General features: G+C 66.9%; 50 protein-coding genes (2 of these 50 only partly in view). 23 read left to right on the forward strand and 27 right to left on the reverse strand.

What is annotated here, in order from left to right; genetic code table 11:
- The 3 genes from CFB39_RS37195 to CFB39_RS37205 form a co-directional block, all read left to right on the forward strand.
- On the forward strand, nt 1-377 hold the final stretch of the coding sequence (locus CFB39_RS37195; protein WP_089434254.1) for a LysR family transcriptional regulator. Its footprint begins 550 nt before the window's first position; 377 of the gene's 927 nt are visible here — the last part of the coding sequence; the start codon falls outside the window, past its left edge; the stop codon is at nt 375-377.
- 613 nt (nt 378-990) lie between these two features.
- Complete coding sequence (locus CFB39_RS37200; RefSeq protein ID WP_039353478.1) at nt 991-1710, forward strand: response regulator transcription factor; 720 nt, start codon at nt 991-993, stop codon at nt 1708-1710.
- Entirely contained in the window at nt 1710-3215 is a 1506-nt protein-coding gene (locus tag CFB39_RS37205; protein ID WP_089476779.1) for a HAMP domain-containing sensor histidine kinase, read from the forward strand. Before CFB39_RS37200 ends, CFB39_RS37205 begins: the two co-directional genes overlap by 1 nt.
- Nucleotides 3216-3239: 24 nt before the next feature.
- Here the strand turns inward: CFB39_RS37205 and CFB39_RS37210 are convergent, their stop codons facing one another.
- The gene (locus tag CFB39_RS37210; protein WP_089476780.1) at nt 3240-4340 is read right to left on the reverse strand and encodes an AraC family transcriptional regulator; all 1101 of its coding nucleotides are present in this window, start codon (nt 4338-4340) and stop codon (nt 3240-3242) included.
- Nucleotides 4341-4708: 368 nt separating this feature from the next.
- Between CFB39_RS37210 and CFB39_RS37215 the strand changes: the two genes are divergently transcribed.
- Together CFB39_RS37215 and CFB39_RS37220 are read left to right on the forward strand one after the other, a co-directional pair.
- Entirely contained in the window at nt 4709-6343 is a 1635-nt protein-coding gene (locus CFB39_RS37215; protein WP_089476781.1) for an AMP-binding protein, read from the forward strand.
- 106 nt (nt 6344-6449) lie between these two features.
- Entirely contained in the window at nt 6450-7508 is a 1059-nt protein-coding gene (locus tag CFB39_RS37220; RefSeq protein WP_373452767.1) for an AraC family transcriptional regulator, read from the forward strand.
- Nucleotides 7509-7601: 93 nt separating this feature from the next.
- Here the strand turns inward: CFB39_RS37220 and CFB39_RS37225 are convergent, their stop codons facing one another.
- The 22 genes from CFB39_RS37225 to CFB39_RS37325 form a co-directional block, all read right to left on the reverse strand.
- A complete protein-coding gene (locus CFB39_RS37225) occupies nt 7602-8252 on the reverse strand; it encodes a membrane integrity-associated transporter subunit PqiC (protein ID WP_089476782.1) in 651 nt (216 codons plus the stop codon).
- The gene (locus CFB39_RS37230; RefSeq protein ID WP_089476783.1) at nt 8249-9919 is read right to left on the reverse strand and encodes an intermembrane transport protein PqiB; all 1671 of its coding nucleotides are present in this window, start codon (nt 9917-9919) and stop codon (nt 8249-8251) included. Before CFB39_RS37230 ends, CFB39_RS37225 begins: the two co-directional genes overlap by 4 nt.
- Nucleotides 9916-10563 carry a paraquat-inducible protein A gene (locus CFB39_RS37235; RefSeq protein WP_089476784.1) on the reverse strand — a complete coding sequence of 216 codons (648 nt, stop codon included), beginning with the start codon at nt 10561-10563 and terminating at the stop codon, nt 9916-9918. Before CFB39_RS37235 ends, CFB39_RS37230 begins: the two co-directional genes overlap by 4 nt.
- Entirely contained in the window at nt 10560-11207 is a 648-nt protein-coding gene (locus tag CFB39_RS37240; protein ID WP_089476785.1) for a paraquat-inducible protein A, read from the reverse strand. Before CFB39_RS37240 ends, CFB39_RS37235 begins: the two co-directional genes overlap by 4 nt.
- Before the next feature lie 124 nt (nt 11208-11331).
- Nucleotides 11332-12906, reverse strand: a complete 1575-nt coding sequence (locus tag CFB39_RS37245; RefSeq protein WP_089476786.1) for a Na+/H+ antiporter — start codon at nt 12904-12906, stop codon at nt 11332-11334.
- Between the two features lie 146 nt (nt 12907-13052).
- Complete coding sequence (locus CFB39_RS40435; protein WP_179257796.1) at nt 13053-13565, reverse strand: DUF3331 domain-containing protein; 513 nt, start codon at nt 13563-13565, stop codon at nt 13053-13055.
- A 122-nt stretch (nt 13566-13687) separates the two neighbouring features.
- Nucleotides 13688-13918: a hypothetical protein gene (locus tag CFB39_RS40440; protein ID WP_179257797.1), complete on the reverse strand. Its 231-nt coding sequence runs from the start codon at nt 13916-13918 to the stop codon at nt 13688-13690.
- Between the two features lie 33 nt (nt 13919-13951).
- Nucleotides 13952-14641: a response regulator gene (locus tag CFB39_RS37255; protein WP_089476788.1), complete on the reverse strand. Its 690-nt coding sequence runs from the start codon at nt 14639-14641 to the stop codon at nt 13952-13954.
- 108 nt (nt 14642-14749) lie between these two features.
- Nucleotides 14750-16192: an efflux transporter outer membrane subunit gene (locus CFB39_RS37260; RefSeq protein WP_089429472.1), complete on the reverse strand. Its 1443-nt coding sequence runs from the start codon at nt 16190-16192 to the stop codon at nt 14750-14752.
- Nucleotides 16193-16196: 4 nt separating this feature from the next.
- Complete coding sequence (locus tag CFB39_RS37265) at nt 16197-19340, reverse strand: efflux RND transporter permease subunit (RefSeq protein WP_089476789.1); 3144 nt, start codon at nt 19338-19340, stop codon at nt 16197-16199.
- 20 nt (nt 19341-19360) lie between these two features.
- Nucleotides 19361-20518: an efflux RND transporter periplasmic adaptor subunit gene (locus CFB39_RS37270; protein ID WP_089429474.1), complete on the reverse strand. Its 1158-nt coding sequence runs from the start codon at nt 20516-20518 to the stop codon at nt 19361-19363.
- 424 nt (nt 20519-20942) lie between these two features.
- Nucleotides 20943-22082 (reverse strand): ATP-binding protein, encoded by a 1140-nt coding sequence (locus tag CFB39_RS37275; RefSeq protein ID WP_089476790.1) that lies wholly within the window; start codon nt 22080-22082, stop codon nt 20943-20945.
- 1021 nt (nt 22083-23103) lie between these two features.
- Nucleotides 23104-23847 (reverse strand): hypothetical protein, encoded by a 744-nt coding sequence (locus CFB39_RS37280; protein ID WP_089476791.1) that lies wholly within the window; start codon nt 23845-23847, stop codon nt 23104-23106.
- A gap of 53 nt (nt 23848-23900) precedes the next feature.
- A complete protein-coding gene (locus tag CFB39_RS37285) occupies nt 23901-24341 on the reverse strand; it encodes a hypothetical protein (protein ID WP_089476792.1) in 441 nt (146 codons plus the stop codon).
- 57 nt (nt 24342-24398) lie between these two features.
- Nucleotides 24399-25874: an efflux transporter outer membrane subunit gene (locus CFB39_RS37290; protein ID WP_089476830.1), complete on the reverse strand. Its 1476-nt coding sequence runs from the start codon at nt 25872-25874 to the stop codon at nt 24399-24401.
- A gap of 11 nt (nt 25875-25885) precedes the next feature.
- Complete coding sequence (locus tag CFB39_RS37295) at nt 25886-26800, reverse strand: HlyD family secretion protein (protein WP_089476793.1); 915 nt, start codon at nt 26798-26800, stop codon at nt 25886-25888.
- Between the two features lie 24 nt (nt 26801-26824).
- Nucleotides 26825-27019 carry a DUF1656 domain-containing protein gene (locus CFB39_RS37300; RefSeq protein WP_089429479.1) on the reverse strand — a complete coding sequence of 65 codons (195 nt, stop codon included), beginning with the start codon at nt 27017-27019 and terminating at the stop codon, nt 26825-26827.
- Entirely contained in the window at nt 27009-29111 is a 2103-nt protein-coding gene (locus CFB39_RS37305) for an FUSC family protein (RefSeq protein WP_089476794.1), read from the reverse strand. Before CFB39_RS37305 ends, CFB39_RS37300 begins: the two co-directional genes overlap by 11 nt.
- Nucleotides 29112-29211: 100 nt before the next feature.
- On the reverse strand, nt 29212-30135 hold the full coding sequence (locus tag CFB39_RS37310; RefSeq protein ID WP_089476795.1) for a LysR family transcriptional regulator: 924 nt from the start codon (nt 30133-30135) through the stop codon (nt 29212-29214).
- 122 nt (nt 30136-30257) lie between these two features.
- Nucleotides 30258-30785, reverse strand: coding sequence for a flavin reductase family protein (locus CFB39_RS37315; RefSeq protein WP_089476796.1), 528 nt, complete (start codon nt 30783-30785; stop codon nt 30258-30260).
- A 64-nt stretch (nt 30786-30849) separates the two neighbouring features.
- Nucleotides 30850-32076 carry an FAD-dependent monooxygenase gene (locus CFB39_RS37320; RefSeq protein ID WP_089476797.1) on the reverse strand — a complete coding sequence of 409 codons (1227 nt, stop codon included), beginning with the start codon at nt 32074-32076 and terminating at the stop codon, nt 30850-30852.
- Nucleotides 32077-32116: 40 nt separating this feature from the next.
- Entirely contained in the window at nt 32117-33163 is a 1047-nt protein-coding gene (locus tag CFB39_RS37325; RefSeq protein ID WP_254600128.1) for an LLM class flavin-dependent oxidoreductase, read from the reverse strand.
- A 285-nt stretch (nt 33164-33448) separates the two neighbouring features.
- Here CFB39_RS37325 and CFB39_RS37330 point away from each other — a divergent pair, with 285 nt between their 5' ends.
- The 4 genes from CFB39_RS37330 to CFB39_RS37345 all read left to right on the forward strand — a co-directional run bounded on the left by CFB39_RS37330 (nt 33449) and on the right by CFB39_RS37345 (nt 37616).
- Nucleotides 33449-34249: a 2-amino-3,7-dideoxy-D-threo-hept-6-ulosonate synthase gene (locus tag CFB39_RS37330; RefSeq protein WP_089476799.1), complete on the forward strand. Its 801-nt coding sequence runs from the start codon at nt 33449-33451 to the stop codon at nt 34247-34249.
- A gap of 52 nt (nt 34250-34301) precedes the next feature.
- On the forward strand, nt 34302-35366 hold the full coding sequence (locus CFB39_RS37335) for a 3-dehydroquinate synthase II family protein (RefSeq protein WP_089476800.1): 1065 nt from the start codon (nt 34302-34304) through the stop codon (nt 35364-35366).
- Between the two features lie 49 nt (nt 35367-35415).
- On the forward strand, nt 35416-36516 hold the full coding sequence (locus tag CFB39_RS37340; protein WP_089476801.1) for a 3-dehydroquinate synthase II family protein: 1101 nt from the start codon (nt 35416-35418) through the stop codon (nt 36514-36516).
- 77 nt (nt 36517-36593) lie between these two features.
- Nucleotides 36594-37616, forward strand: a complete 1023-nt coding sequence (locus CFB39_RS37345; RefSeq protein ID WP_089476802.1) for a methyltransferase — start codon at nt 36594-36596, stop codon at nt 37614-37616.
- A gap of 22 nt (nt 37617-37638) precedes the next feature.
- On the opposite strand, the gene CFB39_RS37350 is transcribed toward CFB39_RS37345, so the two are convergent.
- Nucleotides 37639-38346, reverse strand: a complete 708-nt coding sequence (locus CFB39_RS37350) for a FadR/GntR family transcriptional regulator (protein ID WP_089429489.1) — start codon at nt 38344-38346, stop codon at nt 37639-37641.
- A gap of 302 nt (nt 38347-38648) precedes the next feature.
- On the opposite strand from CFB39_RS37350, the gene CFB39_RS37355 reads away from it, so the two are divergent.
- The 3 genes from CFB39_RS37355 to CFB39_RS37365 all read left to right on the forward strand — a co-directional run bounded on the left by CFB39_RS37355 (nt 38649) and on the right by CFB39_RS37365 (nt 44261).
- Complete coding sequence (locus CFB39_RS37355) at nt 38649-40901, forward strand: TonB-dependent siderophore receptor (RefSeq protein WP_256991556.1); 2253 nt, start codon at nt 38649-38651, stop codon at nt 40899-40901.
- 150 nt (nt 40902-41051) lie between these two features.
- Complete coding sequence (locus tag CFB39_RS37360) at nt 41052-41966, forward strand: S9 family peptidase (RefSeq protein ID WP_089476804.1); 915 nt, start codon at nt 41052-41054, stop codon at nt 41964-41966.
- A gap of 471 nt (nt 41967-42437) precedes the next feature.
- Nucleotides 42438-44261: a DUF262 domain-containing protein gene (locus CFB39_RS37365; RefSeq protein WP_089476805.1), complete on the forward strand. Its 1824-nt coding sequence runs from the start codon at nt 42438-42440 to the stop codon at nt 44259-44261.
- A gap of 367 nt (nt 44262-44628) precedes the next feature.
- Here CFB39_RS37365 and CFB39_RS39925 read toward each other — a convergent pair whose 3' ends face one another.
- Complete coding sequence (locus CFB39_RS39925) at nt 44629-45108, reverse strand: MFS transporter (RefSeq protein WP_144030375.1); 480 nt, start codon at nt 45106-45108, stop codon at nt 44629-44631.
- Between the two features lie 295 nt (nt 45109-45403).
- On the opposite strand from CFB39_RS39925, the gene CFB39_RS39930 reads away from it, so the two are divergent.
- The 9 genes from CFB39_RS39930 to CFB39_RS39940 all read left to right on the forward strand — a co-directional run bounded on the left by CFB39_RS39930 (nt 45404) and on the right by CFB39_RS39940 (nt 54760).
- A complete protein-coding gene (locus CFB39_RS39930; RefSeq protein WP_144030376.1) occupies nt 45404-45718 on the forward strand; it encodes a hypothetical protein in 315 nt (104 codons plus the stop codon).
- A 26-nt stretch (nt 45719-45744) separates the two neighbouring features.
- Nucleotides 45745-46023, forward strand: coding sequence for a hypothetical protein (locus tag CFB39_RS37375; protein WP_089476807.1), 279 nt, complete (start codon nt 45745-45747; stop codon nt 46021-46023).
- Nucleotides 46020-46340: an HAD hydrolase-like protein gene (locus CFB39_RS41310; RefSeq protein WP_144030377.1), complete on the forward strand. Its 321-nt coding sequence runs from the start codon at nt 46020-46022 to the stop codon at nt 46338-46340. The genes CFB39_RS37375 and CFB39_RS41310 overlap by 4 nt, the downstream gene beginning before the upstream one ends.
- A 313-nt stretch (nt 46341-46653) precedes the next feature.
- Nucleotides 46654-48444, forward strand: coding sequence for an acyl-CoA dehydrogenase (locus tag CFB39_RS37380; protein WP_089429492.1), 1791 nt, complete (start codon nt 46654-46656; stop codon nt 48442-48444).
- 80 nt (nt 48445-48524) lie between these two features.
- A complete protein-coding gene (locus tag CFB39_RS37385; protein WP_373452770.1) occupies nt 48525-50153 on the forward strand; it encodes an electron transfer flavoprotein-ubiquinone oxidoreductase in 1629 nt (542 codons plus the stop codon).
- A gap of 48 nt (nt 50154-50201) precedes the next feature.
- Nucleotides 50202-51395 carry a beta-ketothiolase BktB gene (gene bktB, locus CFB39_RS37390; protein ID WP_089476809.1) on the forward strand — a complete coding sequence of 398 codons (1194 nt, stop codon included), beginning with the start codon at nt 50202-50204 and terminating at the stop codon, nt 51393-51395.
- A 38-nt stretch (nt 51396-51433) separates the two neighbouring features.
- A complete protein-coding gene (locus CFB39_RS37395; RefSeq protein ID WP_089429495.1) occupies nt 51434-52288 on the forward strand; it encodes a 3-hydroxybutyryl-CoA dehydrogenase in 855 nt (284 codons plus the stop codon).
- Between the two features lie 263 nt (nt 52289-52551).
- A complete protein-coding gene (locus CFB39_RS37400; RefSeq protein WP_373452768.1) occupies nt 52552-54495 on the forward strand; it encodes a collagenase in 1944 nt (647 codons plus the stop codon).
- A 28-nt stretch (nt 54496-54523) separates the two neighbouring features.
- Nucleotides 54524-54760, forward strand: a complete 237-nt coding sequence (locus CFB39_RS39940) for a hypothetical protein (protein ID WP_144030378.1) — start codon at nt 54524-54526, stop codon at nt 54758-54760.
- Nucleotides 54761-54850: 90 nt separating this feature from the next.
- On the opposite strand, the gene CFB39_RS37405 is transcribed toward CFB39_RS39940, so the two are convergent.
- Entirely contained in the window at nt 54851-55522 is a 672-nt protein-coding gene (locus CFB39_RS37405; RefSeq protein ID WP_089476810.1) for a TetR family transcriptional regulator, read from the reverse strand.
- Nucleotides 55523-55616: 94 nt separating this feature from the next.
- On the opposite strand from CFB39_RS37405, the gene CFB39_RS37410 reads away from it, so the two are divergent.
- Both CFB39_RS37410 and CFB39_RS37415 read left to right on the forward strand, forming a co-directional pair.
- Entirely contained in the window at nt 55617-56447 is an 831-nt protein-coding gene (locus tag CFB39_RS37410; RefSeq protein WP_089476811.1) for an NmrA family transcriptional regulator, read from the forward strand.
- Nucleotides 56444-56929 (forward strand): DUF1772 domain-containing protein, encoded by a 486-nt coding sequence (locus CFB39_RS37415; RefSeq protein WP_089476812.1) that lies wholly within the window; start codon nt 56444-56446, stop codon nt 56927-56929. The genes CFB39_RS37410 and CFB39_RS37415 overlap by 4 nt, the downstream gene beginning before the upstream one ends.
- A 75-nt stretch (nt 56930-57004) precedes the next feature.
- On the opposite strand, the gene CFB39_RS37420 is transcribed toward CFB39_RS37415, so the two are convergent.
- Nucleotides 57005-57671, reverse strand: the 3' portion of a protein-coding gene (locus CFB39_RS37420) for a helix-turn-helix transcriptional regulator (protein WP_089429498.1). 134 nt of this gene lie beyond the right edge of the window; 667 of the gene's 801 nt are visible here — the last part of the coding sequence; the start codon falls outside the window, past its right edge; its stop codon occupies nt 57005-57007.

The raw sequence follows: 57671 nt of genomic DNA on the forward strand, positions 1-57671 counted from the left end.
CGACCGATCTGGCGCAGCACAATTGCTTGCGCTTTCGGCAAGTGAGTGGCGCGATTCATCCGTGGGAATTTACGTCGCCGGAAGAGTCGGGCCACAGTTTCATGGTGGAGCCGCGGGGCAGCATTACCACCAATGACGACGACGGGATGATCCGCGCGGCGTTACAGGGTGTCGGACTCATCCAGCACATCGACATCGCCGTGCAGCAACATCTGGATTCCGGCGCACTGGTGCGTGTGTTGCACGCGTGGTGCAAGCCCTTTGCGGGCTTTTATGTCTATGCGCCGACCCGCGCGCAGATGCCGGCCAAGGTCAGAGCGCTCATCGATTTCCTGGTGGAGAAGCGCGAGGCGATTGTTGCCTCCCGCGCCAGATAGGCTGAGCGGCGTTCGATGCCGGCGAACTTTCATGTTTTGACGTATTGCATCCATGGGCCTCGCCGGCCCGTTGACGCACGGGGTACAGGGCAGCTGTTTTTCGGTCCTGCATTTGTCGACCTGTTTCCGGGGATGACCGAGGTAAGGGCTTCTGCGCTGCATGGCATACACGCTATAGTGGCTTTCGCCTGCCAATCGGGTCGTCTGCGCCGGTGCTCTCCCAGATGTCAATACCGTTTGCTAAACCGTGGCGGCGGGTGGAAGGGCGATCCGAACGTAGCAGAGATCGTTGGGAGGTGTGCGCGGTGGTTCGAGTCCACTGACTTCCACCATCGTTCGCCACAAGCTATGTCCGCCTTTTAGTGCTTATTTGGTGTTCGCGCGGGACGACGGAAATTTTGTAAGGAGGGGCGCAGCGGAAAGCCGTGCGGGCATTGGCTCAGATCACAGTCTCAATTCAAAGTTAAATGAAATGTGATCACTCGCCGCCGAAAAATTTTGCACAATGGCGGCAGCGCGGCCCATGGCCGCGATTCCCCCCGGAGAACCCGGCCAGCCGGACCGGGGCCGGCCCGAACCGATACCCGGCACCGACGTGCCGCCGCCCGCCGCCATGGACCAACCGAAACGCATCCTGATCGTCGAGGACGACGCCGATATCGCCGACGTTTTGAGCCTGCACCTGCGCGACGAGCGCTACGAGGTCGTGCACAGCGCGGACGGCGCCGAGGGGCTGCGCCTGCTCGAACAGGGCGGCTGGGACGCGCTGATCCTCGACCTGATGCTGCCGGGCGTCGACGGCCTCGAAATCTGCCGACGCGCGCGCGCGATGACGCGCTACACGCCGATCATCATCACCAGTGCGCGTTCGAGCGAGGTGCACCGGATCCTCGGCCTCGAGCTCGGCGCCGACGACTATCTGGCCAAGCCGTTCTCGGTGCTCGAACTCGTCGCGCGCGTGAAGGCGCTGCTGCGGCGCGTCGATGCGCTCGCGCGCGATTCGCGGATCGACGCGGGCACGCTCGACGTCGCGGGGCTGGCGATCGACCCGATCGCGCGCGAGGCGAGCGTGGACGGCGCGCGCATCGACCTCACGCCGCGCGAATTCGACCTGCTGTATTTCTTCGCGCGGCACCCGGGCAAGGTGTTCTCGCGGATGGACCTGCTCAATGCCGTGTGGGGTTACCAGCACGAAGGCTACGAGCACACGGTCAACACCCACATCAACCGGCTGCGCGCGAAGATCGAGGCCGATCCGGCCGAGCCCGTGCGGATCCTCACCGTGTGGGGCCGCGGCTACAAGCTCGCCGCGCCGGGCCAGCGGGACGCATGATGAAGCTCACCCTTACCCAGCGGCTGTCGCTCGTGTTCTCGGTGCTGCTGCTTGCGTGCTCGGGCGCGTCCGCGTGGCTGCAGATCCGCGCGAACGACATGCGCGAGCAGGAAGTCGTGCAGGGGCTGTCGCGCGACCTGGCCGCCAACATCGTCAACAGCGTGACCCACAGCGCGCCGCTGATGGACGCGAACGGGCTGCGCCCGGACGCGGTGCGCACGCTGTTCGGGCAGTTGATGGGCGTGAACCCGAGCGTCGAGGTGTACCTGCTCGACAACGCGGGGCGGATCAAGGGCGACGATGCGCCGCCCGGCCACGTGAAGCGCGACCGCGTCGATCTCGCGCCCGTGCAGCGCTTCATCGCGGGCGAGCCGTTGCCGATCCTCGGCGACGATCCGCGCAGCCCCGATGCGCGCAAGGTGTTCAGCGCCGCGCCGCTGCAGCTGGCGGGGCAGCCGCCGTCGGGCTACATCTACGTGGTGCTGCTCGGCGAGGCGCACGACCAGCTGGCCGCGCGCGTCGACGCCGGCAACGTGCTGCGCACGACGCTGTGGTCGATGGCGCTGGTCGCGCTGCTCGGCCTGCTCGCGGGCCTCACCGCGTTCAGCTTCATCACGCGTCCGCTGCGCCGGCTGACGGACGCGATGCGCCGCTTCGACGCGAACGGCACGCCCGACACGCAGCCGCCGGTGCCGCGCTCGCGGCCGGGCCGGCGCGGCGACGACATCGTCGTGCTCGAATCCGCGTTCGCGCAGATGGCCGACCGGATCGGCGACCAGTGGCGCGCGCTGACGCACCAGGACCAGCAGCGGCGCGAACTGATCACGAACATCTCGCACGACCTGCGCACGCCGCTCACGTCGCTGCACGGCTACCTGGAGACGCTGTCGCTGAAGTCGGACACGCTCGCCGAGAACGAGCGGCGGCGCTACCTGTCGATCGCGCTCGCGCAGAGCGCGAAGGTCGGCCGGCTCGCGCAGGCGCTGTTCGAGCTCGCGCGGCTCGAATCGGGCGGCGTGCAGGCCGAGCGCGAACCGTTCTCGCTCGTCGATCTCGTGCAGGACGTGTTCCAGAAATTCGAGCTGACCGCGCAGGCGCGCGGCGTCGCGCTGCATGCGCGGATTCCGCCGCGGGTGCCGGTCGTATCGGCCGATCTCGGGATGATCGAGCGCGTGCTGACCAACCTGCTCGACAACGCGCTGCGGCACACGCCCGCGCACGGCGAGGTCGAGGTCGCGCTGGAGCCGCGCGGCGACCGCGTGCTCGTGACCGTGGCCGATACCGGCGAAGGGATTCCGGCGGCGCGGCGCGAAGGGCTGTTCCAGCGGCCGCAGCGGCCGATGAGCGGCGGCGCGGTGACGAGCGGCGGGCTCGGGCTGCTGATCGTGCACCGGATGCTGGCGCTCAACGGCAGCCGTATCCGGCTGGTCGACCGGGCCGGGCGCGGGGCGGTGTTCGAGTTCGCGCTGGCGGTGGCCACGCCCGCGGCCGGCGACGGGCGCTGATCGTCGCCCCTGCAATGCCGGTGTTCAACCGCCGCGCTTGCGCCGCACGTCGCTCGGCGTCATGCCGGTCCAGCGCTTGAACGCGTGGCGGAAACCCACCGCGTCGCTGAAGCCGAGCGTCGATGCGATGTCCTCGGTGCTGAGCGTGGTCGTGCTGAGATAGTCGATCGCGAGCGCCTTGCGCACGCTCGCCAGCAGTTCGCTGTACGACGTGCCTTCGGCTTCGAGCTTGCGGCGCAGCGTGCGCGACGTGATGCACAGGATCGCCGCGATCGCGTCGATGTCCGGAAACTGCCCGGGCGTGCGCGTGAGTTCCTGGTACACGCGCCGCGTGACACCGGCCTGGCTGCGCAATTCGTCGAGCAGGCTCGCGCAATGCGACGACACCTGCGCGGCGGTAATCGGATTCGCGAGCTGCGGCGCGCGCGTGAGCCACGCGGCCGGGTAGCTGAGCACATGATGCGGCTGGTCGAAGGCGATCGGGCACTCGAGCGCATCGGCCAGCCGCGCCGCGTGCGCCGGCTGCGGCTGCGCGAACTGCGCGCGCGCCGGCACGCACCACGCCCCCATCACGTCCTTGATGATCGTCACGTGCAGCGCGAACTGCATATCGATCAGGAAACAGTACAGCGGCTCGTCGAGGTCGGGGAGCGCGACTTCGTGCCGGTCGGGAAACTGCCACGACACGATGTCGCCCTGTTCGACCCAGCGGATCGCGAGCATGCCGTTCGCGAGCCGGTGATATTTGACGGCGGATTCGAACGCGTGCGCGAGCGATTCCGAACACAGCATCGCGTAGCCGTACATCCCGTAGCTCGACGCGTGCAGCCGGTGGCCGACGCGCACGCCGAGATCGGTGCCGTCGTAGCGGCCGATCGCGTTGCGCGCGGCCGTGAGGAACTGCAGCGGTGACGTGAGCGTGAACGGGTCCGCGACGGCGGCCGGCGTGAGGCCGGTGCCGTCGAGCACCGCGACCGGGTCGAGGCCGGCTTGCGTCGCCACGTCGAGCAGCACGGCCAGCTTGGCCGGCGTGAAGCGCTGCTGGCGCAACGCGTGGGTCGGCTCGACGTCCGGCAGGCGGGCTGCGCGGGCGGTCGTCGGGTTCAAGAGCGCACTGCGCGGCATGGGAGCATCCTGCGTCCGAATCGATATCGTTGACGGCACGCAATTCTGCTCGGGATCGGTCCCATGCGCCACAGGGTTCACCCTGATGCGCGTGCCGGTGCGACCCGGCGCAGCGGGCTTCGGTGGCACCCATGCCGCCGCAGCCGGCCTGGCGCGTGCCGGCCGGCCCGGTCGGCGGTGTCCGGCGAAGTTACCTGGACAGGTGCGGCCCGTATGTCCGTTTCGATCATCTTTTCGGCCGCCGGGATCATTTTCAAAGTGCGCCGCGCGGGCGATAGTCGCCGATCAGGCGATGGTCCGCGCTTCTCCGGCGTGCAGGCCATCGTGCGAACGGCGCGGCCGGCGCGCCGTCCCCCGTGGAGTGAGACATGACGAAGAGACACTGGACCGGGTCGTATGGCTCGATCCCCGCCGAGATCGATCCCGATCGCTTTCCTTCCATAAGCGCGGTGCTGGACGACGCGATGCGCCGATTCGCCGATCGCCCGGCGTTCCACTCGTATGGCCGCACGCTGACCTATGCCGACGTCGACCGCCTGTCGACCGCGCTGGCCGCCTACCTGCAGCAGGTCGTGGGCGTGCGCAAGGGCGATCGCGTGGCCGTGATGCTGCCCAACGTGCTCGCGTTTGCGGTTGCGTTCGTCGCGGTCGCGAAGATCGGCGCGATCCAGGTCAACGTGAATCCGCTCTATACGGCGCGCGAGCTCGAGCATCAGCTCAACGACGCGGGCGTCGAGGTCGCGCTGGTGTGCGGCGGGTCGATGGGCACGTTCGCCGAAGTGGTCGGCGGCACGCGCGTGCGCACCGTGCTGAGCGTCGGGCGTGGTGATCTCGGTGTCGTCGATGCGCCGCCCGGGACCTGCGACGCGCTGCCGCCCGGTTCGATCCCGCTCGCGCGCGCCATTGCCGCCGGCGAATCGCTCACGTTCGAACCGGTTGCGCTCGGCGGCGCGGACCTGCTGCTGCTGCAGTACACGGGCGGCACGACCGGCCTGTCGAAGGGCGCCGCGCTGTCGCACCGCAACCTCGTCGCGAACATCGAGCAGTTCGGGGCGATCGTGCCGGCCGCGCGCGTGCCGGGCGAGGAGGTCGTCGTCACGGCGATCCCGATGTATCACATCTTCGCGCTGACGGTGAACTTCCTGTCCTACTTCGCGATCGGCGCGCAGAACTGGCTGATCGCGAACCCGCGCGACATGGACGGCTTCATCGACGTGCTGAAGGCCGCGCGGCCGACGGTGTTCGTCGGCGTGAACACGCTGTACGCGGGGCTCGCCGGCCATCCGCGCCTGACGGAAGTCGACTGGTCGCGGCTGAAGCTGTCGGCCGGCGGCGGCGCGGCCGTGATCGACGTGATCTCGTCGCGCTGGAAGGCCGTGACGGGCAACTTCATCCGCGAGGGTTACGGGCTGTCGGAAACGTCGCCGGTCGTGTCGTTCAACCCGCAGTCGATCGACTCGTTCACGGGCACCACGGGCCTGCCGCTGCCGTCGACCGACGTGAAGCTGCTCGACGACCAGGACAACGAGGTGGCGATCGGCGGCGCGGGCGAGATCTGCGTGAAGGGGCCGCAGGTAATGGGCGGCTACTGGCGGAAACCGGAAGCGAATGCGGCCGCGTTCACGGCCGACGGCTATTTCCGCACCGGCGACGTCGGCGTGTTCGATGAAGCCGGGTTCCTGCGGATCGTCGACCGCAAGAAGGACATGATCATCGTGTCGGGCTTCAACGTGTATCCGAACGAGGTGGAAGCGGTCGCGACCGCCGTGCCCGGCGTGGCCGAGTGCGCGTGCATCGGCGTGCCGGACGTGCGCACGGGCGAGGCCGTGAAACTGTTCGTGGTGCTGGCGCAGGACGCCGACGTGACGGAGGAGCAACTCGTCGCGCATTGCCGCGAGAGCCTCGCGGCCTACAAGGTGCCGAAGCTGATTCGCTTCGTTGACCGGCTGCCGAAGTCGACGGTCGGCAAGATCCTGCGCCGGGAACTCAGCCGCACCGACTGATGGCGTCGGCGCGCCGCGCCGCGCAGTGTCCGGCGTGCCGATAGCCCGGAAGCCTCCGCGCGGGCCGCTCAAGTACAATGCGAGCGGTTCGATCGACGGGGACGCGATGACCGGTTCAGATTCACTTTCCGCCCAGCCCGGGCCCGCACCCGGGCGTGCGCTGCCGTCGCCGAGCGCGACGGTGCCGATCTCGCTCGTCAACGGCTTCCTCGCGAGCGCGGCCGTGCAGCGCGACGTGGTCGAGCGCTACCTGGGCGGGGCCGGCATCCCGCTCGAGCTGCTCGGCGAACCGCATGCGCGCGTGACGGAGGAACAGTTCTCGACGCTGTACCGCACGCTCGCGATCGAGCTCGACGACGAGATGCCCGGCATCTTCTCGCGCCCGCTGCGCGGCGGCACGCTGAAGTACCTGTGCCTGAGCCTGCTCGATGCGCGCAACCTCGAAACGGCGCTGCATCGCTTCGGGCAATTCTTCCATATCCTGCTCGACGATTTCTTCGTCGAATCGAAGCGCGACGGTCTCGTCGCGCAGACGGTGCTGCGCCCGAACGACGCCATCGGCCCGATCGGCGCGCTCGGCCAGGAGCTGATGCTCAAGCTCGTGCACGGCGTGTGCTCCTGGCTGATCGGGCAGAAGATCCCGCTGCTGCAGATCGAGTTCGCGTGCCCGCGGCCGCGCCATGCGGTCGAGCACCTGTACTTCTTCACCGGCGCCGTGCAGTTCGACTGCGAGCGCACGCTGATGCGCTTCAGCGCGGACTACCTCGACGCGCCGATCCGGCAGAGCAAGCGCAACCTGCGCAAGTTCCTCGCGCGCGCACCGGGCGACTGGATCTTCGAATCGTTCAGCGAACAGCTCGTGTGCCATCGCGTGCGGCAGTACCTGTCGGAAGCGTTGCCCGATCTGCCGGTGATCGACCAGGCGGCCGAACACCTGCATTGCTCGGTGCGCACGCTGAGCCGCCACCTGGCCGCCGAAGGGACGACGTTCCAGGCGCTCAAGGACGAACTGCGGCGCGACATCGCGATCCAGCGGCTGACCGATACGCCCGACACGATCGCGGCGATCGGCGCCGACATCGGCTTCGACGATCCGAGCGCGTTCCATCGCGCGTTCCGGCACTGGACAGGGAGCACGCCGGGCACTTACCGGCGGCGCGTGTAACGCGTCACGCGTGTTGCATCGCTTCAAGGTAGTCGGTTCCCATAACCGGATACCTTCGCGCGCTCCCATGGACGGCTCCCCTGGCGGAACGGTTTACGAATCGGCGGGACAGGCAGGGCGCCCGTTGCCGAAGCTGCGCACGGTGCTCGCGATCCGCGTGGCGAACTGCTCGATCATGCGCTGTTGCACCCGCACCATGTCCGCGTAGCCGCCGGGCGCCGCTTCGTTGAGCCGCGTGCTGCACGAAATGCGCGGGCCCGGCGTGCCCGGCGTGTCCTGCTGCACGCCGACGACCCAATCCGCTTCGAACTGGGCCATGCTCCCGGGCCACGCATCGAAGCGGCGCACCTGCGTGCGGATGCTCATGACGGTCTGGTTCGACGGACGCGGCAGGCCGGTGACGTTGCGCGCGCCCAGCTGCTCGACGAGCGCCGACGAAAGCGCCGCGCGCAGCTCGTCGCCGAGCGGCGCGACCCAGCGTTCGTTGTCGAGTATCCGCGCGGCGCCGGTCCCGCTGCGCACGACCATCTGCTGCTGGTCGAGCTGGGCGGGGATGCCGACCGGCAACACGTTGATCGCCAGCGGCGCGGCGGCGCGCGCGGTGGTCGACGTTGCCGTTGTCGTCGCGGACGTGGCCGGCGAGACCAGCGTGTAGTAATGCACCGGGTTCGACGCGCAGGCGGTCAGCGCGATGACGGCGCCGGCGCCCAGGGCGATCGTCCTGGCGCGAATCGGGAAGCTCATGGTTGTCGTGGCTCCTGCTGGACAGGCGAGGTGGAAGGGGCGACCGGCGCGATCGGCGCATGATCGGCGCCGGTGCCCCGGAGCAGCGCGTCGGGACGGCGGCCCAGCATGTCGGTGAGCGTGCGCAACGAGCGCGCGGTACGCTGGACTTCGGTCAGCGTGTTCGTCAGGTTTTCCTGAAGCGGGCCGTCCTCGGCGATGCCCTGGCGCAACGCGCCGAACGTCTGGTTCGCCTGGTCGAGCGCGCGCGTCGTCGACGGCAGCAACTGGCCGTTGACCTGCCTGAGCGTCGCGTCCAGGTTCGTCAGGCTCGAATCGACATGCTTGCCGATCGACGCCAGCGGCAACTTGTTGATCTTGTCGACGATGTCGGCGAGCTGCTCCGGCAGCTTGTCGAAGGTACTCGGCACGGTGGGCAAGGTCAGCGGCGTGGCATTCGCGTCGAACGGCACCTTCGGCGCGTTCTTCACGAAATCGAACGAAATGTAGAGCTGCTCCGTCAGCAGGTTGCCGGTACGTGCCTGCGCACGGAGCCCATGCTCGACCAGGCCGGCGAGAAACTGGGCCGCGCGCGGATTGCCGTTGCCTTCGGTCTTCTGCAGCTTCTCGATGACGGGGCCGAGCCGGTACGGATAGACCTTGACCATGACGATGGACTGGAAGCGTCGGGTGGTGCGGTCGAAGTCGAGCTGGGTCGAGACCACCTTGCCCATGTTGACGCCGGAGAATTCCACCGGCGCCCCGACCGCGAGCCCGCGCAACGGCTGCTCGAAACGCAGCCGGATGAGTTGGGATGGCCCGTCCGGCGCCGCCATCGCGGACGTTTCGTTGTCGGCGAGCGTAAACAGGTGGTTTGCACGGGCCGCCGCCGCATCGCTGTCTTCCGGCGTCGCGAACGCGATGCCGCCGCCCACGATCGTCGCGACCGACTGGGTCTTCAGCTTCAGGCCGTTCGCGTCGAGCGACAGATCCATCCCGCTCGCGTTCCAGAAGCGCGTATCGGTCGTCACCAGCCGGTCGTACGGCGCATCGATGAACACCTGCAGATTCATGTCGTGGCGCTGCATGTCGAGCTTGTACGACGCGACGTGGCCGACCATCAGGTGGCGGTAATAGACCGGCGAGCCGATATCGAGCGAGCCGAGATCGGTGGCGCGCAACGCGAAGCTCGTCCCCGGCATGCCGTTGATGACGGTGGGCGGCGTCTCGAGCCCGGTGTAGGCCTTGCGCGATTGCGTCGAGCCGCCCGTGTCCATGCCGATGTAGGCGCCGGAGAACAGCGTATCGATGCCCGATACGCCGCTCATGCCGACGCGCGGCCGCACGACCCAGAAGCGCGTGTCGTCGCGAATGAGGTTGCGCGCATTCTTCACGAACGACACCGTCGCGACGACGTGCGAACTGTCGTCGCTCAGCGAGATGGCGGTCACGGTGCCGATCACGACGTCCTTGTACTTGACGGGCGTCTTGCCGGCCTCGAGGCCTTGCGCGGTGTTGAACGTGATCGTGATTTCCGGTCCGACGGACAACCACGCGTGGATCACCATCGACAGGCCGATCAATGCCGCGACGAGCGGCACGAGCCAGACGAGCGAAAGCCGCAGGCGGTTGCGCGTCACGGGCGGGTCGTGGGGTTCGAGGCCTTGCGGGCCGGATGGAGGATTCATGCTTCTTCGGCGTCCCAAATGAGGCGTGGGTCAAAACTCATCGCAGACAGCATCGTGAGAATGACGACCATGCCGAAAAACAAAATGCCGGCGCGCGGCTCGATCTCGGACAGCGGACCGAACTTCACCAGCGCACAGATGATCGCGACGACCAGCACGTCGAGCATCGACCAGTAGCCGACCAGCTCGACCGCGCGATACAGCACGGCCCGCTCGCGCATGGCCGACACGCTGCGCCGGCCCGTCGTGACGAGCAACATGCCGAGCGCGAGAAACTTCGTGCACGGCACGACGACGCTCGCGATGAAGATCACCGACGCGATGCCGTACGAGCCGGCTTTCCAGAACACCACGACGCCGCTGAGAATCGTCGATTCGCTGTGGCTGCCGAGCAGCGTGGTGCGCATCACCGGCAACAGGTTGGCCGGGAGATAGAAGATCAGGCTGGCGATCAGCAGCGCCCACGCGCGCACGAGGCTGTCCGGGCGACGCGCGTGCAGTGCCGACCCGCAGCGCGGGCAGCGTTGCGCTGCGGCGGCATGCGCGTGCGCATCCTGCGCGGCGCAGGCGGGGGGCCGGCAGACGAGGCCGCACGCATGGCACCCGACCATGCCTAGCTCGCTGGCGCGCACGGGCAGGCTCACGGGCGGCCTCCGGCGGGTTTCACCGGCACGACCCAGTCCCACAGCTGGCGCGCATCGTGGCCCGCGATCAGCGGGATCAGCACCATCAGCACGGCCGTGGCCCACAAGCCGGCGCCGGGAATGATCTGCATGAGGCTGGACAGCTTGATGATGGCGATCAGGATGCCGAGCAATCCGACCTCGATCATGCTCCACGGCCGCAGCGCGACGAGTAGCCGCATCAGCGGGCCGAATGCCGGCGCGCGATGCCCTGCACGGGCAAAGGCCAGCAACCAGATCAGCGTGGCGATCTGCAGGAACGGCACCACCACGATGGCGAGCGCCGTCGGAATCGCGATCGGCGCGGCGTAGCCTTTGGCCAGCGCGAGCGCGGATTGCCACAGCGTGGCTTCGCTGTGCAGCCCCTGCACGCTGATCCGCATGATCGGGCAGAGGTTGGCGATGGCAAACACCACGCCTGCCGCAATCGCCAGCGCGAGCCACCGGTCGATATCGAGCCAGCTCGAGCGAAACAGCACGGCCGAACAGCGCTCGCAACGCGCGACCTCGTGCGGCGCCAGCGCGCGGCGTCGGTAGACGCTGTCGCAATGCTCGCAGGCGATCAGGGCTGGAAACGTGTCCATGGGTTCGTGTTGCTCGCGCATGCGGTCTCGTTGATGGGCTTCGCAGTGTGCTGGGCGTCGATGGACGCTTTTGTGCGGTTTGATGGAGAAATGATGGAGCCGGAGCGGGCTCGAAGGCGTTGCGTCTCCATCGATGGCGATCGCGTCACGCCTTCGCGGAAATGGCGCGGAGTTCCTCGAGATCGAGGTCGCGCGTCAGTTCGTGCAGCGTGTGCTCGTCGATGTCGCCGGCGCGATAGAGGCGCATGAGCTCGGTCCGACCCGCCGCGATCAATGCCAGCACGGTGTCCGAACGTGCAACGAGGTGGGGCTTGTATTCGTCGGCGTGGCGCGCGTAGCGGGCCATGTCCTCGGCCTTGTGCCGGTGAATGTCCAGGAGCATCGGGTGAACGAGTTCGCCTGCCGCGTTGTAGGCCCGTTTTGCCATCAACTCGTACTGCACCTTGGCAATCACGGCCTGCGCCTCGCTCATGCTCAGGCGAGGCTGGTCGCTTTCCGGCGCCGCGAGCCCGGTCCAGCGGATCAGGGCGCCGAGCGACTGCCCCTGCACCAGCACGGTGGCGAGGATGACGGCAATGGCGGTGACGAGGATGAAGTCGCGCCCCGGAAAACTGTCCGGCAGGCTGGCGGCGAGCGCCAGGGTGATCACCCCTCGCATGCCGGCCCAGCTCAATACCGTGGCATCGGCCAGCCCGAGCGGATGGAAGCGCGTCACCCCCAGCTTCCGCAGCAGGATGAGCGCGACGTCCGACACATACACCCAGGCAAACCGCGCGAGGATGACGGCCAGCACGACGATCAGCACCGGCACGCCCATCTCCGCGAGCATCGAGTCGAGCCCGTCGCCCCGCTGGATCAACTCATGCAGCGAGGATCCGATGATCAGGAACACGAACGCCTCGAGAATGAAGATCGTGACGGACCAGAAGCCGGTGCCGTACAGGCGCGCCGACGCGCCGAGCACGCGGTGCTGGAACCAGGCGCAGATGAGGCCCGTCGTCACCGTGGCGATCACCCCCGACACGTGGAAGCGCTCGGCCAGCAGATAGGCGCCCCACGCACACAGCGGGCCGGCGGCGATGACCAGGCTGTCTTCGTCGAGATGGCGCATCAGGATGACCCACGCGCCCCCCACGAGCGCGCCGACCAGTACGCCGCCCAGCGCGAGCAGGGCGAAGCTGCCGAGGGCTCCGGCCGGACTGAACAGGCCCGTCACGCCCGCTGCCACCGCGAAGCGGAACAGCACGAGGCCCGTTGCGTCGTTGAACAGGCTCTCGCCCTCCAGGAGGATCAGGAGGCGGCGCGGCAGTTTCACCCGCTGCAGCGCGGCGCGGGCCGACACCGCATCCGGCGGCGCGACCAGCGCGCCCAGGGCCGCGCAGGCGGCCCAGGGCAGGGCGGGCACGAGCCAGTGCGCGACGAGGGCCACCACGACCGTGGTGAAGAGCACCGCCCCGATCGCCAACGCCCCGACGCCCAGCATGTGCCGGCGCAGATGGTCGAGCGAGATGCCCAGGGCGCTGTCCATCAGCAACGGGGGCAGGAAAATCACCAGCACCAGTTCCGGATCGATATGCACCTCGGGCAGGCCGGGCAGGAAGGCGATGAAACCGCCGCCGATGATCAGCGCGACGGCAGGGGGCAGCCCGAGCTTGTGCCCGACGTAGTGCAAGACAAGGATCGCCAGCAGCAGCGCGATCATCAATTCGAAAATAGCCATGGTGAGGGTTCTGTAGTCGGCGCTTCAGCGCTTCGGTGGTGAGCGGCCCATGAGCGCTTCGGCCGGATGGAAGGCGCACTGAGTGGCCCGGTTTCCAGGAGCCTGGCAGCGTCGGCGCCCGGCCGGGAGCGGGAAGGGCGCGACGTCTATGTCGTGATCCGCGCAAAGTCGATGCAGGCGATGTGAATCGCGAGAATCATCGCGGACGCGTTCGTCGGTCGGCCATTTCGCACGCTTGGCCGAAATATCTCGTCGCCGGGGGTGATGGGCATACCGCTCATCGCGCATATCCCTGCCCGTCTGGCGAATCCCTTGTGCCAGTTTTGATAGCCGTAATGTCCGCCCGTCGAATCCCGCCACGAAAGCACCACCGTGCTGGACGTCGGTCGATCCAGGATGTCGATCGTCGCGCTGCACCTCGATCGATCGCCCGAAGTCATTTTTCTGCGTGAATCAAGTGCGCCGTCGTTGCGCTGCCGGTTGATTCGCGCGCCGTCGCTGCATGCGTTGAGTGAGTGCATCATGTGGCGCCAGCGTTCCTCCGGTTCGATTGCGCCGATCGGGATCAACGTTACGCGGCCGATCCGTGCATCGCCGCTGCTTTCCCGTTCGCGAGCATCGCCATCGATCGACGAAGCGACATTGCCCTGATTGCTCATTTCGACCCTCGCTGCGCGCATGCGGTTGATCAGATCTCTGGAAAAGACGTTTTTCCGATGACGATTCGAAAACAACGGAATCGCAGCGTGGTGGCCGGCGTGCAATGCGCGTCGGCCTGTTGCTATGAGCCCGTTGCGCGCGCCAGTCTGACGAGATCGACGATCGTCGCGACCAGCGCGGCCAGCAAGACGGCCGCCAGCATCAGATAGCTCGGCGTCTCCCGGATCACCACCGCGATCGGGTTGTCGGTCGCGGGAGACGACACGGCCACGAGCAGGCCGTAGGCGACGAACCATCCGGTCGCGATCGTCAGCACGACTGCGACCGTCAGGAGTCCGACGATCCGCGCCATGTGCCTTGTGCCGCCGCGATCCGTGACGCGCGTTCACTGGCTGCTGCGCAGCCGGTAGCCGACTCCGCGCATCACCTCCGGCACCCCGGATGCGCCCGCGCATTCGAGCTTCTTGCGCAGCCGGCTGATGTGGCTGTCGACGGTGCGCTCCAGCGCATCGACGTCGGCAAGGCAGGCGTCGATCAGTTCGCTGCGCGTGAACACGCGGTTCGGCGAGCCGGCCAGGTGCGCGAGCAGCCGGAATTCGGTCAGCGTCAGCGAGACGCCGGTTTCTCCGGTGTCGGTGCGGACCGTGGTCAGATAGCTTTGCGTGTCGATTTCAAGGTTGCCGACCTTGAGGAAGCGCCCGGACGTGGCCGTTTCGACACGACGCAGGATCGCGCGGATGCGCGCGACCACCTCGGCCGGATTGAACGGTTTCGTGATGTAGTCGTCCGCGCCGAAACGCAGCCCCTGCAAGCGATCGATCTCGCGGTCGAGCGCCGTGATGATGACGATCGGCGTGTCGCTGCGGCGGCGCAGTTCGACCAGGACTTCCCAGCCGTCCTTCTTCGGCATCCTGACGTCGAGCAGGATCAGGTCGGGCTTCAGGACGGGCTCCACGTCGAGCGCGGCCTGGCCGTGATCGACGCGGTAGGTGCGAAAGCCGTCGTGGGCGAGGTACGCGTCGAGTATGTCGGCGATTTCCGGATCGTCTTCGGCAATGAGTATCAGAGGGTTCATCGGGTTCACTGGAAGTGAGCGTGTTGGCGATCCGGCGGCGCGGCACGTGCGCCGCCGGACTTCACCGTGCTTTCAGGCGTCGCGAACGCATGGGCGACGGCCCATTGCTCAGTTTTTTGCCACGCTGTTGGCGGGAGGCACGTCGGTGTCGGTCAGCCCGCCACCGAGCGCCTTGTAGAGCGCGACCGCGTTGCCCAGTTCGGCGTTGCGCAGATCCAGCAACGTCTGGCGCGCGGCATACAGCTGGCGCTGCGAGTCGAGCAGTTCCAGCCGATCCTCGATGCCGGCGCGATAGCGCAGGTTCACGAGATCGGTACGGCGCTCGGCGCTCTTGACGACCTTGGTCTGCGCGTCGATCTGGCGGCTGAAGGTCTCGCGCCCGGCGAGGCCGTCGGCCACTTCGCGGAACGCGGTCTGGATCGAGCGTTCGTACTCGACGACCGCGCTGGACTTGCGCACTTCCGCGAGATTCAGCTCGGAACGCAGCCGGCCGCCCTGGAAGATCGGCAGCGTGACCTGCGGCGCGAAGCTCCACACGCGCTGGCCGCCGTCGAACAGGCTGCCCAGCCCCGGGCTGAGGAAGCCGATCGACGACGTCAGCGACAGGCGCGGGAAGAACGCCGCGCGCGCCGCGCCGATGTCGGCGTTGGCGGCGACGAGGTTCTGCTCGGCCTGCTGGATGTCCGGCCGGCGGTACAGCAGTTCCGACGGCAGGCCGGCCGGCAGCTTGGTCATCACCGGCTGGCGTTCCAGCGACAGCGGATCGGGCAGGTTCTTCGGCAGGTCGGTGCCGACCAGCAGCCGCAGCGCGTTGCCCGCCTGCTCGACGGCGCGCGAACGCGCCTCGAGATCGGCACTGGCGCTCGCGACCTGGCCTTCGGCCTGCGCGATGTCGACGCCGCTCGCCTGGTCGGCGAGCTTGAGGCGCCGCGCGAGGTCGAGCGACTGGCGCCAGTCGTTCAGCGTGCGTTCGGACAGCGCGCGCTGCTCCTGGGCGAGACGCTCGGCGAAATACGCGTTGGCCACGGAGCCGACGAGCGCGATCTGCACCGCCCGGCGGCCGTGATCGGTCGCGAGGTAGCGCGCGAACGCGGCATCCGACAGCGACTTCACGCGGCCGAACAGGTCGATCTCGAACGCGCTGAGACCGATGTTCACGCCGTACTGGTTCTGCGTGTTCTCGAGCAGCGGCGGGTTCGATTGCGAGTCGGCGGCCGTGCGCTGGCGCGTGAAGCTTGCGCCGGCGCCGATCGACGGCAGGCGCGCGGAACGCTGGATGCCGTACTGCGCTTCGGCGGCCTGGACGTTCAGCGCGGCCAGGCGCAGGTCGCGGTTGTTCTCGAGCGCGAGCTCGATCAGGCGCTGCAGGCGACGGTCGCCGAACATCGAGCGCCAGCCGAGATCGGCCGCGTTCGCGTGCTGGTCGGCCGCGACAGCGGTCGTATAGGCGGTCGGCACCGGCAGCTCGGGCTTGACCAGCTTCGGCGCCATCGAGCACGCCGACAGCGCGAGCGCGGCGGAAACCGCTGCGGAAAGAATGAGTAATCGCATGGCATCAACCTTCATGTTCGTGGGTCACGGCGGCGGGCTTCTTGCCGGATGCGCGCCAGGCCGAGATGCGTTCCTGGATGCTCATCACGAACACGTAGAAAACCGGAACGAAGAAAATGGCCAGCACGGTGGCGGTCACCATGCCGCCGAACACGCCGGTGCCGATCGCGTGCTGCGTTTCGGCGCTGGCGCCGGTCGCGATCATCAGCGGGACGACGCCGAGGCCGAACGCGAGCGAGGTCATCAGGATCGGGCGCAGACGCAGCCTGGATGCCTGCACGGCCGACTCGATCAGCCCCATGCCTTCCTCGCGCAACTGCTTCGCGACTTCCACGATCAGGATCGCGTTCTTCGCCGACAGGCCGATCACGGTGATCATCCCGACCTTGAAGAACACGTCGTTCGGCATCCCGCGCAACATCACCGCGGCGAGCGCGCCGATCAGGCCGAGCGGCACCACCAGCATCACCGACAGCGGAATCGCCCAGCTCTCGTAGAGCGCCGCGAGCACCAGGAACACGACGACCATCGACAGCGCCATCAGCATCGGCGCCTGCGAAGCCGACTCACGCTCCTGCAGCGACTGGCCGGTCCACGCGACCGTGAAGCCCGGCGGCAACTGCGCGGCCAGATGCTCCATCTCGGCCATCGCCGCGCCGCTGGAGTAGCCGGGGGCCGAGCCGCCGGAGATCCGTGCGGACGGGTAACCCTGGAAGCGCACCAGCTGCAGCGGGGTTTCCGACCAGACCGGGCGCACCACTTCGGACAGCGGCACCATGCCGCCGGTCGCGTTGCGCACGTAGAGCTTCATCACGTTCTCGATCTGCATGCGGGCCGGCGCATCCGCCTGGATGATCACCTGCTGCATGCGGCCCGCGTTCGGGAAGTCGTTCACGTAGGTCGAACCCATCGCGGCCGACAGCGTGTCGCTGATGGTCGTGAACGACACGCCGAGCGCTTCGGCCTTGTCGCGGTCGATGTCCAGCTTCACGCTCGTGCCGGCCGGCAGGCTGTCCGGATAGACGCCGGTCACCACCTTGCTTTGCGCGGCCAGTTCGAGCAGCCTGGCTTCAGCCGCCTTGAGTGCCGCGTAGCCCTGGTTCGCGCGATCCTGCAGGCGCATCGTGAAGCCCGAGCTGGTGCCGAGCCCGTCGATCGCGGGCGGCAACAGGCTCATGACCGTGCCTTCCGTCACGCCGCCCATCGCGGCCTGCGCGCGCATCGCTTCGTCCATCGCGTTTGCCCCTTCGCGCTTGTCCCAGTCCTTGAGCACCGCGTAGTTCAGCGCCGCGTTGGAGCCGAGGCCCGAGAAGCCGTAGCCGATGATGGAGATGCTCGACTCGATGCCCGGACGCGACGCGAGATGCTTCTCGAGGGTCTTGACCACGTCGCCCGTGCGCTCGACGGTCGAATCCGACGGGAGCAGGAAGCCGGTCATGAAGTAGCCCTGGTCTTCCTCGGGCAGGAACGACGACGGCAGCATGCGGAAGCCGAACACCAGCGCGGTGGAGATCGCGACGAACAGCAGCATCACGCGGCCCGTGCGGCCGACCAGCTTGCCGACGCGCGTTTCGTACCAGCTCGTCATGCGGTCGAAGCGGCGGTTGAACCAGCCGAAGAAGCCGCGCTTCTCGTGGTGGCCATGCTCGACCGGCTTGAGCATCGTCGCGCACAGGGCCGGCGTCAGCGTCAGCGCGAGCAGGGCCGAGAACATGATCGACACGGCCATCGACATCGTGAACTGCTGATAGATCACGCCGACCGAACCGCTCGACATCGCCATCGGCAGGAACACGGCCGTCAGCACCAGCGTGATGCCGATGATGGCGCCGGTGATTTCCTTCATGGCCTTGATCGTCGCGTCCTTCGGCGACAGGCCTTCTTCCACCATCAGGCGTTCGACGTTCTCCACGACGACGATCGCATCGTCGACGATGATGCCGATCGCGAGCACCATGCCGAACATCGTCAGCACGTTGATCGAGAAGCCTGTCATCAGCATGACCGTGAAGGTGCCGAGCATCGCCACCGGCGCGACGATCGCCGGGATCAGCGTGTAGCGCACGTTCTGCAGGAACAGGTACATCACCAGGAACACGAGCACCATCGCTTCGATCAGCGTGTGGATCACCTTCTCGATCGAGATCTTCACGAACGGCGCGGTATCGAACGGGATCGAGTAGGTCATGCCGGACGGCATCGTCTTGGCGATCATGTCCAGTTGCTCGCGCACGGCCTCGGCGGTCTTCACCGCGTTGGCGCCCGGCGCCAGCTGCACGCCGGCGAAGGTCGCGGGTTTGCCGTTCTCGCTGTTGACGAAGGTGAACGACTGCGGGCCGAGCTCGACCCGCGCGACGTCGCCGAGCACGACCTTCGAGCCGTTCGCGTTCGCGCGCAGCACGATCTTCGCGAACTGCTCGGGCGACGTGAGCTGGCCTTGCGCGGTGAGCGGTACCGTCACGCGCTGGCCCGGCAGCGCGGGCGCCGCACCGAGGCTGCCCGGGGCGATCTGCACGTTCTGCTGGGCGACGGCCGTCGTCAGGTCGTTCATCGACAGGCCGTAGGTGATCAGCTTCTGCGGATCGACCCAGATGCGCATCGCCTGTTCGGAGCCGAACAGCTGCACCTTGCCGACGCCTTCGACACGGCGCAGGTCCTCGACCACGTTGCGCGCCATGTAGTCGGCCAGCGCGTTTTCGTCATAGCGGCCGCTGTCCGATTTCAGGCCGACGAACAACAGGAAGCCGGTGGAGGCAGACTCGACGATCACGCCGTTTTGCCGCACGACGGGCGGCAGGCGCGGCTCGACCGACTTGAGCTTGTTCTGCACCTCGACCTGCGCCATCGCCGAATCGGTGCCGGGCTTGAAGGTCGCGGTGATCTTCGCCTGGCCGGACGTATCCGACGCCGATTCGAAGTACAGCAGGTTGCGGACGCCGGACAGCTCGCGCTCGATGAGGCTCAGCACGCTGTCGGTCATCGTCTGCGGCGTGGCGCCCGGGTAGGTGGCGGTAATGGTGACGGTCGGCGGCGCGACCGACGGATAGCGCGCAACCGGCAGTTCGGGGATGGCGATCAGGCCCAGCAGGATGATGAAGAGGGCGATCACCCACGCGAAGACCGGGCGCCGGATGAAGAATTGGGACATGACTGGATGCTCCCCGTGACTCAGTGCGACGAAGCGGTCTTGACCGCTTCAGGCGCCTTCCAGGCGGTCGCCGTCACGGGCGCACCGTCGCTCAGGCGCTCCATGCCTTCGACGACGATCTTCTGGCCCGCCTGCAGACCCGACTTGATCCGATAGCTGCGGTTCGTCAGCTCGCCCACCTCGATGGCCTTCAGGTGCGCCTGGCTCTTCGCGTCGAGCACCCAGACCTGCGGCTTGCCGCCCGCGCGGACGATCGCCTGTTGCGGCACGGTCAGCGCGTTCTCGAAGTGCCCACGCGGGATGCGGGCACGCACGTACATGCCCGGCAGCAGCTCGCGCTTCGGGTTGTCGACCAGCACGCGCAGCAGCACGTCGCCGGTGCCCGGATCGACGTTGACGCCCGAGAACAGCATGCGGCCCTTCACGTCGTAGCGCGAGTCGTCGTCGCGCAGCACGTCGACCGGCAGCCCGTTGCCCGCGGTGTCCGGCTGGGCCGCGAGCGCGCCGCGCAGCGCTTCGAGCGACGCGGCCGGCTGGCGCACGTCCACGTAGACCTGGTCGATCTGCTGGATGCGTGCCATCGGCTGGCTGTCGCTGCTGGCGACGAGCGCACCCTCGGTCACGAGGGCCTGGTCGATGCGGCCGGTGATCGGCGCTTCGACGGTCGCGAACTTCAGGTCGAGCTGGCGGCGGGCGAGCGTCGCGCGCGCCTGCGCGACGTCGGCGGCAGCCTGGTCGCGTTGCGACACCGAGTCGTCATACACCTGGCGGCTGATCGCGTCGGCCTCGACCAGCGGCTTGAGACGGGTGGTCTGCACCTTGGCCCGCGCGAGCGCGGCTTCCGCGCGTTGCAGGGCCGCCGCGGCCGTGTCCATGTCGGCCTTGAACGGCGCCGGGTTGATCTGGAACAGCGGCTGGCCGGCACGGACTTCCGTGCCCTGCTCGAACAGCCGCCGCTGCACGATGCCGCTGACCTGCGGCCGGATCTCGGCGATCCGGACGGCCGCGACGCGGCCCGGCAGGTCTTCGGTCAGGTCGAGGGGAGCGGCCGCCAGCGTCATCGCCGCAACCGGGGTGGCCGGCGCGGCGGCCTGCTGTTCGGTGGGCCCGCAGCCCGCCAGCATCGCCGCCACCAGCGCGCACACGGCGCCGTAGCAGGCTCGTTTCTGATTTTTCATGTGGACTCCATAGACGCAGGCACCCAGCGGCCCGCATTTTCGGATCGAAGTGTGCGTGCGCCCGATGGAGTTTTTTGTGCGGAAAGATGGAGGTTTGATGGAGCGGGTGAAAGATTGGCCGATGGGCGATCGGCAGGCGGGGCGAGCCGGAAGAGGACGGGCGCCGGGGCGGCTTGTCGTTATCCGGATGCGGGGTGGGCATCCCGGAATGCCGCAATCATCTGATGAAATGCCGGTCTCCGTGCGTGCCATTGGCATGCACGGGCCGGTGCCCGGGGGATGCTATTGAGAGGTTCGCTTCGGCCGGAGCGGCGTGCGCTTCGCGCGGGTCACGGGCGCCCTGGTTCAGCGGTGGAGGGCGTGTGCGCCGCGCCGCTGGGCGGCAGACCGGCGCACGGGGCGTGTCGACCGCTTGCGGCGAGGCTTACCGCGGGTCGGCATCGAGGGTGCGTTGCGGGGCGAGCGCCGCATCCTTCCGATCCGATGCCGCCGTGCGCCCCGACGCGGGGCTGTCGGGCCAGCGCAACGCGAACGACGTGCCGCCGCGCGCGGTTGGGCGACACGATGCTTCTCCGTCGTGCGCCTGCGCGATGGCCGCCACCACGGCCAGCCCCAGGCCGCTGCCGCCCTTCTGGTCGGAATGCGTATCGTCCACGCGCCGGAAGGCATCGAAGATCCGGGCTGCGCAATCGGCGGGGATGCCTGGGCCGTCGTCTTCGACCACCAGCTGGCACGTACCGTTTTCGACCCGGGTGTGAATGCGGATCGCACCGGGCACCGCGTAACGCCGTGCGTTCTCCAGCAGCGCGAGCAGCGCCTGGCGCATCCGGAACGCGTCGCAGCGCACGGGCCGCGTATCGAGATCGAGCACCATGTGTTGACCGGCCGCGGCCAGCGAATCCTCGAACATCTCGACGACCGCCTTGACGTGCGTCGCCAGGTCGGTCTCCTGGATATTGACGCTCAGATGCCCGCTTTCGGCGAGGCTGATCACGCGCAGATCCTCGATCAGGCGCGTCAATCCTTCCGCCTGGGTCAACAGGCTTCGGAACAGCGCCTCGCCCGGCTGGAAGACGCCTTCGGCCAGACCCTGCAGCCGACCGCGCAGGACCGTGACCGGCGTACGCAGTTCGTGCGCGATCGCGGCATTCCAGAATGCCTGCTCGTCCGTCATGCGTTGCAGCTGGGCGGCGAGCGCATTGAAGTCGTCCGCGATCAGCGCGGCTTCGCGAATCGATCGATCGCCGGCGACGGCGCGCGCGGTCAGGTCGCCCCTGGCGACGCGGCGAATACCGTCCGCGACCGAGTTGAGCGGCACCAGGATCCGATGCGCGAGCCGGGTCGACACGACAATGGCGAGTATCAGGCCGATCAGCAGCGTGATGCCCAGGCATATCCACTCGGGGGGGGACGGAATCCAGCTTGCCTGGTGGCAGAACTCGCCCCAGTGCCGGAGCATCACGTAGTAGAACACATAGGTCATCAGCACGACGATCAGCATGATGCCGAGCGCCAGCTCCGCCATCGACACCGCAATCTTGCGGCCCAGACCACCGAGTTTCATTTCGTGCTCCCAAGCGTGGCGTTGCGTCGATTCACGACGGGAAGGTTGTGCAGTGTGATTGCCGTGGTGTCAGGGGAGAGGGGGGATCGGGGCGGGTGAGCGGCGGGCCGGTCAGGAGCGGCCGAAGCGGTGCGGAAAGTCGCTGCGTGCGTCGGTGCGTCGAGGGTTCCGGTGGCAGGGGCGCCGGAGGCGCCATGTGGCCCAGGAGCGGAAAAGGTCGCACTGGTGTCGACCGGATCGCTCCCGGCCGACAGAGACAGCGGCCGAACAGCTCGATTAGTGCGGGACAGTTGGGATGCTTGCGTCATGGTGTCCGCTTTGGATTCTGCTAGTGGCTCCATCGAGTCGCAATGTTACCGCACGAAACGCGCTGCCCGATGACACGGCGGGTCGGCATGCATCGGGAGGTGGGCGATGGTGATGTCGTCGCGTGGTACGCGCCGGTATGGGCGGTACGCAGGGCCCGACGTCGCCGGAATGGCAATTCGGCGATCGGTGCGCAACCCGCTTGCGTAGGGGGGGCCGCCGCCTCGGCGCAGGGGCGGGTCGCCAACGGTATGCAAAGCGGACGGGAATGATCGGGAGTCCCGCTGAGGTTCTTCAGGGCGATGGCGATTGCCCGTCATCCCACAAAGGAATGAATGGCGCAGATGGCTCTTTGCGGTCGTGTTCGTTCCGGAATTCGTTCAGGAACGCGAAGTCTGGGCGAATGCAAGCGAGACCGCCGTCATCCGCGTGTTGCGGTGGAGGACGATTGTGACTGGGTCAGCAATCGCCGGGACGTGCGGGCAAGCGCGCACAAGCGGGTGCGATGGTCGCCGGATAACGGATCGCAGCAACATGGCGGCTCGGCTGGGCGTCGATCACGGGCATGCCCGGTACGCACATTGAACCGTCACCTTGCTCCAACGCCGCCGGCTCCCATAACCGACAACCTTTGTGCGGTCCCATGAACGGCTGCCATCGATGATGTCGACGCCGGGAGTGGCGCAAGCATGCGACAAGAGGATGTCGACCCGGTCTATCCGGCCGCGACGCTAGCAGCCTCACCCCGCCCCTTCGCCGCCCGCAGATGCCGATCGCGATCGGCCAGCCAGTCTTTCCGCTCGCCGCGCCAGCCCACCGCGTGGATCCGGTCCATCCGGCGAGCGGCCACGGTCGCCGCGCAGGCCAGGCCGGAAAGCGGGATATCGAGCAGGCGCCAGCGGCCGGCATGCGGCGTATCGACCTCGCGGAATGCCCCCGCGAGCGGCGCCAGTGAACCGAGCGTCGCGCCGTGTCCGGTTCCGCACGCATTCGAGAGGCTGTCCAGCCGCAACTGGTCGCGCGACACCGGATCGGCGAGCGCGCTGGTCTGCGCGATGCCCAGCCCGATCGGGCCACGGGCGATCGCGATGACGATCCAGATGCCGGCATGGCCGATCACGACGTCGAGTCCGTCCAGCAAGTCGCAGCCGGCGACCGCGATATGGTCGGCATCGCGGTCGATCAGCGTCAGCGCGTCGGCCGCGCGGCCGGCCAGCGTCCCCAGGATCGCGCGCAGCGCCGACCGGCCGATCGCGAAGCGGCGGCCGTGCGCGCGATTCGGATGCGTGCGGGCACGCCGCAGTTCCGCTTTCGACAGGTAGAGATGGCCGCGCTCGCTGGTGACGAGCTGCCATTCGCCGCGCAGTCGCCACAACAGGATTTCGCCGGGTTCGGGGAGCCGCGACGGACAAGACGCCAGCGTGTGCGAGCCCGTGATCGTCAGGTTTGGATAGCGCATGCCGGCCCTCGTGTCGGGGGTGAATGCAATGCGGCGTGGCGCACCGGCATGCGTCATGCCGGTTGTCCGGCCTGCCGCGCGTCCTTCCCCGAAGGCTGCCGCGTGAGCCGTGCGGCGAGCGAGACGGCCTGCTCGAACGACGCCACCGCATGATGCGGAATCCCGAATGCCTTGACGGCGACTTCACCCTGCGCGGCCACTTCAGCGCGCCGGTCGGGATCGGGTTCGACGCTGATGAGCGCCTTGCAGACGGCACCCAGCGCTGCCTTGTTCTGCTTGAGCCAGACCGCGCGATGCTTGCGGTCGTCGTGGCTTTCGTCGGAATCGAGTTCGACGTAGACGATCACGAACGGCTCGCCGTGGCGCATCAGCGTGTCGATCTCGCCTTCCCAGCGGGGCGCGTAGCCCGGCGTCGCGTGTTCGGCGCGAAACACGCAGACCGGAAAGAGATGGATGTCGTGTAACGCGAAATCATTCGGATTGAGAGCGGGCATCGGGATTTCTCCGGTGGATGAGCGACGCCGAAGCGTCGGGGCGCCGGGTGGCGGCGTTCACTGCGCATTCGCTTGCGGCGCGCCGGCCTGCGCGACCGGCGGCGCGTCGCGCCAGCCGACGCCGAGCGACTTGTAGAGCGCGATCGCGCCTTGCACCTGCGCGAGCCGGCTGAGTGCGAGCGCATCGCGCGCGCGGTACGTCGCGCGCTGCGCGGTCAGCACCGACAGGTATTCGCCGAGGCCGTTGCGGTACAGCCGCGTCGCGCGCGACTGCGCATCCTGGCTGCTGTCGACGGCCGCGGCGAGCATGGCCTGCTGGTCGCGCGCGGCGCCGATCGCCACCAGCGCGTCCTCGACATCGCGAAACGCGCCGCGGATGCGTTGCTCATACGCGAGCCGTGCGGCTTCGGCGGCCGCGCGTGCGGCGTCGACGCCGGCTTTCGCGCGGCCGCCGTCGTACAGCGTCTGCGTGCCGTCGAGTGCGACCGACCACGCGACGCTCGCGCCCGAGAACAGGTCCTGCACGAGGCTGGCCGTCGTGCCGAGGCTCAACGGAATCGCGAAATGCGGAAACTGCTCGGCGCGCGCGACGCCGATCTGCGCGGTCGCGGCGGCCAGCCGCCGTTCGGCGGCGCGGATGTCGGGGCGCTCGCGGATCACGTCCGACGGCAACGTGACGGGCAGCGCGGGCGCGACCGGCAGCGTCGCGCCGGGCGCGCTCAGCGTGGCGCGCAGCGTTTCCGGAAAGCCGCCGACGAGCACGCCGATCGCATGGGCGAGCCGCGCGACGTCCTGATGCAGCGGCGGCAACGTCGCCTGCGCGAGCTGCAGCTCGGCCCGCGCCTGGGCGACCGCGAACGACGTGCCGAGGCCGCGCCGGTTCGACTGCTCGGTCAGCCGCCGCGTGGCGTCGAGGCTCGCGACGTTGTCCGTCGCGATCCGCAGCCGCTCCTGGGTCGCGCGCAGTTCCGCGTAATCCGACGCGAGCTCGGCCAGCAGGCTCACGAGGATCGCGTGGCGATCATCGTCGAGCGCGTCGATCTGCGCATCGGCCGATTCGACCGCGCGCCGCGTGCCGCCGAACAGGTCGAGTTCCCACGACGCATCGAAGCCGAGCCGGTAGGTGCGCGACTGGCCGATGCCGGGCGGCCAGTCGAGCGCCCGCGACGAACGGATCGCATCGGCGTTCCCGCCCGCCGTCACGGTCGGGCCGAGGCGGCTCGCGATCTGGTCGCGTTCGGCGCGCGCCTGCAGCAACCGCTGGCGCGCGATCGCGAGATCCTGGTTGTGCGCGATCGCTTGCGCGACCAGCGCATCGAGCTGCGCGTCACCGAACGTGTGCCACCAGTCCTGCAACTGCGCGGGATCGGCGGCTACCGTGTCGCGCGACGCGATCCAGCTGGATGGATGCACGGGCTGCGGCGCCGCGTAATCGGGGCCGACCGTCGTGCATGCGGCCAGCGCGCACGTGCAGGCCGCGATGAAGGTGCGCGCGTAGCGTGTCGGACGCAGTGGGGGAAGCGGGCATCGCATCGTCGCCCCCTTCACATCCACGCGTGCAGCCACGACGCGAGCCGGCCGCGCGGCGTGCGTTCGCGCCCGCGTTCGCCGACTTCGACGCTGCACGTCATGCCTGCCGCCAGCAGCACGCCGGCCGGCACCCGGTCGATCTCGATGCGCACCGGAATGCGCTGCGCGAGCCGCACCCAGCTGAAGGTCGGATTGACGGCCGGCAGGCCGAGTTCGTCGAGCGTGCCGTTCTCGTCCGCGATGCCGCGGCCGATGCTCGTCACGTGCCCGCTCAGCAGCGGATCGAAGCCCATCAGCCTGATCGTTGCCGGCGCACCCGTCGTGATGCGGCGCAGCTTGGTTTCCTCGAAATAGCCGGTGATCCAGAAGCTGTGTGCGTCGAGCACCGAGATGCCGGGCTTGCCCTCGACCGCGTAGTCGCCATGACGCAGGCGCAGCTGCGTCACGTAGCCGTCGACCGGCGAGCGCAGCGTCGTGCGCTCGAGGTCGAGCTTCGCGACGTCGAGCGCGGCCAGCGCCTTGCGGTGCTCGGCCTGCGCGATCGACACCGCGCGGCTCGAACGCTGGATGTCCTCGCGCGGCACGAGATCGTCGAGGCCGGTGCGCCGCTGCGCTTCGTCGCGCTTCTGGCGCATCGACTCGGCGGTCGCGGCGACCTGCGCTTCCGCCTGTTCCACTGCCAGCGCGAAGCGTTGCGGATCGATCCGGTACAGCACGTCGCCTTTCGCGACGCGCTGGTTGTCGACCACCGCGACGTCGACGACGGTGCCCGACACTTCGGGCGCGATCCGCACGACGTGCGCGCTGACACGCGCGTCCCGCGTCCACGGCGCGAGGACGTACGCATGCCAGAGCGCGGCGACCAGCACGATCGCGACGGCCACCGTGGCGAGCGTCAGCAGGGTTCGGGTGAGGGGTTTGAGCGACATGACGCGATACGTTCCGACGAGAGACTAGAAATAGAGGATCAGCGTGGCGACCAGCACGAGCGAAATCGCGAACTCGAACAGCGCCGGATGCCACACGCGGCGCAGCACGCCGAGCCGGGCGAGCAGCGCACGCACGGCCATGTAAAGCGGCACGGTCGCGCACGCATAGACGAAAAAGGGCGGCAGGTAGATGCCGGCCAGCGGGAATTCACTGAGCATCGCGGGTGCGCTCCGGAACGGCGGTGAAATAGGCGGCGTACGTGTGCAGCAGCACGTGGACGTCGGCGAACGCGGCCATCAGCCACTTCAGTTCGGTGTTGCCCGGCTGCGCGGCGGCGAGGCCGGCGAGCGCGTGCGCGGCGCGCCGCGCATGCCGGGCCGCACGAGTCGGGGCGGCCGCGTGCCGCGCGAGGCCGGCGAGCCCGGCGCGCACGCGGCGCCGCGCGATGTCGGGCAGGCCGTCACGCTCGGCGCCGCGACGAATCCGCAGCAACTCCTTGCCGACGTGCAGCGCCGCGAGCGCTTCGATGCTCGCCTGCGTCATCGCGGCCGGCTGGCCGGCGAGCAGCGCGCCGAGCTGCGCGATGCGGTGCTGCTGGCGCTGCTGCCAGCCCGCCGCCACGACACGCTTCCCCGCCACGACTGCGAGCGTGTCGTCGCGGATCGTGCGGCGCAGCCGCGTGGCGTCGGTGGCCAGGTTGCGCGGCAGGATCAAGCGGAACGTGAGCAGCGTGAGGAAGGTGGCGAGCACCCACGCGACCGACTGGTTCAGGAACAGCGCGACGTCGGGGCGGAACGGATTGGTCGCGCCGGTCAGCGTGTTGAACGCGACGAGATACGCGAGCCCCGCGAGCGCGGTCTTCGGCACGCTCGTCGCATAGATGCCGGGCATCCAGAACAGCGCGAGCGCGACGACGAGCAGCGGAAAGCCTTCGATGCGCGGCAGGATGCCGAACGCGCACACGAACGCGGCCGGCACGGCCAGCACCGTGCCCTTGATGAACGCCTGCGCGCCGGCGGCCGGGTTGCCGGCGGTCGCGAGCAGCGCGCAGTACGGCGCGACGACGAGCAGCATCATGTCGCCCTGGTTCCAGCCGGTGACGAGCCAGAACGCACCGGAGATCGCGATCGCGCAGGCCGAGCGCACGCCGTTGCGCAGGGCCGCCCCCGTGTCGCGGTGAAAGCGCACCCGTGCGGGCCGATAGCTCGGCCGCGGGCGCTGCAATTCGACGAGGCCGTCGAGCGCCGCGCAATAGTCGTCGATCTGTTCGATCAATCGTTCGCCGGCGATCAATAACGCCGCTTCGTCGCGCGGATCGCCGAGCGCGATACCGTCGAGCGCCACACGCAGGCGTTCGCGCGCATCGGCCAGCCGCGCAAGCGCGTGCGCCGCACCGCCGGGGCCTTCACCCAACGCATCGGCGGCGGCCTGCCACGCGGCCGCGAGACGCGGCTGCAGCGACGCGACCGCTTGCGCGCCGGGGCTGTCGGCCGGCAGCGGCGGTGTGCCGCCCACGAGCGCGCCGAACAGCGACGCCATCCCGTGCCGCACGGCGGCCGCGCGCTGCGCGAGATCTTCCGATTCGGCCTTGCCGAGCGCGAGCAGATCGTCGATGCCGTAGATGCCGGCGAACAGCGCGTGCCGCTTGTCGTCGGCGGGCGCCGCCGCGAGGCCGTTGCGCTGCGCGGCGATGACCCGCGCGACGTCGGCCGTGATGCGCGTCACCAGCGCTTCGAGTTTTGCGTGGACATCGCGCGTGCCGAGCAGCATCGACACGAGGCTCAGGCACAGCACGCCGATCGCGACCGTCGAGCCGCGCCCGATCACGTGCTCGAAGGTCAGCTCGGGATGCTGCATCGCGCCGTAGGTCGCGAGGCCGATCGTGTAGCCGGCCACCACGGTGCCCGACGCGCGGAAGTGCCGCAGCAGCGTCATGCCGGCGACGCAGACGCCGAGCCAGAACGCGAAGCCGAGAATGAACAGCAGCGGCTGCTGCGCGAAGCCGCCCATCAGCACGAACGCGACGACCATCCCCGCGATCGTGCCGACCACGCGCCACACGCCCTTGCCGATCACCGCGCCCTGCACGGGATTGATCACGAGCAGCACCGTCGATGCCGCCGAGTACGGCGTTTCCAGTTCGAGCAGGTACGCGACGCCGAGCGCGAGCGCGGCGGCGATGACCGAGCGCGCGACATACGCACCGCGTGGCGTGAAGATGTCGATGCGCGCGATCAGCGCCGCGGCCGCGCGATTCAGGCGGCGGGGCGGCGCCGCGACGGCGCGCGTCTGATCGGCTGCGTCATGCACTGCGCTTGCTCCATGAGAAAGGACGAAGCCAGTCTACGGTCGAGCGATGCATGCGGAACAGTGACGTCTTTGCACTCGACGAGTGCGTACGACGCATGCGTCATGCGTGCGCCGGATGCAGCGCCGGCTGGCCGGTACACAGCCCGCGCACGACACGCCGCAGCCACTGGTGCGCGGGGTCGCTCTGGAAGCGCGGATGCCACGCCTGCGTGATCAGCACGGTTTCGAGCGGCACCGGCAGCTCGAACGCGCGCACGCCGAGCCCGGCCCGCACCGCGCCGCGCGCGAGATGCTCGGGCAGCGGCAGGATCAGGTCCGATGCCTGCAACGCGAAGATCGCCGCATACGGCGTCGGCACGACGAGCAGCACCTGCCGCGCGAGGCCGCGCGCGGCGAGCGCGTCGTCGATCGGCCCCGCCGACTTGCCGCGCCGCGACACGCCGATGTGCGGCCAGCGCGCGAAGCGCTCGGGCGTGATGTCGTCGTCGAAGATCGGGTGATCGTCGCGCGCGAGGCCGACGAAGGTCGTCGTGAACAGCGGCTGGACGCGAATCTCCGGCCCGAGGCGGCGCGACGCGCTGATGAACAGGTCGATGCGGCCGCTGCGCAACGCGTCGTCGTCGATGTCGTCTTCCTCGGGCATGAAGCGCAGCATCGCGCGCGGCATCCCGCGCGCCATCTCCTCGAGCAGGCGGCTGCTGTGCAGGCCGACGAAGATGTCGTTCGCGCGCACGTTGAACTGCTTGTCGAGCGTGCCGAGATCGATTTCCGCGGACGGGGCGAGCAACTGCGACGCGCGCTCCACGGCTTCGCGGACGGCGCCGCGCAGTTCGAGCGCGCGCGGCGTCGGCACCATCTTGCGGCCGGCCTGCACGAAGATCGGGTCGCCGACCGTTTCGCGGATGCGCGCGAGCGTGCGGCTCATCGCGGGCGGGCTCAGGTTCATGCGGCGTGCGGCGCCGACGACGCTACCCTCTTCGAGCAGCGCGTCGAGTGAAATCAGCAGGTTCAGGTCGGGTGCCATCGGCTTCTCCGTGTCATCGCGTGCATGCGGCGCAATGGTAGTGCGGGATCCGCGCGCGCAGCGTGACTGCAGCGCACGCAACGATTGCGCGCGGCATCACGCGTGACGCACGCATCGGGGTGTCATTGGCCGGCGCCGGCATCGGGCGGCAGCGAGCGGACGGCGGCGAACGCGCCGTTCACGTACATCAGCGGGTTCACGTCGTCGGACATCGCAACGCGCGTGACCCGTCCGACCAGGATCGAATGCGAACCCACCTCGACCTGTTCGAGCGTGTCGCAGAAGAACGACGTCTGCGCGTTCTCGAGGTAGGGCAGCCCGGTCGCCGCGTCGGTGCGCCACGCGTCGTGCGCGAAGCGCGTGTCGGAGCCTGTCGTGCTGCACGCGAGCGCGAGCGGCACGTGGCAACTGCGCAGCGCGTTCACGCAGAAGCGCCGGCGGCCGGTGATCGACGCGTGAATGCTGGCGCGCCGGTTGATGCACACCAGCACGGTCGGCGGATCGAGCGCGACGGAGGTGAACGAGCTGGCGGTCAGCGCACACGGGGCGGCGGCTGCGCCGTCGCCACCGGTCGTGACGATCGTGACGGTGGCGGCCACGCCGCGCATCGCCTGTTTCAGTTGCTGCGCAATGTCCACGGTGTTCGTCATGATGCGGTCCTGTCACGAGGAGCCCCGGTGCCGCGGGTCGTACCACGCGGCACCGGGACGGGCGTCAAAGCTGGTACGCGTCGGCCCAGGTCCAGTGGTAGGACTTGAAGTCGGCGCGGCGCGACTTGAGCTCGGCGTCGCGCGCCTGTTGCTCGGGGCCGTCGGGCAGGTGGAACACGCCGCCGTTGCCGGCCGACGCGAGCTGGATCCGCGCGCTGCGGTCGATCCGCAAGCGCTGGTACTCGACCAGCGCGGCGCCGAGGGCGTCCTTCGACGCGAGCCCCGTCACGCACCGGCCGAGCACGACCGCGTCCTCGAGCGCCTGCGCGGCGCCCTGCGACTGGTACGGCAGCATCGGATGGCACGCGTCGCCGAGCAGGCATACGCTGTCCCACACCCAGCGCGTGAGCGGCTGGCGGTCGTGCAGCGACCAGCGGCTCAGGTCCGACGCGCAGCGGATCAGCCCGACGAGGCGCGGGTCCCAGCCATCGAGCTCGGCCTCGAGCGTCGCGCGGTCACCCTTGCTGCTCCACGATTCGCGCGTGCTGCCGTCGCCCGGCACGATCACGACGAGGTTCAGCAGCCGGCGCTCGCGCACCCAGTAATGGATCGCGTGCCGGCCGGGCCCGAGCCAGATCGTCACCTGCGGCTCCTTGACGATCTCGAACACGGGCGAGTGCGGATCGATCGCGTCGACGTCGATCAGCGCGCGATACGCGTCGTCGCCGCTGTAGTGCGGCGCATCGTCGCCGAGCAGCGCGTGGCGCAGCGTCGAGTGAATGCCGTCGGCCGCGACGACGAGATCCGCGCGCCAGCGCGTGCCCGCCGCATCGACGACGGTCGCGCCGTCCGGCCCGCACGCGTCGAGCCCGCGCACCGCGATGCCGCCGAGCACGGCGACGGGCGGGCCGGCCGTGTCCGGGTCGCGCACGGCGTCGAGCAGCGCGGCATGCAGGTCGGCGCGATGCGCGTTCCAGTAAGGCGCGTTGAAGGCGGCCTCGACGTCGTGGCCGAGCGGGAAGGAACCGAGCAGGCTGCCGTCCTGCCAGCGGCGGCGGATCGTCGCGGTCGGGGCGACGGCGGCCAGCCGCTGCCGGTCGAGCACGCCGAGCGCACGCAGCGCGCGCGTGGCGTTCGGCACGACCTGCAGCCCCGCGCCGACTTCCCGGAACGCCCGGCTTTGCTCGAGGACGGTGACGCGATGGCCGGCGCGGCGCAGCGCGAGCGCGGCGGCCAGGCCGCCGATGCCGGCGCCGACGACGATCGTGTCGAGTGACAGGGACGGTGTCATGGGCGAGTCCGCCGTGGGTCCGGAAGAGATCGGCATGGCGTCATAGCCCCGGCAGCACGTCGCGGGCGAACACTTCCAGGTTGTTGCTCATCAGCTCGTACGGCTGCGCACCGTAGTCGATGTGCCACAGGATCGCGTCGAGCCCGAGATCGGCTTCCAGCGCGCGGATGCGCTGGCGCACGGTGTCGGGCGTGCCGAGCACGGCGGTCGCGTCGAGGTCGGCCGTGTCCATGCCGCCCATCTTGTTCTTCATCGCCTCGTTGTAGCCCTGGTAGGCCGACGACTGCACCTGCTCCCACGACTTCGCGGCGTCCGCGAAATAGCGCCAGTGATGGCGCAGGCGCGGCTCCGCGAGCGCCAGCGCGTGCGCGTCCGACGTGCCGATCATCAGCGGGATGCTGATCGCGACCTGCGGCCGGCGGCCGGTGTGGCCGTGATGGCGCTCGAACGTCTCGCGATAGAGGGCCACCATGTCCTGCGTCTTCGCGAGCGCGTCCTTGCGCGGCGGCGCGGCCATCAGCAGGTTGAAGCCGCGTTCGCCGATCCACTCGAAGCTGGACGGCGTGAGCAGCGCGGCGACCCAGACCGGTGGACGCGGCTGCTGCGTCGGGCGCGGCAGCGATTGCGCGTCGCGGTAGCGGAAGAACGGCGTGTCCTCGCTGACCGATTCCTCGGCGAGCAGGCGCACCGTCGCGTCGATCGTCTGCTGGAAGCGTGCCTTGCTCGAATCGAGGTCGATGCCGAACGCCTCGAATTCGTACGGCAGGAACGCGCGCGCGAAGCCCAGCTCGAGCCGCCCGTTCGAGATCGCGTCGAGCTGCGCGGCCTCGGCCGCGAGCTGGATCGGATGATGGAACGACGCCTGGATGCCGCCCGTCATCAGGCGGATCGACTTCGTCTGCGCGGCCGCGGCCGCGAGGAACATCAGCGGCGACGGGCTGTAGCCGCCATACGGCTTCAGGTAGTGCTCGGTCATCTTCACGTACGTGTAGCCGAGCCGGTCCCCCAGCGCGCTGAGCTTCAGCGCGTTCGCGTAGTAATCGGCCGCCGGGCGGTCGGCCGGGCCGGTATCGGGCAAAAAGGACACGCCGAACTTCATAGACACCTCACAGGTTGATGTGCTGCCGTTGTCTGCAAAGGGGAACCGATGCCACGTCGAATGCGTCCCCCGGTCGGGAAACAGGATCGCTCGCAATGTACTTGCAAGGATGATCCAATCATAGGATGATTGGGTCTATGCAAGTCTTACACGACGCAAGATTTGCTGCAAGCGTTGCTCGGTTGTTGCTCCAGTTCCGCCCGCAAGCGGGCACTCCGGGGGCAGGCTGAAGTCGCACGGGCCGGCCTCTCCATTTCTGGCGAGGAATCAAGGATGGACGCTCTTCTATCGGTTTCTGGCAAGGCGCTCAGGATGCGGCGGGTGGTGCGTGCCGCGTCGGGCAAGTGTCTGATGGTGCCGCTCGACCATTCGCTCGCGGACGGGCCCATCGCCCCTCCGCAGCAGTTGCGGCAACTGGTGGGCGACATCGCCGCGCACGGCGGCGACGCGATCGTCGTGCATCGCGGCCGCGCACGCTTCCTGTCTCCCGACGTGCTGAGCGATCTCGCGCTCGTCGTGCACCTGAACGGCTGCACGCGCTACGCGGAGGACGTGAACGCGAAGACGCTGTTCGCGAGCGTCGAGGATGCACTCGCATGCGGCGCGGACGCGGTCAGCGTGCACGTGAATCTCGGCTCGAAGACGGAAAACCAGCAGCTGCTCGACCTGAGCCGCATCGCGACCGAGTGCGCGCGCTGGTCGTTGCCGCTGCTCGCGATGATCTATCCGCGCGGCCCGGGCCTCGGCGATCGTCCGCAGACCGAACTGATTGCCCACGCGGCGAACGTCGCGGCGGATCTCGGCGCCGACATCGTCAAGCTGCCGTACAGCGGCGACGCCGCGAGCATGGCCGACATCATCGCCGGCTCGTCGCTGCCGGTGCTGGTCGCGGGCGGCGCGAAGCTGCCGGAAGACGAGTTCGTCGCGTTCACGTCGCGCGTGATGAACGCGGGTGCGCTCGGCATCGCGGCCGGTCGCAACGTGTTCGCCGCGCCGAAGGCCGCACCGCTGATCCGCCGCCTGTCCGACGCCGTGCACGGTGTCGAGCGGCGTGCCGCGCACCTGGCCGCCTGAGCCGGTGCGCCGGGCCGTCGCGCCCGGTTCATTCCGACCGTAGAGGATTTCCATGCATCGCTATCCGTGGATCGACCTGCGCGCGCTCGGCGCGCAGGCAGGCACCGTCGCGGCCGACGCAGCGAGGGCCGGCGCGTGCCGTTTCGTGGTGGCCGAGGCCGAGCGCGACACGTGCGCGCCCGGCGCGGCGGCGCAACTGTCCGTATCGACGCCGGGCGTCGCAACGCTGGTCGACGACGTGCATGCGCCGCTCGCAGGCGTTCGCGTGAGGATTGACGGCGCGGCCGATTTCGATGCCGTGCGCACCGCGATCGCGCGGCACGCGCTCGTCCTGATCGACTACGCGCTCGCGACCACGGTGCCGCTCGAGCGCCTGCTCGCGAGTGTCCGCGAGGCCGCGTGCCGCATCGTCGTGTCGCTGGCCGATCCGCACGGCGCGGCCTACCTCGCGCGCAAGCATGCGCAGTCGCCGGTCGACATCGCGTTCGCCCCGCGCGACGCCGCCGCGTTGCGTGGCGTGCTGGCCGCATGCGGCGAGCTGCGCGCACGCGAGCCGCTGAAGCTGAAGACATTCGAGGTGCAGCGCGTCGAGCCGCTCGGCACCGGGCTGCATGCGGTGATCGACGGCTGTTCGCAGCTGGACGGCGAAGAGTGCGTGCTGGCCGGCGCGAGCGCGACCAGCATGCTGCTCGTCGTCGCGGCCGGCGCCGCGCACCCGCTGGGCCGGCCGCTCACGTTCGGCATCGACGCGGGTTCGGCCGAATCGTTCGTGTTCTGCGGCGGCGACCGCGCGCGCCAGCTTTCGCTCCTGCGTTCCGGCGAGCGGATCCTGACGGTCGGCGCGGCCGGCGACACGCGCGCGATCGTGGTCGGCCGCGTGCGGATCGAATCCGCGCCGCTCGTCGCACTGCACACGCGCAGCGCGTCCGGCGCGAACACGCGTGTCGTGATGCGCGGCGACCGCGCCGTACGGTTCCGGACCGACGACGGCGCGCGCGTCGGTCTCGCCGATGTCGCGCCCGGCGTCCGGCTTGCCGGCTACGAACCGGGCGCCGGCTGGGTGGATTGCCGGATGAGGGCCGCCGCGTCGCGTTCGGTCGTTTCCGTCAGCCGCTAGTTTCATCCTGTCACTCAACCTGCGTTATCCCCTTCGAAGGAGATTGGCCTTGAAGAAGCTTTCCTGGATTGACCTGCGCAACATCGGCGAGCTCGCGGACGAGATCACCGAGGAAGCGCTGCATGTCGGCGTGTCCGCATTCGTCGTGAAGGATGCGGCGCAGGCCGGGCGGCTGCCGCCCAGCGCGTGCAAGGTCGCGGTCGTCGATCGGCAGCCGGCCGATACCGCGCTGCTCGAGCAGGTGCAGATCATCCTCGTGAAGGATGGCCTGCCCGTCGATTTCGCGGTGCCGGATGGTGTCGAACTCGGCGTGTTCATCGAGGTGACGGGCGAGGCGACGCTCACGCGCGCCTGCGAGCTGTCGACCACGACGCCGTGGCTGCTCGTCGAATTCCTGCAGGACCCGAGCAAGATCCCGCTCGAGATCCTGCTGGCCGCTGCCGATCAGGCGTCGGGCGAGCTGATCACGGTCGTCGCCGACCTGGAGGATGCGGAGGTCACGCTGAACGTGCTGCAGCGCGGCCCCGAAGGCGTGCTGCTCACGCCGACGCAGGTCGGGCAGGCCACGCAGCTCGTGTCGATCTGCAGCGACACGGTCGAGGATCTGCAGCTCGAGGAAATCGAGATCGTCGGGCTCACGCACCTCGGGCCGGGCGAACGCGTGTGCGTCGACACCTGCTCGCGCTTCGAGCAGGACGAGGGCATCCTCGTCGGCTCGTATTCGACCGGCATGATCCTCATCAGCAGCGAGACGCACCCGCTGCCGTACATGCCGACGCGCCCGTTCCGCGTGAACGCGGCCGCGCTCCATTCGTACGTCGTCGCGCCGGACAACCGCACGCGCTATCTCGCCGAGCTCGAATCGGGCGCGGAGATCCTCGCCGTCAACGTGCAGGGCAAGGCGCGCCGCGTCGTGGTCGGGCGCGCGAAGGTCGAGACGCGGCCGCTGCTGCTGATCGAGGCGAAGAATGCCGCCAATCGCGCGATCAACATCATCGCGCAGGACGACTGGCACGTGCGCGTGCTCGGGCCGAAAGGCAGCGTGCACAACATCACGGAGCTCAAGCGCGGCGACCGCATCCTCGGCTACACGCTCGATGCGCAGCGCCACGTCGGCTACCCGATCCGGGAATTCCTGCACGAGCAGTGATCCGCATGCTTCATTGACGATGCGATCGCCCGGTGCGTCACGTGCCGGCGCGGTCGGCTCATGTTCAGGAGTACTTTATGGAAAATGCGGCAAAACAGGTGCTGGATACGCTGTTCGGACGGTGGCGCAGCCGGATCCTGTATGCGGGCACGCGGCTCGGCGTGTTTGATGCGGTCACCACGGATGCGCCGGTGTCGTCGGCCGCGCTCGCGGCGAAGCTCGATGTCGACGAGCCGCTGCTGTACCGGCTGCTGCGCGCGCTCGCGTCGCTCGGCCTGCTCGACGAGGACACGCGCCGCGGCTTCCGGGCCACCGCGTCGGGGGCGCTGCTGCATGCGGACGCCCCGAGCACGCTGCGTGATTTCGTGCTGCTGCAGGAAGGGCCGGAGCATTACGCGATCTGGGCGCATCTGCCCGACATGGTGCGCGAGGGGCAGCAGAACGGTTTCGTCCGCGAGTTCGGCGCGATGGCGTTCGACTATGCGAAGGACCACGAACGCTACCGGACCGATTTCAAGCGCGCGATGTCGAGCTTCTCGACCGTACAGTCGGAACAGGTGGTCGATGCGCTGCGCGACGTCACGTTCGCGCCGGGCACGCATGCGTGCGACATCGGCGGCGGCCAGGGGCACATGCTGTGCAGCCTGCTGCGGCGATTCCCGTTGCTGACCGGCGTCGTGTTCGACCTGCCCGAAGTGATCGACGGCGATGCGGACGACTGGGCGCAGCGCATGGGTGTGAGCGCACGCTGCAGCAAGACGGGCGGCAACATGTTCGACGCGGTGCCGGCGGCCGACGTCTACTTGCTGAAGCTGATCCTGCACGACTGGAACGACGCCGAGTGCGTGGCGATCCTCAAGCGGGCACGCGAAAGCGCCCGGGACGGCGCACGCGTGTTCGTGATCGAACGGGTCGTGCCGGCGCCGGGCGTCGCGCATTTCTCGAAGCTCTACGACATCCACATGATGTGCTGGGGCAGCGGCCGCGAGCGCACGCGGGACGAATACGACGCGCTGCTCGGCGCCGCCGGCTGGCGGCCCGCCGGAGTCCGCTCCGCGCCGGACGGGCAGATCGACGTGATCGAGGCCGTCGCCTCGTAGCGCGCTGGGTGCGACGGGCGCGTCAGGCGGCGGGCGTCTCGCGGGTTTCGAGCCAGGTCATTTGCGGCTTGAGGATCGCGAGCGTCGCGCGAACGGCCTTGTTCTCGTCGCGCTGTTCGATCGCGTCGAGCACCGCCTGGTGCGCTCGCATGTCCGGTTCGGGGATCTCGGCCTCGTCGAGTTCGACGAGGATGTCCTCGACGTTCGCGAGGATCGAGCCCGAGAAGTAGCGATACAGCGCTTCGAGCGCGTGATTGTGCGATGCGGCGGCCACGGCGATATGAAACGCGCGGTCACGCTCGACGAACTTCTTCACGTCGCGCGACGCTTCGCGCTCGCCACGCGCCTTCAGCAGCTTGCGCAGCGTCGCGAGATCCTCGTCCGTGCGCCGGCGCGCCGCGTAGCGCGCGCATTCCGTTTCGAGCATGCACTGCAGCTCGAGATGGTCGCTGCGCGCGGCGCGATCGACGTCGCGCATCGTCTCGGCCGGATCGACATTGCGGCGCACGTAGGTGCCGTCGCCCTGGCGCACTTCGAGCACGCCGGAATACGCGAGCGTGCGAACCGCCTCGCGCACCGTGTTGCGCCCGACCTCGAGCTGTTTCGCGAGATCGAGCTCGGTCGGAATGCGCTGACCGACGCGCCAGATGCCGGAAGTGATATTGGATTTGAGGATATCGATCGCCGAATCGACGAGCGAGTGTCGGGTGGCCGGGGGCAGGCTTGACATTGCGTGTTTCGCTTGAAGCTTGAGGGTGTCGCTATCCTATCATCCGATCAATCGTTTAGTCGTTCAGGATAACGACATTCAAACGTGACATTTTGTTAACGTCAGACGAATAAACCTGCGGCCGTCAGTTGCGTGCCGCGCATTCGTTGATTGCTTCCGCCGGCATTTACCTGCGCTGCGTCGGCGTAAATGATTCCCATTCGCTGTTCAGTCGAGGTCGCCGTTGCAAGAGCGGCCCGTCTTCCGACTCGAGGGCGCGGCATATCCGCCGACGTCCGTCTCCGCTTTCCGGATAACCCGAGATGAATCGATCACACACCGGCCGCCGTGCGCGGCCAGGATTTCCGTTGCCGCGCGCGGCGTGGCGGCGCGTACCGGGCTGGGCGGCCGCACTGGCCTGTGCGACCGCGATGCCGGTTGTTGCTTCGGCGCAGGATGCGCGGGAGGCGGGCGAACCCGCGGCGGATGCCTCGCTGCTCGCGCCGATCGTCGTTGACGGGCGACGCGAGACAGGTGTCGGCCCCGTACAAGGCATCGCGGCCGACGTGTCGCGCGCGGGCACCAAGACCGACACGGCGATCGTCGAGGTGCCGCAGGGCCTGTCGGTCGTCACGCGCGAGCAGATGGACCGGCAGGACGTGCACAGCGTCGGCGACAGCCTGCGCTATACGCCGGGCGCCTACGCGGATTCGCGCCCCGGGGGCGTGCTCGAAAGCGTGTTCCTGCGCGGTTTCGGTGGCTTCGCGGCGGCGGCGATCAATCCTCAGATGCTCGACGGCCTGCCGTTGCCGAAAGGCGTGAACTGGGCCGCGAGCGTCGTCGATCCGTGGACGCTCGAACGCATCGACGTGCTGCGCGGCCCGGCGTCGGTGCTGTACGGGCAGGCGAGCCCGGGCGGCATCGTCGACATGGTCAGCAAGCGGCCCACGCGCGATGCGCAGCACCTGCTCGCCGTGCAGACCGGCAACCGCGATCGCGATCGCGGGCAGCTTGCATTTGACTTCAGCGGGCCCGTGACGAAAGACGGAACATGGCGCTACCGGATCGACGGCCTCGCGCGCCGTGCCGACGAGCAGATCGATTATTCGCGGCAGCAGCGGATCGTCGTCGCGCCGTCGCTGACGTGGCAGCCGAACGCCGATACGCGTTTCACGCTGCTGGGGTCGTTCCAGCGCGATCCGCACAACAACTTCGCGGGCTGGCTGCCGGCCGTCGGTACGCTTTGGCCGGATTCGGGACGGCGGATTCCGACGCACTTCTTTCCGGGGCTGCCGGGGTTCGATACGTACGACCGAACGCAGGCGATGATCGGCTATGCGTTCGAGCATCGTTTCAATTCGACGTGGAAGGTTCGGCAGAACGTGCGCTATACACATCTCGATGTCGACTTCGCGGGTGCGGCGGTCAATTTCGTCGCGCCGTATCTGGCGTCGGGCGTGCTGAACCGTTCGCTGTCGTGGTCGCGCGAGCACGTCAACCATCTCGCGCTCGACAACCAGGCCGAGATGCGCGTGATGGCGGGGCCGGTCGAGCATACGGTGCTGGCCGGGCTGTCGTATGAGCATGCGGTGGCGAATCTCGTCGGCTCGGGCTTCGGCGCGGCGCCGCCGCTCGATACGCGGGCGCCCGATTACGGGCAGCCGTATGCGGTGCCGCCGGTCGCGCAGCAGACGCGGCAGACGCCTGACCGGATCGGCGTCTATCTGCAGGATCAGGTGCGTTGGGATCGGTGGGTGTTCACGCTCGGCGGCCGCGAGGAGTGGTCACGCACGACGACCGACGACCTGCTGCGGTCCGCGAGCGTGCGGCAGAGTACGCGGGCGTTCACGGGGCGCGCGGGGGCGGTCTATCTGTTCGATAGCGGCTTTGCGCCGTACATGAGCTATTCGACTTCATTCGAGCCGGCGCTCGGCACGCGTTTCGATGGTCAGCCGTTCACGCCGACGAAGGCGAAGCAGTTCGAGGTCGGGTTGCGTTATCAGTCGCCGGACCGGCTGCAGAACGCGTCGATCGCGGCGTTCGATATTCGCCAGCGCAATGTCCTGACCGCTGATCCGGAGCATCCGTTCTTCAGCGTGCAGACGGGCGAGGTGCGATCGCGCGGGATCGAGCTGGAAGGGCGGGCGCGTGTGTGGAAGCAACTGGATGTGATTGCTGCGTACACCTATCTTGATACGACGGTGCAGGCCGATACGGATCCGACCGTGGTCGGCAAGCGCGTGGCGGCGGTGCCGCGCCATCTCGCGTCGCTTTGGCTGGACTATGCGGTTGAGCGGCCGGGGTTGCGCGGGTTGAGGGTCGGTGGTGGTGTGCGTTATGTGGGGCGCAGCGCGGGTGACAACGTCAATACGTTCGATGTGCCGGCTGTCGTGCTTTTTGATCTCGGGCTGTCGTATGACCTTGGAGTCGAAAGGTCCGCGTGGAAGGGATGGCGCGTTGCGGCGCATGTGAACAACCTGTTCGACCGGACTTATGTGTCGTCGTGTTTTTCAGCGGGTGGGTGTTTCTATGGCACGCGGTTGATGGTGACGGGGGATGTTAGTTACCGGTGGTGATCGGACGGTGGGTGGGGGTGTTGCGATGCTGGTGCGGGCTGTGCACGTGCGATTGGCCCGGCCGCACTGCCGCCCGGATACACTGACGCCTTCGCCGTAGGCATCGCGGCTGCGTAGGCCGTCGGCTGCGGATTCGTGGAGAGATCAACCATGAGCATCGTCGTTCGCCGAAACCGGATCGCCGTTCATCTGTGCCGGGTGCTGGCCTCGGGCGCGTTGATCGCTTCCGTCGTCGGCTGTGCGGCGACAGCGGTCGACGACACGTCCATCGCGCCGGATCTGCATGAAACCGTCGTCAAGGTTCCTGTAGATGAAGGGGCGAGCACGCGCGACATCGTCGCCACCACCTACATGCCGGACGGCCCCGGACCCTTTCCGCTGATCGTGCTGAGCCACGGCAGCCCGCCCGATCCGCGCGACCGGCCGAAGGTGCGCCGCTATCGCGCGTTGCCGCAGATCCGGACGTTCGTGAAGCTCGGCTTCGCGGTCATCGTGCCGATCCGTCGCGGGTACGGAGCGACGGGCGGGGTCGATGAAGAGGATGCGGGTTCGTGCCGGCATCCGGATTATCTTGCTGCGGGGCAGCAGGCGGCGCGCGATGTGTTGGCGGCGGTGCGGTATGGGCAGACGTTGCCTCAGGTGGATCGAAACCGTGTCGTGCTGGTCGGGCAATCGGCGGGCGGCTTTGCTTCGCTGGCGGCGGCGAGCTACGCGCCGCACGGGGTGGTCGCGGTCGTGAACTTCTCGGGTGGGCGTGGGGGGAACCCGACGACTCATCCCGGCATGCCTTGCGATCCGAAGCAGATGGCCGACACGATCGGGCATTTCGCGAGTACGACACGGGTGCCGGTGCTGTGGCATTACGTGCAGAACGACAAGTATTTCGCGCCGGAGGTCGTGGCGACGTGGTTTGCCGCGTTTCAAGGGGCGGGTGGGCGCGGGCAGATGGTTGTCGAGCCGCCGTTTGGCAAGAACGGGCACGGGATGTTTGCCGTTAAGGAGGCGATACCGATCTGGTTGCCGCACTTTGAGGCGTTTGTGGGGCCGTTGGTGGTGGTGAAGTAGGGGGATCGGGTAAGTGGCCGATTTGATTCAAAGGTGACCGAATCGTACTGCAGTGAACCGGCATCACCCAGTTGTGGTCTCGACCGTTGGTCGAACAGAAGACGTCACGTTGGATGTCGGGACCGCTGGAAAACTCGTGCAGCCAAAGTGGGAGGGTTTCCTGCGCAAGCCTCGCAATCTGCGTGTCGCTGGACCATATAATGACCTCGCGGCTTGGCAGCTTCGGGGGCTCGACTTTCTGAATTGTCACGGCAATAATGCAAGACGACGAAATTGAAGAAGATGGCTTTCGCTGTGACCGCCCTTGGGGCTCGGGTATGTTGCACGTAAAATGAATTGTCGAAATCGATGATCTACGAAAATCAGCGATTTGTTCGCGAATCAGATCGTTCGGCAGGAGACGCTGGACCGAACTAATGGTTTGATCTCACGCTGTTCCTCAAAAGTAAACGAATTGACAAGAGGAAGTGCATGCAACCACAGTACATTCCAATTGGAGTTCTCTTCGCGCATGGTATTCGCCACACAGTTCCGCTTTTTCAGCGTCCTTATGTTTGGGATGAGGAGAACCAGTGGCAACCGCTGTGGGAAGATATTTCTGGATTGCTTGACAGAATCGAGCGCGGAAGCGGCAAATCCGCAATTCCTGGGCACTTTCTCGGCACAGTCGTTCTCGAGCAAACGCCAAATGTGACAGGCAGTCTTCCCAGGCGAGAGGTCATCGATGGACAGCAGAGGCTGACGACACTTCAGATTGTGTTGAAGGCCGCAGAGCATGCCTTCGAAACTATCCTTGCAAGCGTCGAAGACGCATCGAAACGGGCCGTGGAAGCTGCTCATCGGCAAATCTCCGCCCTGACGATCAATCCCGGTTGGGTTGAGGAAGAAGAGCAGTACAAGGTTTGGCCCACCAACGAAGACCGTGCTCCTTTCGTCGCCGTGATGAGTTCGTCCGCGTCAGACGACTATTCTGCTCCCGTAACGCAGATGGCAAGAGCATATGCTTTTTTCAGGCAGACGTTCCAAAGTTATCTCACTGAATCCGAACGCGTTCCGCGCGTGCAACGACTGGCTGCTGCGCTCAAGGATCATCTTCGCGTCATCGTTCTCGATCTTGACAATAGCGACGAGCCCCAAGCGATATTTGAGACGCTGAATGCGCATGGCACGCCGCTTTTGCCCGCCGATCTGATCAAGAACTGGGTACTGTGGGAAGCTAACCGTCAAAATCTGGACGCCTCAGCGCTATATGAGAAACACTGGAGAATATTCGATCGGGACCATGAATATTGGCGCAAGGTAGTTGGTACCGGACACGCTGCGAGACCTCGGGTCGATACTTTCCTGCAGAACTGGTTGACGAAAGAGACGCTGACGCCGATATCGACTAAGCACTTGTACGACAAGTTTCTGCAGCACGTCGAAAGTTTGAGGGTGGCTTCGCCAGATCAGAAGGTCGACATTCCAAAACTTATGTCAGGGATCCACGCGGACGCACTTCGTTATCTGCGCATCTCCGATCCACAAGGAAGCTCGCGTTTCGACGAATTTTTGCGGCGCCTTCGTGCTCTAGACGTTGTGGTATTCCATCCCCTCCTGCTAGCTCTTCTGGGTAGACCCGGCATTACAGACTCGAATCTTGACGAAGCTGCAATCGTGCTTGAAAGTTATCTCGTTAGACGCATGATATGTGGATATCAGACGCGAGGTTATGGTGGTCTGGTCACTTCTTTGATGCTATCCCTTCAAGTTGCAAATGATGGAGACGTTGTTACCGTACTGCGTCGCGATCTTGCAGTTGGTGACGGATGGCCCAGCGATTCAGAATTTAAGCGGGAGTGGTTGAACAGAAAGTTCTACGGCATGTTCCGTCGCGATCGCGTTGTTATGATCCTCCGGGCCATTGAGGAAGCGTATCAGCATCGCAATTCCAGGGCTGAGCCGGTCTTATCCTTCAATTTTGCGAAACTCGAGATTGAGCACATCATGCCCCAGAACTGGGTGGAACATTGGCCTCTTAAAGCCGGGGAGAGTCTGGATGAGCGAGCGCGCGTAATACAAGGAATCGGAAATCTCACCCTCGTAAGTCAGAAACTTAACGGAAGCTTGTCGAATGCACCATGGAATAAGTTGCCCGGCAACGATGTCAAGACGAAGCGTGATGCTCTGGAGGAGCACAGCAAGCTGGAACTGAACCGATTGCCGCTGAAGACATACGTTGACTGGGACGAAAAAGCGATTGCAAAGCGTGCCGAAGTACTGTTCGAAGAAGCGCGTGCTATCTGGCCACTGTAGGATCTCCCTTCTAATCGTTCAGCGATGCCTTCGACGCTTGCGATCGTGATGCTGCGGCCGTTCGGCCGCAGCATCACATGTGACAGTTTGGGGTTGATCATTTTCCGATTTTATCGAACATAGACGACCCAATATTGTCTTTTTGGTTTTCTCGTTATCCGATTTCTGGATAGCGATAATTTCCGATTCACATGTGGTTATGACTTTTTTCCTATTGAATCGATCAATGGTCACGCGTCCTGCTCGGCGCCACGAATTTTCGCGACGCTAGTTGGTCGTAGTAGTGGAACTCTGTCGCGCAATGATTTCTACCTTGGCGAGGTAAATGAACGTGGGTCTTTAAAATAAAATATACCATATTATCATGCTAAGAATTAGGAAAGGAGTGTTGCTGATTTTGTAGCCATATCCATTGCAAGACGACCCAGAATAACCAGCACAGCACTACAAGCCAAAGAAGCGTAATGTTCTTTCCATAGTAACAAGCGGCCGCAGAGAGTGAACCCGCATTGAGAGCGAAAGATCGAAGTTCGTCAAAAAATTGCCTCTTTAAGTACTGTGGAGACTTGCGACCTTTTCTTCTTTTGGGCGGGCGAATACTTAACAACCAAGCTATGAAGAAGAGCGCTACTGCTGCGAGGACAGGCCAAAATACAGTGCGACTGTCTGCCAGGGCAAGCAATGCTTGACCTTCGTGCGAAGGTAATGGTCCGAAAAGAAGAGCGGGGTTTTCAATCACCCGGCTCACAACAACAACGCTAACAGTAACTGCCCAGATGGCGGCATTTGCAAACAAAGGAATAAGTAAATCTCTAATCCAAGGGTCGGGATCTTCGTTTTCGAACATATAATATTGCCTTTTATTTTATTAAAAAATAAACGTTAAATTTTAAACTGTGACGATCGCCATGTGCTCGTCTGATTTTACCTTGGCATCCAAGAGGCGAGCAAGGTGATCGGAATGCGTGTTGGTTGCATGACGGAGTCGATCATCTGGATTTTACGTAAACTATTTGCTGGATGGGGCCTCGAGATGGGATAAGAAATTTTGCTCATAAACTCTCGAAATACGCAGGCGCGCGCGAGGGAATCGCGATGAAACGTGCGCTCGGCCTCAAGCTCTTCGAGAAGTACCGTCTAGCTTGACTGCGGGGTCGGATCGCCTGAATTCGATCACCTCGTGTAGCCGCGGCCCGATTGGCTTTGATTTAGGCTTCGCCATCGACTGTTCTCTTGTGGTCGATTACCGTTCTTTGCCAATGATTCCCGAAATCGATGAAAACCGGAAACTCATTCTCCGAGGCGGGATCCATACGATGAACATAAAAGCCGTGTTCTTCGACGTAAGCGAAACGTTGGTCGATGAAACTCGCGATTGGAGCGAGTGGGCCGACTATCTCGGCGTTTCGCGTTTCGCGTTTCGCGACTCGCGTTTCACGCGTCTCTCCGGGCAGTGATTGAGTGCGGTGAGCATCATCGTCGGGTGTTCGATCTCGTGAGACCCGGTGTCGACTTTGCCGCGTTGCGCCGGGAGCGCGAGTCGACCGGCAACGTTTTCGCAGTGACCACGGAAGATCTCTACGCCGATGTCGTGCCTTGCCTGAAACGGTTGCGCGAAGCCGGAACTCCGGTCGGCATCGCGGGGAATCACCCCGTCGAAACGGAACACGCGCTCCGCGCACTCGGCGTGCCGGCCGATATCGTCGCGTCGTCCGTATCCTGGGGTGTCGAAAAACCGGACACACGCTTTTCGAGCCCATGATTGCCGAATCGAACGGGCTCGATCCGTCGCAGATCACCTACGTCGGCGATCGGTTCGACAACGATGTCGAACCGGCGCGGCAGGCAGGCATGGTTTCGGTGTTTTCGCGGCGCGACCGGTGGCACAGATCCAGAGTCGCACTCGGGACGGTTTTCGACCCCGACCCACGTCATAGACGATCTTTCTTCACTACCGGGTGTGTCGCGCGGGATCCAAGCACTCACCGACCTCCGCGCGCTAGTTTCCACATCAGGTGCTTCCCAACTTCGCGCCGGAATCGCTTACCGGCGCGCAGCCCGCATCGCGGCTCAAGGTAAACCCGCAGCCCCGTAACCCACCGCACAAACCTGGCCACTTCGACCGCACCATCCCGCCAACGCGGCACACCGTTTGCTCGCCAGTCCCCCGAATCGCCAAACGAGATTCCGCCCAAACCCCCACCCAGCCAGCCTTCCCCCGCCCAACCCCCAAATCCCGTGGCCGATTTTGTCACCACATGGGCCGGATATGACAATAAGAATCGCCTGCCCTAGGATTACGATGCCTTACGTCGTCGCCCGGGCCTGAGCCGGTTTTCCCGCCACTCGCCCCGTAGCGCCCCACATACCCCGTCTGATTGGAACATCGACCATGAGCTATCACGCCCCCGTCAAGGACATGCTGTTCGTGCTGAAGGAACTGGCCGGCATCGACGCCGTTGCGCAGTTGCCGGGCTTCGAGGATGCCGGTTACGACACGGCGCAGGCCGTGCTCGACGAGTCCGCGAAGTTCTGCGGCGAGGTGCTGGCCCCGCTGAACGTCGAAGGCGACCGCAACCCGAGCAGCTGGAAGGACGGCGTCGTGACCGCGACGCCGGGTTTCGGCGAAGCATTCCGCCAGTTCGTCGAAGGCGGCTGGCAGGGCCTGCAGCACCCGTCCGAATACGACGGCCAGGGGCTGCCGAAGCTGATCGCGACGCCGTGCATCGAGATGCTGAACGCGTCGAACCTGTCGTTCGCGCTCTGTCCGCTGCTCACCGACGGCGCGATCGAAGCGCTGCTGACGGCGGGCACCGACGAGCAGAAGCAACGCTACGTGCCGAAGCTGATCTCGGGCGAATGGACCGGCACGATGAACCTGACCGAGCCGCAGGCCGGCTCCGACCTCGCACTGGTGCGCTCGCGCGCCGAGCCGCAGGGCGACGGCACGTACAAGGTGTTCGGCACGAAGATCTTCATCACGTGGGGCGAGCACGACATGGCGGACAACATCGTCCACCTGGTGCTGGCGCGCACGCCGAACGCGCCGGAAGGCGTGAAGGGCATCTCGCTGTTCATCGTGCCGAAGTTCATGGTCAACGACGACGGCTCGCTCGGCGCACGCAACGACGTGCACTGCGTGTCGATCGAGCACAAGCTCGGGATCAAGGCGAGCCCGACGGCGGTGCTGCAGTACGGCGACCACGGCGGCGCGATCGGCTACCTGGTCGGCGAGGAAAACCGCGGCCTCGAATACATGTTCATCATGATGAACGCGGCGCGCTTCGGCGTCGGGATGCAGGGGATCGGCGTGGCCGACCGCGCCTACCAGAAGGCCGCGGAATTCGCGAAGGAACGCGTGCAGAGCCGCCCGGTGGACGGTTCGGCCAAGCAGTCGGTGACGATCATCCATCACCCGGACGTGCGCCGCATGCTCGGCACGATGCGTGCGCTGACCGAAGGCGCGCGGGCGCTGGCCTACGTGGCCGCCGCGCACAGCGACATTGCCCACCGCCATTCGGACGAGGCGACGCGGGCCCGTCATCAGGCAATCTACGAGTATCTGGTGCCGGTCGTGAAGGGCTGGAGCACGGAGATGGTGAACGACGTGGCGAGCCTGGGCGTGCAGGTGCACGGCGGGATGGGCTTCATCGAGGAGACGGGCGCGGCGCAGTATTACCGCGATGCCCGTATCCTGGCGATCTATGAAGGCACGACGGCAATCCAGGCGAACGACCTGGTGGGCCGCAAGACGATGCGCGACGGCGGCGCGGTGGCGAAGGCGCTGATCGCGGAGATCGGCGACACGGTCGCGGCGCTGGGCAAGCTGGACGGCGCGGCGGCTGCGTCGGTGAAGGCGCAGCTGGAGAAGGGCGCGAAGGCGCTGTCGTCGGTGGTCGATTACGTGGTGGCGAACGCGAAGCAGGACCCGAACGCGGTGTTCGCGGGCAGCGTGCCGTACCTGAAGCTGGCGGGCGTGGTGCTGTGCGGGTGGCAGATGGGCCGCGCGCTGGTGGCGGCGCACGCGAACCGCGCGAGCGACCCGGCCTTCTTCGATGCGAAGATCGCGATCGCGCAATGCTATGCGGAACACGTGCTGGTGCAGGCAGGCGCATTCGAAGCGTCGATCGTCGGCACGAAGGGCAACGAGGGCGTGCTCGCGTTGACGGAAGACCAGTTCTGACCGCTGAAGGTCGGGACGCAGGAGGAGACAGGATTTTGACCACACAGGACTTGCTCGCGCAGTACGGCCCGCGCGAATCGATGGAATACGACGTCGTGATCGTTGGCGGCGGCCCCGCCGGGCTGTCGGCGGCGATCCGGCTCAAGCAGCTGGCCGCCGAGAAAGGCACCGAGATCGGCGTGTGCGTGCTCGAGAAAGGTTCCGAGATCGGCGCGCACATCCTGTCGGGCGCGGTGATGGACCCGCGCGCGATCAACGAACTGTTCCCCGACTGGAAGGAACGCGGTGCACCGCTCGACGTCGAGGTGACGGAAGACCGCTTCCTGTTCCTGTCCGAGAAGAGCGCGGTCACCACGCCGAACTGGGCGCTGCCCGCCAACTTCCAGAACCACGGCAACTACGTCATTTCGCTGGGCAACGTCACGCGCTGGCTGGGGGCACAGGCCGAAGCGCTCGGTGTCGAGATCTTCCCCGGCTTCCCGGCCGCAGAGATCCTGTACAACGACGACGGCTCCGTGAAGGGCGTCGCGACCGGCAACATGGGCGTGGGCAAGGACGGCGAGCCGACCGAGAACTTCCAGCTCGGCATGGAGCTGCACGCGAAGTACACGCTGTTCGCCGAAGGTTGCCGCGGCCACCTCGGCCGCCAGCTGATCTCGAAGTTCAAGCTCGACGCGAACGCGGATCCGCAGGCCTACGGGATCGGCATCAAGGAGCTGTGGGAGATCGATCCGGCCAAGCACAAGCCGGGCCTCGTGATCCACACGGCCGGCTGGCCGCTGAAGTCGGATACGTACGGCGGCTCGTTCCTGTATCACATGGACAACAACCAGGTCGTGGTCGGCTTCGTGGTGGGCCTCGGCTACACGAACCCGTACCTGTCGCCGTTCGAGGAATTCCAGCGCTACAAGACGCACCCGTCGATCCGCGCGTTCCTGGAAGGCGGCAAGCGCGTGTCGTACGGCGCACGCGCGATCACGGCCGGCGGGCTGCTGTCGCTGCCGAAGACGGTGTTCCCGGGCGGCGCGCTGATCGGCGACGACGCAGGCTTCCTGAACGCGTCGCGGATCAAGGGCAGCCACGCGGCGATCAAGACCGGCATGCTGGCGGCCGACGCCGCATTCGACGCGGTGCAGGCCGGCCGCCAGAGCGACGAGCTCAACGCGTACCCGGACGCCTTCAAGCAGTCGTGGCTGTACACGGAGCTGTATCGCGCGCGCAACTTCAAGCAGTGGATGGCCAAGGGGCTGTACCTCGGCACGCTGATGGTCGGGCTCGAGCAGAAGGTGATGGGCGGCAACGTGCCGTGGACGCTGCACCACAAGCATGCGGACCACGAAATGTTGAAGCCGGCGTCGCAATGCCAGCCGATCGAGTATCCGAAGCCGGACGGCAAGCTGACGTTCGACCGGCTCTCGTCGGTATTCATCTCGAACACGAACCACGAAGAGAACCAGCCGGCGCACCTGACGCTGAAGGATGCGAGCGTGCCGGTGAACGTGAACCTGCGTACGTACGCGGGGCCGGAGGCACGTTTCTGCCCGGCGGCCGTGTATGAGTTCGTGAAGAACGACGACGGCAGCGATCGCCTGGTGATCAACGCGCAGAACTGCGTGCACTGCAAGACCTGCGACATCAAGGACCCGACGCAGAACATCGTGTGGGTCACGCCGGAAGGCGGCGGCGGGCCGAATTACCCGAACATGTAACGTAACGCATCCCCGCGCCTGCGGGCGCGAACGAACCGGAGTGAGACGATGAGCAATGCAGCGAAAGAAGTCGTGGTAGTGAGCGGTGTTCGTACCGCGATCGGTGATTTCGGCGGCAGCCTGAAGGATTTCTCGCCGACCGACCTCGGTGCGAAGGTGGTCGCCGAAGTGCTGTCGCGTGCGAACGTGCCGGGCGACGCAGTCGGGCATGTCGTGTTCGGGCACGTCGTGAACACCGAGCCGAAGGACATGTATCTCGCGCGCGTCGCGGCGATCAATGGCGGCGTGGCGCAGCACACGCCCGCACTGACCGTGAACCGCCTGTGCGGTTCGGGCCTGCAGGCGATCGTGTCGGCCGCGCAGACGATCATGCTCGGCGACGCCGACATCGCGATCGGCGGCGGCTCGGAAAGCATGAGCCGCGCCCCGTACACCGTGCCGGCCGCGCGCTTCGGCCAGCGCATGGGTGACGGCAAGCTCGTCGACATGATGCTCGGCGCGCTGCATGACCCGTTCCAGACGATCCACATGGGCGTGACGGCGGAGAACGTCGCGGCGAAGTACGGCATCTCGCGCGACGCGCAGGATGCGCTGGCGCTCGAATCGCATCGTCGCGCGGCGCGCGCGATCGCGGAAGGGCGCTTCAAGGATCAGATCCTGCCGGTCTCGATCCGCACGAAGAAGGGTGAAGTGGCGTTCGACACGGACGAGCACGTGCGCCTCGAAGCCAGCGCGGATGATTTCACGAAGCTGAAGCCGGTGTTCCAGAAGGAGAACGGCACCGTGACGGCCGGCAACGCATCGGGCATCAACGATGCGGCCGCGGCCGTGCTGATGATGAGCGCGGACGCCGCGCGCGCGCAGGGCGTGAAGCCGCTCGCCCGCCTCGTCGCATATGCGCACGCGGGTGTCGATCCGGCGTACATGGGCATCGGCCCGGTGCCGGCCACGCAGAAGGCGCTCGAACGCGCGGGCCTGAAGATCAGCGATCTCGACGTGATCGAGGCGAACGAGGCGTTCGCGGCCCAGGCATGCGCGGTCACGCAGGAACTCGGCCTCGATCCGGCGAAGGTCAACCCGAACGGCTCGGGCATCTCGCTCGGCCACCCGATCGGTGCGACCGGCGCGCTGATCACGGTCAAGGCGCTGTACGAGCTGAAGCGCATCGGCGGGCGTTACGCGCTCGTGACGATGTGTATCGGCGGCGGCCAGGGGATTGCTGCGATCTTCGAGAACATCTGATAATCGAACGCTCAGCACCCGAACACACAGGAAATTTCATGGCCATCGAAATCGTCGGCGTCGTGGGCGCCGGAACCATGGGCAACGGCATCGCGCAGACCGCCGCCGTTGCGGGTCTCAACGTCGTGATGATCGACGTCAGCGACGCGGCGCTCGAGAAGGGCATCGCGACGCTGAAGGGCAGCCTCGAGCGGCTCGTGTCGAAGGACAAGCTCGACGCCGCCACGCGCGATGCGGCGCTTGCGCGCATCACGACGTCGACCGACTACGCGAAGCTCGCAGCGGCCGATATCGTGATCGAAGCGGCGACCGAGAACGTCGAGCTGAAGGGCCGCATCCTGAAGCAGATCGAGGCCGTCGCGCGGCCTGAAGCGATCATCGCGACCAACACGTCGTCGATCTCGATCACCGCGCTCGCGGCGCCGCTCGCCGATCCGGCGCGCTTCGTCGGCATGCACTTCTTCAACCCGGTGCCGCTGATGCCGCTCGTCGAGATCATCCGCGGGCTGCAGACGAGTGACGCGACCGCGTCGGCGGTGCGCGAGCTGACCGAGCGTTTCGACAAGTCGCCGATCGGCGTGCGCAATTCGCCGGGCTTCGTCGTGAACCGGATTCTCGTGCCGATGATCAACGAGGCGTTCTTCGTGCTGGCGGAAGGCATCGCGTCGGCCGAGGAGATCGACGCGGGGATGAAGCTCGGCGCGAACCACCCGATCGGCCCGCTCGCGCTGGCCGACCTCGTCGGCCTCGACGTGTGCCTCGCGGTGATGGACGTGTTCGTGAAGGACTTCGGCGATCCGAAGTATCGTGCATGCCCGCTGCTGCGCGAGATGGTGACGGCCGGCAGGCTCGGGCGGAAGACGGGGCGTGGGGTGTACGACTACAGCAAGTAAGCAGAAGGCTGGAAAGGCTTCAACGCGGGTGGTGAGTCGTGCCGGATGGTGTAATTCATCCGGTGCGGCTCGCCACCCGCGTTTTTCATTTTTGGAAGTGGCTCGCCGAATACTGTCTGCTGGTTGGATTATTTCGAAAATCGATTTTAATCGTTAAATAATTAAGTCAATTAACGTGGAGTTATCTTTCATATCGATTAAATTGACGTTTCAATATGTAATGTTATATCGTGATTGCCCAAAAACAACCGAGAGAAAATAAAGTGGCAATAAACGAGGGGCTTCAAAAAAGATGCCGCTGGTCGGCCATCGTCGCGTGGTCGGTATTCGCCGGACTGGCCGGCGCCGCATCGGCCAATACCGAGCCGGCGCAGCAGACGCAACCCAGGCAGGCGCGCATGCCTCGCGTGCCGCAGAATCTGCCGGTGTCGCCCGAGCAGGCGCAGTACAACCTGCCGCTCAGCGAACAGGATCGCGCGGCGCTGACCCGGCCCTCGCCGCTCAAGCAGCCGGCCACGCGCAGCAAGCGCAGCACGTCGGGCGCCGATTGCCGCGACATGTCGGTGATGACCCAGTATCGCGGGGCGGCACTCGCCGATTACATCGCGAATCTTCCCGATTACGAATGCCATTACGGCCTGTTCTCGGTCGATAAAGCGCAGGCTACGCAGATATTCAATGCCGAAAACGTACACGCTGTCGCGGGTCGTTTCGTGCAGGAAATCTATCAATACGATGCGAGCAATTTGATCCTGGTCAATTTGCTGATTTATCTGCGTGCCGCTTATTACCAATATGATGTATCGGCCATCACGAACCCGATTCCGAATCTCGCGGTGTCGCTGCGCCCGTATATCAAGCAAAGCCTGGAGGGTGATGCGCTCTATCGCGACAATTCGCGTGCGCCGAGCACCGCGAACGAGCTGATGAAGCTCATCACGAACATGCGGGACGAAGCGTACTACCTGCCGACGCTGAAGAACCGCATCGCGTCCTACACCGTGAGCGCGGCGAATCCGCAGGCAGCGGCGCCGTTGCTGCAGCGCAGTGCGGCGGGCGGCTTCACCGGCTTGCTCACGGTGTTCTTCTACGCGCACCAGCGCAGCGGCGCGCAACCGATGCTCGACAGCGATGCGACGCTCCCGGAGACGCTCAACCGCTTCGTCACCGCGAACCGCGCGAGCCTGTCGAACACGAGCGCCGCCTATCAACTGGCCGACGCGGCGCGCGAAACGTTTCGCTTCCTCCGTTATCCGACGCAGAAGCCGCGTGTGAAGAAAATGATCCAGGACATGCTGGCGTCGACGAGCATGACGGGCGCGGACAGCGACCTCTGGCTCGCGGCGGCGGAAGCGGTCGACTACGGCGATTCGGGCAACTGCGCGGACTACGGCACGTGCGACTACAAGAAGCGGCTGACCGACGCGGTGCTCTCGCATCGCTACGCATGCAATGCGGGCGTGCGCATTCTCGCGCAGGACATGACGATGCCGCAGCTGCAGTCGGTCTGCACGGCGGTCGCGCGGCAGGACGACTACTTCCACCGGATGATGAAGACCGGGCGCAAGCCGGTCGCGGGCGATCGCAACGACACGATCGAACTCGTCATTTTCGATGACTACGCGAACTATCGAAAATACGCGTCGGTGATCTACGGCATCAGCACCGACAACGGCGGCATGTATCTCGAGGGCGATCCGTCCGCGCCGGGCAATCAGGCGCGCTTCATCGCGCACGAGGCATCGTGGCTGCGGCCCGAGTTCAAGGTGTGGAATCTCGAGCACGAGTTCACGCACTATCTCGACGGCCGCTACGACATGGCGGGCGACTTCTCGGTGAGCACCGCGAAGCCGACCGTGTGGTGGATCGAAGGTGTCGCCGAGTATCTGTCGAGAAAGAACGACAACCCGGAGTCGATCGACGCGGTGCGCACGGGCGCGTACCGGTTCTCGGACGTGCTCGGCACGCGTTACACGTCGAGCGACTACGTCACGCGCGCGTACCGGTGGGGCTACATGGCGACGCGCTTCATGTTCGAGCGCCATCGCGCGGACGTCGACACGATCGTGTCACGCTTCCGGGTGGGCGATTACGACGGGTACGCAAACCATGTCGCTTACATCGGCAATCGCTACGATACCGAGTTCGCCGACTGGGCGCGCAGCGCGACGACGGCGGGCGAGCCGCCGGTGCCGGCGAAGCGCTGACCGGCACGGGCCGGCGCCGCGTGATCGGATGCCGGCCTTCGATCGTCACCTCCGTTCTGCCCGGGTGCTCCGCGCTGGCTTGCGCGAACGGTTGCGCTGCTCCGATGTCAGTCACGCGCCGTCGGCATCGCGCGCGTCTATCGCGCGCCTTTCTTCCATCGTCGGGTTCACGTTCACGCAGCTGGTGGTGCATTTGCCGCTGGTGATCTTCATGCTCTGGGCGCTTGCGAGCACGCTCAGCTACCATCCGCCCGTCATGCAGTGACGAAGGTCGGGCTTGCTTGCCGCCGGCGGAACGCGTATCCGGCAGGCGCGGCGTGAAGTCGGTACCGGCCGCGTACTGCGTTGGACACGACTACGCGCCCAGCACCGACAGATCGCGCGGCAGCGCACGCTTGAACATCGCGAGAATCTGCTGCGCCGCCTTCGGCGGCAGTGTGATCGCATGGCGCACGGCCGCCGCGATCTGGATCATCATCAGCTCGGCGAATGTGCTCCGTTGCGCATGCGGAATATCGGGCGCCACTTCGCCCAGCGCATCCGCGAACAACCCCGCCAGAAACTCACCGTCTGCCCGGTCGAGTGCCTGCAGCGCGCGGTCGGCCTGCGTGGCCCGCCAGATGTCGCGCATCAGCGGCTCGTCGACGAACATCCGGTAGTAGCTGTCCGTGATGCGGGCGAGCGTGGCGTGCAGGTCGTCGAGCGTCTGCATCGTCGCGAGGTCGCGTCGCACGCAGACGTGTCCGGCTTCGTTGTAGCGCTCCGCAAGCGTGCCGATCACGGCCGCCTTGTCCGGAAAGTACTGGTACAGCGAGCCGAACGAGATGCCCGTGCGTTCGACGATGTCGCTCATCCGGAACGCATCGCAGCCTTTCTCGATCATCACTTCCGACGCGCACGCGAGGATGCGCTCGAACCGCTCGCGGCTGCGCTGCTGCGTCGGCACCAGCCGCGCGCGCGCCGGCGCATCCGCCGTGTCCGCCGTTGTTGCGGGCCCGTCGTTCTGCCCCGATTTTTGTCGGCCCATGCCGCCTCCAGAAAAACTTGACGTTGCTAATGCGAGAGTCTATCGTGTTTTAGAAACGCGAGAAATTCTCGCATTTTAGCCAAAGGAGACGGTCATGTCGGCACTTCCCACCCTCATCGTCGGCGGTTCGGGCAAGACGGGCGCCCGCGTCGATGCCCGGCTGCGTGCGCGCGGCATCGCGACCCGCCCCGTGTCGCGCACGTCGGCCGTCCGCTTCGACTGGACGGCGTCCGACACGTGGCCGGTCGCGCTCGACGGTGTGTCGGCCGCGTACGTGACCTATCAGCCCGACCTGGCCGTCGAAGGCGCGGTGGATGTGATCGCCGCATTCGCGCGGCTTGCGCGGGAGCGCGGTGTCGAGCGGGTCGTGCTGCTGTCCGGGCGCGGCGAGCCCCGCGCGCAGGCCGCCGAGGCCGCGCTGCAGGCGTCGGGCGTGGGTTGGGGCGTGGTGCGCGCGAGCTGGTTCAACCAGAACTTCTCCGAGGGCTACCTGATCGACGGCGTGCTGGCCGGTGAAGTCGCGCTGCCGGCCGGCGCGGTGCGCGAGCCGTTCGTCGACGCGGACGACATCGCGGACGTCGCCGTGGCCGCGCTCACCGATGCGCGCTTCGCGAACCGCGTGATCGAGGTCACGGGGCCGCGCGCGCTGACGTTCGCCGAAGCGGTCGCCGAAATCGCACGGGCTGCTGGCCGGCCGGTCGTCTATCGCGAGATTCAGGCCGATGCGTTCGTCGCCGGATTGCGCGAGGCGGGCGTGCCGGAGCCGGTCGTCGCGCTGCTCGACGATCTGTTCGGCGTGGTGCTCGACGGGCGCAACAGCGCGGTGACGCACGGTATCGAAGCGACGCTCGGGCGGCCGGCGCGCGATTTCGCCGACTATGCGCGCGCGACGGCCGCCACCGGCGTGTGGAGCGCACGATCATGATCGCGTTCGCGACCGCCGCCTTGCTGTGGGGCTCGGCCATCGGCTGCGGGCTGATGGCCGGCGTGTATTTCGCGTTCTCGACGTTCGTGATGACGTCGCTCGGACGGATCGCGCCGCAGGCCGGCGTGGCCGCGATGAACGCGATCAACGTCGACATCGTGCGCTCGCCGTTCATGCCGCTGTTCCTCGTCACGACGCTGATGGCGCTTGCCCTAGTCGTGCTCGCGCTGTTCGATCGCGAGCAGCCGGGCGCGATGCTGGCGGTCGCCGGCGGCGTGCTGTACGTGGTCGGGATGTTCGCGGTGACGATGGCCGTCAACGTGCCGCTCAACGATGCGCTCGCCGCGGCCGATCCGTCGACCGCGCAGGGCGCGGCGCTGTGGACGCGTTACGTGCACGACTGGACGATGTGGAATCACGTGCGCACGGTGGCGTCGGCCGCCGCGTGCGTGTGCTTCATCGGGGGGATCGCGGCGCGCTAGCGGCGGGCGTCATGCGGTGGGCGCGGCCTGTGCGGGCAACCGGCATTCGACGAACGCGCCGCACAAGAACCTGCCCTACGCATAAAACGCCGACGGCGACACGCCGAAATGCCGCTTGAACATCGCGGAGAACGCGCTCTGGCTGCTGTAGCCGTGATCCATCGCGACGGTCAGTACCTTCTCGCCGTGCGCGAGGCGCTTGAGCGCGAGCAGCAGCCGCGCCTGTTCGCGCCAGCGGCGGAAGCTGAGCCCCGTCTCGCGCCGGAACGCGCGATGGAGCGTGCGGACCGACAGCCCGAGCCGGTCGGCCCATTCGGCGATCGTGCGCAGGTCGTCGGGCGCGGCGACGAGCGCGTCGCAGATCGTGCGCAGGCGCGGGTCGTGCGGCCACGGCAGGTACAGCGGCAGCAGCGGCGCGACCGTCACCTCGGCGAGCAGCAGGTGCATCAGGTGGTCGTGGCGCGAGCCCGGCGCATAGTCGAGCGGCACGTCCACCGCGGCGAGGATCAGCTCGCGCAGCAGCGGATGCACTTCCACGACGCAGCTCCGCGCGGGCAGGTGCTCGACCGCGCCCGGCTCGACGAACACGGTGCGCATCTGCACGTCGCCGCTCATCTGCACCGTGTGGTCGAGACCGGCTTCGAGCCACACGCCGCGCGTCGGCGGCACGACCCACGACGCGCCTTCGGACTGCACGTGCATCACGCCCTCGATCGCATAGAGCAGCTGCGCGCGGCGATGC

The organism is Burkholderia sp. AU6039, from assembly GCF_002223365.1.
Taxonomy (GTDB): Bacteria; Pseudomonadota; Gammaproteobacteria; order Burkholderiales; family Burkholderiaceae; genus Burkholderia.

Bases quoted from the DNA above. Each gene is read 5' to 3' on its own strand.
- CFB39_RS37200 (WP_039353478.1), top strand. From the start codon at position 991: ATGGACCAACCGAAACGCATCCTGATCGTCGAGGACGACGCCGATATC.
- CFB39_RS37230 (WP_089476783.1), bottom strand. From the start codon at position 9,919: ATGAATCCTCCATCCGGCCCGCAAGGCCTCGAACCCCACGACCCGCCC.
- CFB39_RS37300 (WP_089429479.1), bottom strand. From the start codon at position 27,019: ATGCTCAGTGAATTCCCGCTGGCCGGCATCTACCTGCCGCCCTTTTTC.
- CFB39_RS37290 (WP_089476830.1), bottom strand. From the start codon at position 25,874: ATGCGATGCCCGCTTCCCCCACTGCGTCCGACACGCTACGCGCGCACC.
- CFB39_RS37350 (WP_089429489.1), bottom strand. From the start codon at position 38,346: ATGTCAAGCCTGCCCCCGGCCACCCGACACTCGCTCGTCGATTCGGCG.
- CFB39_RS40435 (WP_179257796.1), bottom strand. From the start codon at position 13,565: ATGAGCAATCAGGGCAATGTCGCTTCGTCGATCGATGGCGATGCTCGC.
- CFB39_RS37415 (WP_089476812.1), top strand. From the start codon at position 56,444: ATGATCGCGTTCGCGACCGCCGCCTTGCTGTGGGGCTCGGCCATCGGC.
- CFB39_RS37210 (WP_089476780.1), bottom strand. From the start codon at position 4,340: ATGCCGCGCAGTGCGCTCTTGAACCCGACGACCGCCCGCGCAGCCCGC.
- CFB39_RS37405 (WP_089476810.1), bottom strand. From the start codon at position 55,522: ATGGGCCGACAAAAATCGGGGCAGAACGACGGGCCCGCAACAACGGCG.
- CFB39_RS37380 (WP_089429492.1), top strand. From the start codon at position 46,654: ATGAGCTATCACGCCCCCGTCAAGGACATGCTGTTCGTGCTGAAGGAA.
- CFB39_RS37365 (WP_089476805.1), top strand. From the start codon at position 42,438: ATGCAACCACAGTACATTCCAATTGGAGTTCTCTTCGCGCATGGTATT.
- CFB39_RS37205 (WP_089476779.1), top strand. From the start codon at position 1,710: ATGAAGCTCACCCTTACCCAGCGGCTGTCGCTCGTGTTCTCGGTGCTG.
- CFB39_RS40440 (WP_179257797.1), bottom strand. From the start codon at position 13,918: ATGGCGCGGATCGTCGGACTCCTGACGGTCGCAGTCGTGCTGACGATC.
- CFB39_RS37285 (WP_089476792.1), bottom strand. From the start codon at position 24,341: ATGCCCGCTCTCAATCCGAATGATTTCGCGTTACACGACATCCATCTC.
- CFB39_RS39925 (WP_144030375.1), bottom strand. From the start codon at position 45,108: ATGTTCGAAAACGAAGATCCCGACCCTTGGATTAGAGATTTACTTATT.
- CFB39_RS37410 (WP_089476811.1), top strand. From the start codon at position 55,617: ATGTCGGCACTTCCCACCCTCATCGTCGGCGGTTCGGGCAAGACGGGC.
- CFB39_RS37385 (WP_373452770.1), top strand. From the start codon at position 48,525: ATGGAATACGACGTCGTGATCGTTGGCGGCGGCCCCGCCGGGCTGTCG.
- CFB39_RS37255 (WP_089476788.1), bottom strand. From the start codon at position 14,641: ATGAACCCTCTGATACTCATTGCCGAAGACGATCCGGAAATCGCCGAC.
- CFB39_RS37360 (WP_089476804.1), top strand. From the start codon at position 41,052: ATGAGCATCGTCGTTCGCCGAAACCGGATCGCCGTTCATCTGTGCCGG.
- CFB39_RS37330 (WP_089476799.1), top strand. From the start codon at position 33,449: ATGGACGCTCTTCTATCGGTTTCTGGCAAGGCGCTCAGGATGCGGCGG.
- CFB39_RS37315 (WP_089476796.1), bottom strand. From the start codon at position 30,785: ATGACGAACACCGTGGACATTGCGCAGCAACTGAAACAGGCGATGCGC.
- CFB39_RS37395 (WP_089429495.1), top strand. From the start codon at position 51,434: ATGGCCATCGAAATCGTCGGCGTCGTGGGCGCCGGAACCATGGGCAAC.
- CFB39_RS39940 (WP_144030378.1), top strand. From the start codon at position 54,524: ATGCCGGCCTTCGATCGTCACCTCCGTTCTGCCCGGGTGCTCCGCGCT.
- CFB39_RS37270 (WP_089429474.1), bottom strand. From the start codon at position 20,518: ATGAAAAATCAGAAACGAGCCTGCTACGGCGCCGTGTGCGCGCTGGTG.
- CFB39_RS37245 (WP_089476786.1), bottom strand. From the start codon at position 12,906: ATGGCTATTTTCGAATTGATGATCGCGCTGCTGCTGGCGATCCTTGTC.
- CFB39_RS37280 (WP_089476791.1), bottom strand. From the start codon at position 23,847: ATGCGCTATCCAAACCTGACGATCACGGGCTCGCACACGCTGGCGTCT.
- CFB39_RS37240 (WP_089476785.1), bottom strand. From the start codon at position 11,207: ATGCGCGAGCAACACGAACCCATGGACACGTTTCCAGCCCTGATCGCC.
- CFB39_RS37215 (WP_089476781.1), top strand. From the start codon at position 4,709: ATGACGAAGAGACACTGGACCGGGTCGTATGGCTCGATCCCCGCCGAG.
- CFB39_RS37225 (WP_089476782.1), bottom strand. From the start codon at position 8,252: ATGAGCTTCCCGATTCGCGCCAGGACGATCGCCCTGGGCGCCGGCGCC.
- CFB39_RS37260 (WP_089429472.1), bottom strand. From the start codon at position 16,192: ATGCGATTACTCATTCTTTCCGCAGCGGTTTCCGCCGCGCTCGCGCTG.
- bktB (WP_089476809.1), top strand. From the start codon at position 50,202: ATGAGCAATGCAGCGAAAGAAGTCGTGGTAGTGAGCGGTGTTCGTACC.
- CFB39_RS37355 (WP_256991556.1), top strand. From the start codon at position 38,649: ATGAATCGATCACACACCGGCCGCCGTGCGCGGCCAGGATTTCCGTTG.
- CFB39_RS41310 (WP_144030377.1), top strand. From the start codon at position 46,020: ATGATTGCCGAATCGAACGGGCTCGATCCGTCGCAGATCACCTACGTC.
- CFB39_RS37345 (WP_089476802.1), top strand. From the start codon at position 36,594: ATGGAAAATGCGGCAAAACAGGTGCTGGATACGCTGTTCGGACGGTGG.
- CFB39_RS37220 (WP_373452767.1), top strand. From the start codon at position 6,450: ATGACCGGTTCAGATTCACTTTCCGCCCAGCCCGGGCCCGCACCCGGG.
- CFB39_RS37335 (WP_089476800.1), top strand. From the start codon at position 34,302: ATGCATCGCTATCCGTGGATCGACCTGCGCGCGCTCGGCGCGCAGGCA.
- CFB39_RS37310 (WP_089476795.1), bottom strand. From the start codon at position 30,135: ATGGCACCCGACCTGAACCTGCTGATTTCACTCGACGCGCTGCTCGAA.
- CFB39_RS37265 (WP_089476789.1), bottom strand. From the start codon at position 19,340: ATGTCCCAATTCTTCATCCGGCGCCCGGTCTTCGCGTGGGTGATCGCC.
- CFB39_RS37320 (WP_089476797.1), bottom strand. From the start codon at position 32,076: ATGACACCGTCCCTGTCACTCGACACGATCGTCGTCGGCGCCGGCATC.
- CFB39_RS37295 (WP_089476793.1), bottom strand. From the start codon at position 26,800: ATGTCGCTCAAACCCCTCACCCGAACCCTGCTGACGCTCGCCACGGTG.
- CFB39_RS37275 (WP_089476790.1), bottom strand. From the start codon at position 22,082: ATGAAACTCGGTGGTCTGGGCCGCAAGATTGCGGTGTCGATGGCGGAG.